Genomic DNA, 57,072 nt, shown 5'->3' on the forward strand with positions numbered 1-57,072 from the left:
GCGGCGTGCTGCCGCAGCAGGAAGCCACCGTCTCCAGCGTGGCTTCCCAGATGAAGCAGGGCAGTTTCAAGGATCTCACGCCAGGTTCGTACAACATCGTGCTGGGCATCGACCTGGCCAAGGCGCTGGGCGTGCAGGTGGGCCAGAACGTCACCCTGATGCTGGAACGCGAGCCGAAGGCGGGCGACCCGGCCACTGGCATCGTCATGCCGCGCATGCGCGCGCTGAAAGTCGCCGGCATCTTCGAGGCAGGCCACAATGAACTCGATGGCAGCCTGGCGTTTGTCAACATGCAGGATGCGGAGCAGCTGCTGCAGCTCGACGGCCCGTCCGGCCTGCGTCTGCGCCTGCACGACATGAACCAGGCGCCGCAGGTGGCGCGCGAATTGAAGGCCTCGATGCCGGGCCAGCTGTGGATGCGCGATTGGTCGCGCGCCAGTGCCAGCTGGTATGCGCTGGTGCAAAGCCAGAAGAACATGATGTTCATCATCCTCAGCATGATCATCGCCGTGGCCGCGTTCAACCTCGTCTCGACGCTGGTGATGTCGGTCACCGACAAGCAGGCCGACATCGCCATTTTGCGCACCCTGGGCGCCTCGCCGTTCTCGATCATGAAGATATTCATGATCCAGGGCGCGCTGGTCGGCTTGCTGGGGAGTGCCTTGGGCGTGATCGGCGGCGTCGTGCTGGCGTTGAACGTGGGCGTCATCGTGCCTTTCATCGAAGGCATCTTCGGCCTGCACTTCATCTCGAAGGAAATCTACCAGATCAGCGCCGTGCCGTCGGACGTGCACTGGCTGGACGTGGCGCAGATCGGCCTGATCGCCTTTGGCCTGGCGCTGGTGGCGACCATCTACCCGAGCTGGCGCGCCGCGCGCGTCAAGCCGGCCGAGGCGCTGCGCTACGAATAACACTCCAAGAAACGATAAAGACCGCCTGAATAATGAGTATTTTCAAGAATTTGCCCTTTGAATGGCTGGTCGGCCTGCGCTACACGCGGGCCGGCAAGCGCAGTGGCCGTAACAGTTTTATCTCCTTCATCTCGCTCATTTCCATGGCCGGCATCGGCCTGGGCGTGGCGGCGCTGATCGTCGTGCTGTCCGTGATGAACGGCTTCCAGAAGGAAGTGACGGACCGCATGCTGTCCGTGCTGGCCCACGTGGAAGTGTTCGACAACAGCGGCAGCATGCCCGACTGGCGCGCCGAAGCGGCGCAGGCGTTCAAGAATCCGGCCGTGAAAGGCGCCGCGCCGTTTGTGGAAACGCAAGGCATGCTGCTGCGCGACGATGCGCTGCGTCCCGCCATCGTGCGCGGCGTGCTGCCCGAGGAAGAGCCGAACGTCTCCGACGTGGCCGGCCAGACGCGTATGGGCAGCTTCAAGGCCCTGCAGCCGGGCACCTTCAATATCGTGCTGGGCATCGAGCTGGCGCGCGCCTTGCGCGTCAACCTCGGCGAAAAAGTCACGCTGATGCTGGCGCAGGGCCAGGTCACGCCGGCCGGCGTGCTGCCGCGCATGCGCAGCTTTACCGTCAGCGGCATCTTCCAGGCGGGTCACAATGAATTCGACGCGGGTTTGGCCTTCATCAATATCGAAGACGGCCAGCGTTTGCTGCGCCTGGACGGTCCATCGGGCCTGCGTTTGCGCCTGGCCGACATGAACCAGGCGCCGCAAGTGGCGGCGGAGCTGAAAAAATCCATGCCGGGCGACCTGTGGCTGCGCGACTGGTCCAAGCTGAACGCCAACTGGTTCGCCGCCGTGCAGACGGAAAAGCGCATGATGTTCATCATCCTGACCCTGATCATCGCGGTGGCCGCCTTCAACCTGGTCTCGACCCTGGTGATGACGGTGACGGACAAGCAGGCCGATATCGCGATTTTGCGCACCCTGGGCGCTTCGCCCCGTTCCATCATGAAGATTTTCATGATCCAGGGCGCGCTGGTGGGCATCCTGGGCACCATCCTGGGCGTGGGCGGCGGCGTGCTGGTGGCCATGAACATCGACGTCATCGTGCCCTTCATCGAGCACCTGCTGGGCGTGCAGTTCCTCTCCAAGGACATTTACTTCATCAGCACCGTGCCGTCCGACCTGCGCTGGCCCGACGTCACCAAGATCGGCGTGCTGGCCGTGATCCTCGCCTTCCTGGCGACCCTGTACCCAAGCTGGTGGGCTGCCCGCGTGAAACCTGCGGAAGCCCTGCGCTATGAATAAACCACTGACTATGACCATGACCGATCTGAACAAACCTGCCTCCAACGGCGCTTCCGCCGATTCCGCCGTCCTCAGCTGCCGCGGCCTGGGCAAGACTTTCACGCAGGGCAGCTACAAGGTGCAGGTCCTGGCCGGCATCGACATCGACGTCCATCGCGGTGAGCGCGTCGCCATCGTCGGCGCGTCCGGCTCGGGCAAGTCGACCCTGCTGCACCTGCTGGGCGGGCTCGATACGCCCACCAGCGGCAAGGTGACCCTGCTGGGCAAGGATTTCGCCACGCTCAGCGAAAAGGCGCGCGGCGACTTGCGCAACGCCTCGCTGGGTTTCGTCTACCAGTTCCACCACCTGCTGCCCGAGTTTTCCGCGCTGGACAACGTCGCCATGCCGCTGATGATACGGCGCATGAAGCGCGCGCCCGCCACCGAGCTGGCGCAGCAAATCCTCACGCGCGTGAACCTGGCCAAGCGCGTCACGCACACGCCGGGCGAATTGTCGGGCGGCGAGCGCCAGCGCGTGGCCCTGGCCCGCGCCCTCGTCACGCAGCCGGCCTGCGTGCTGGCCGATGAACCGACGGGCAACCTCGATCACGCCACGGCCGAACAGATTTTCGACCTGATGCTGGAATTGTCGCGCACCCTGGGCACGGCCTTCGTCATCGTCACGCACGATATCGAGCTGGCCAAACGCTGCGACCGCGTGCTGCGCCTGACGGACGAAGGGCTGCAGCCGTACCAATACTAGGAATTCGCCATGTGGATCGACACGCACTGCCACCTCGACGCGCATGAATTCGGCAGCGAATCGCTGCAGGTGGCGGCGCGCGCCAGCGCTCAAGATGTGGGCATGATCGTCATTCCCGCTGTCGAACGGGCCAATTTCGGCATCGTGCGCGATCTGGCGGCAACGGCGCCCAACGCCTGCTATGCCCTTGGTATACACCCGATCTACGTGCCGCACGCCACGGACGACGATTTGATCGCCCTGCGCGCGGCCGTGCAAGCCGCCATGGCCGACCCGCGTTTTGTCGCCATCGGCGAAATCGGCCTCGATTTCTTCATTCCCATGCTGTGCGAACCGGCCATGCGCGCCAAACAGGAGCATTTCCTGCGCGAGCAGCTGAAGATTGCCCGCGACTTCGACCTGCCCGTGCTGACCCACGTGCGCCGCTCGCAGGATATCGTCCTCAAACATGCGCGCCAGATCCGCCCGAACGGCGGCATCGCCCATGCGTTCAACGGCAGCTTCCAGCAGGCGCAGGGTTATATCGACCTCGGTTTCAAGCTGGGGTTTGGCGGCGCCATGACGTTTACGCGCGCGCTGCAGATACGCCGCATGGCGGCCGACCTGCCTTTGGAAGCCATCGTCCTGGAGACGGACGCGCCCGACATTTCCCCCAGCTGGATCCACCCTGGCCGCAACAGCCCCGAAGAATTGCCGCGCATCGGCGCCGTGCTGGCCGAGCTGCGCGGCCTTGATATCGCGCAAGTGGCGCTTGCCACCAGCGCCAACGCGCGCGCCGTGATGCCCCGATTACCCCTGATGGAGTGAGACCATGAACAAGAAAATGCTTGCGGGCGCCCTGGCAGCCTGCCTTTCCGGCGCGTTTGCGCCCGCCCAGGCGGCGACCGGCGCCCAGTGCGACGGCATGCCGCGCCTCGACGTCACCACGCCGGCCGGCTTTTGCGTGGCCGTGCTGGCCGACGGCCTGAAATTCCCGCGCGGCGTGCTGCCGCTGACGAATGGCGACATCGTTGTCACGGACATGGCGGGATGGGCGCCGAAACAGGGTAAATTATGGCTGTTGCAGCCCAAGGCGGCCGGTGGCGGCTACGAGCGCAAGCTGTTGCTCGACAAGCTCGATCGCCCGAACGGCATCGTGCAGGGGCCGGACGGAATGGTCTACGTGGGCGAGGTGGGGCGCATCTTCCGCTTCGACTTGCGCGATCCGGCCCGCGCCATCACCGACGTGATCGGCGGCACGGCCAAGACGCCGCGCCTGCCGGGCCTCGGTTTGCACCTGCTGACGAACATGCGTTTCAGCCCCAAGGGCGACCTGTATGTGAACGTGGGGTCGAGTACCGACCATTGCGAGAACGATGGCAAGGCGCCCGATCCGGCCAAGGCTTGCCCCTCGGCGGAAGGGCCGGAAGCGCTGGGCGCCATCCGCGAATACACGATGGCGTGGCCGGCCGGCACGGTGACGAGCTGGCGCACGCATGCGCGCGGCTTGCGCAATTCGATGGCGCTGGCCTTCCATCCGGCCACGGGCGAGCTGTGGCAGGCGGAAAACTCGCGCGACGCCATCCAGGCCGCCATGCCGCAGCTGAAAAGCGACGAAAACCTGCCGCATGAAGAACTCAATTTGATCAAGGCCGACCGGCACTATGGCTGGCCGTACTGCTACGACGACAATGTGGCCAGTCCCGAATATCCGAAGACGGCTTGCGACGCCCAGTATGCGGCGCCGCAGCGCCTGCTGCCCGGCCATGCCGCGCCGCTGGGCATGACCTTTTACACGGCCAGCCGCTACCCGGCGTTGTACAAGAATAGCCTGATCATCGGCTACCACGGCTACCGCAGCAATGGCCACCGCCTGGTGGCCCTGTTGCCCGACAAGGCTGGCGCGCCGCTGGGCAAGTCCGTCGAGTTGATCGGCAACTGGGAGCGCAAGGGCAAGCAGGGCAGGGGCGCGCCCGTCGACGTGAAGCAGGGACAGGATGGCGATATCTATATGGCCGATGACCATAATGGGCTGGTGTTGAAACTGCATTACGAGGCGGGCAAACCGTAATGCATATCGCTTGACCTCGCTCAGTGCGGGGCTGCCGCATCCTCCTACAATCGGCCTGAGGTTCCCTATCGTCCAGGGGCAACGGGAGGCCGGCGTGAAACCCGCATTCATCAATCTGCGTGAAAATTACTCGAGCGTGGCGGCCGTCGACCAGGCGGCCTTGTTCGGCGAAATCGGCTGGGAAGACTTGATCGGCAAGGACAGCTTTGCCAATACCTGCGCCATCCGCGTCAGCCTGGCCCTGATCAAGGCCGGCGTCCAGGTCAGGGGCCGCATGGCCATCCGCAAGGGGCCGTTCAAGGGCGCGCTGATCGAACCGGGTCAGGCCAAGCTGGCGCACATGCTGGCCAGCCCGTCGATGTTCGGAGCGCCCGAAAAATTCGCCAGGAATGCCGCCATCGCCGGCATCGGCCAGCGCCAGGGCCTCGTCGCCTTCTTCCGCATTCCCGGCTACCTGGGCGGCGCGGGCGGGCATATCGATATCCTGCTGTCATCCATCGGCGTCAAGGAGTGCGGCACCGAATGCTACTGGGAGTGTGGCGAGGTCTGGTTCTGGCCACTCCATTGACGCATGCTTTTTACGCTTGTTTGAACTTCTTCGAACGTCCGCGCGAGGCTGCATTGTGCGCGCGCAGGATGGAGTCGACCCGCTCGGACGCATCGCGCGACAGGTTTTGCGCCACGGCGATATCGGGGAAGAATTCGGGCAGGCGGTAGCTGAGCCACGCATACGCGGAATAGTAGCGGCACGTGTCTTCCACCTGCTGCAGATTCTGCGTGCCGCCGCCGTAGGCGTGCTGGCGCAAGGTAGACGTCTTGCCCAGCGACAGATTCTTCGCCCAGTGTTCCCACGCCGTTTGCAGGGACGGCACCTTGCTGGAAATCGGCACCAGCGACAGGGTGAACTTGTCGGCCACGGACAGGGGCAGGGTGTCGAGCCAGACGGCGCGCTCTTTCTGGTCTTCCGTGATGCGGGGGAAGAAAAAGCCGTCCGGCACGTCGATATTGTGGATGAAACGGCGCAGCAGTTTTGACAGCGACAGCTCGCCCGTCACCGACGAAATGCGGTGCAGGTGTTCCAGCGACGGCGCCACGGCAAAGCCGCTGGTGTTCAGCGGATGCAGTTTTTCCTTCAGCAGGGCGCGCATCACTTCATGCGTCTCGTTGTCGTAGCCGGCCACGAGGCCCTCTTCATGCACGCCGTAGCGGCCTGCGCGCCCGGCGATCTGGCGCGCCAGCGCGGCCGAAATCTCTTCCTCCTCGCGGCCATTGTATTTGACGCAGGTGGTCATGACGATGCGCGCGATCGGCATGTTCAGGCCCATCGCCAGCGCGTCCGTGCCGACGACGATATCGGCCGTGCCGTCGCGGAAGCGCTGCGCCTGCGCGCGCCGCACTTCCGGCGACAGGTTGCCGTACACAGTCGCCACCGACAACCCCGTTTCCGTGATCATGTCGCGCCACATCAGCACTTCGCGGCGCGAAAAGGCGATGACGGCGTCGCCGCGGCGCAGGTTGCGCACCTTGCGCACGGCCGTCGGCTCCATCGACAGGGGCGCCATGCGTTTCAAAACATGCACTTCCAGCGGGCAGTCCAGGCGCTCGGCCAGCGCTTCGATGGCGCGCCGCGCTTCGGGCGCCCCCACCAGGTAGACGGTGTGGGCGGGCGCGCCGCAGACGGCCGCCGTCCATGCGGCGCCCCGGTCCGGGTCGGCCAGCATCTGGATTTCATCGATGACGGCCACTTCGACGACGGTTTTCGTGTCCAGCATTTCCACCGTGCTGGCCACGTGCGTGGCGCCGTCGACGACTCTGCGCTCCTCGCCCGTGATCAGGCTCACGGCCAGCGGCTTGCCGTGCGGCGCGGCTTCCTGCAGGCGTTCATAGTTTTCCAGAGCCAGCAGGCGCAAGGGGGCCAGATAGATGCCGCTCTTTGCCTTGACCAGCGCTTCCATGGCGCGGTGCGTCTTGCCGGAATTCGTGGGCCCGAGCAGGGCGACGAAGCGGCGCGGCAGGCGGCGCGCCATCTCGAACGAGGCGGGATATTCGGCCAGGTTGATGCTCTGGCGCGTGCGCGCCGCGTGCTGTTCTTCCTGCTGGCGCTCGATGGCGTGATTGAAACGCTGGCGGATGCGGTCGAACACCATGCCGGCCGGCTCCGACGTCTGCATGTCGGCCAGCGTGTGCAGGAAGACCATCGGGTCCGTGTCCACGTCCTCGCTCAAGCCCGCGATATCGGCGACGAAATCGATTACGTGCTGGCGCAGCTCCTCGAAGACGGCCGCGCTGGCCCGTTCGCGCACCAGGGCCAGCTTGGTTTCGCGGTCCATCTTGCGCCACTTGGCCGGCCGCGCCAGCACGCCCTGGCTTGGTACCAGCGCATACGGCACCACCAGGTGGCCCGCCTTGACGACGCCGGAAAAGCGCACGAAGACGCGGCCTTCCATCTTGACGAGGCGGATATGCTCGGCCAGTTCCCCCAGTTCCGCGACCAGGGTGGCGTCGTTATTGTCTTCGTTGCTGTCGGAAATGTCGGTGGAAGTATCGGGAGGAAGTGCGGAGGAAGTCATGTCGTGCCTGGGTGTTGAAGTAAGCGAGGCCGATTATACCGTCGATGGGGGCGGGCGGTGGAGGGCAGGCTTGGTGTTTGCATGGTCAAGCGGCACGCGCGCGTATCAGGCGCAGGCCAGGTCGAGCACGCTCAATGGCGTGTCCGCGCCGGTATCAGGCTGGTCAGCATGTCGTAGGACGAGGTCCAGGTGCCGGTGGCGGAACTGGCTGGCAGATGGGCAAACGCGGCGCTGGTCACGCCCGCTTGCCTGTGATGAACGTCCTGCAAATAGTTTCCGGCCGCTGTCCGTGGGGGCATGCAAGGTTCGCAAGTCATGGCGCCTTGGCGCTGGATGGCGTGCAGGGCCGCGTTTATCCACGCCACCATTGCGCCAGATCAGATGGCAAATAGTGGGAAAGGGGCACAGTAGCTGAATCCCTTTCGCGTCGAGTTCCCATGCGCACCCTGATACTCGGCTTTGCCGCTGGCGCCGCCTGGTTGCAGACGCAGGCAAGCTTGCCGCCGCATGCGGGCGTGCTGCTGTGGGGGATCGTGGGCGCAGGGTGGGCGGCGAGTGTGGCGCTGCGCCGTCACGCGCGCTGGGGCTCCGGCTGGCGCTGCGTTGTCGCGCTCGCCGCTGGCGTAGGACTGGGATTTTATTGGGCGGCCTGGCTGGCCCAGGCCGCCATGGCGCCGCAGCTGGCGCTGGCCGATGAGGGGCAGGACATCATCGTCACGGGCACCGTTGTCAGCCTGCCGTACCGTTTTGAGCAGGGCGTGCGTTTTAATTTTGCCGTGGAGAAGGCGGTTGGCGTGCAGGTTCCTCCCTTGATCGCCCTGTCCTGGTATGCGGGTTTTCGCGATGAAGTGACGAACGAGGTGGGCGACGTGCAGCCAGGCGAGCGCTGGCGCCTCACCGTGCGGCTGCAGCGTCCGCATGGCAATGCGAATCCCATGGGCTTCGACTACGAGGCGTGGCTGCTGGAACAGGGCGTGCGTGCCACGGGCTATGTGCGGCCGCAGCCGCGTGCCGATACGCCGAACGTGCGCCTGGCTGCCTTCGTGCCCGGCTTTGGCAACGTGGTGGAGGCGAGCCGCGCGGCCTTGCGCGCACGCATACTGCGCAGCCTGGAAGATAGGCAGTATGCGGGCGTGATCGTGGCGCTGGTGGTGGGCGACCAGCGCGCCATCCCCCAGTCGGACTGGCAAGTATTCAACCGCACGGGCGTGAGCCACTTGATCTCTATCTCGGGTTTACACATCACGATGATCGCGGGACTGTTCGCCCTGGGTGCGGGCACGTTGTGGCGGCGCTCGTTTTTTACCGACTGGCAACTGCCCTTGCGGCTGCCGGCGCAAAAGGTGGCGGCGCTGGCCGGTGCGCTGGCGGCATTTGCCTATGTGCTGCTGGCAGGCTTCGGCGTGCCCGCGCAGCGCACTTTATATATGTTGCTGGTGGTGGCGCTGGCCCTGTGGCTGGGGCGCATTACCAGCATCGGCCATATCCTGTGCCTGGCGCTGGGCGTCGTCGTGCTGCTCGACCCGTGGGCCGTGCTATGGCCTGGTTTCTGGCTGTCGTTCGGCGCCGTCGCCACCATGCTGTATGCGACGGCAGGCCGCACCACGGTGCCCTTGCCGCAGCAGGCGGGACGCTGGCGCCGCCTGCGCGCGGCCATGGCGCTGGGCGCATACACGCAGTATGTGGTGACGGTGGGGCTGGTACCGTTGACGATGCTGCTGTTTTCGCAAGTCTCACTGGTTTCTCCCGTCGCCAATGCGCTGGCTATTCCCGTCATTAGCCTGGTCGTCACGCCCCTGTCTCTGGCTGGCAGCCTGCTGCCGGCGCCCCTTTCCGATGGACTGTTGCTGCTGGCGCACGCCATCGTGCAGATGCTGGCACAGGTGCTGGACTGGCTGGGTGCGCGCCGCTTTGCCGTGTGGACGGCGCCCGCGCCGCCAATGTGGAGTTTTTGCTGGGCATTGTTCGGCACGGCATGGCTGCTGGCGCCACGGGGATGGCCCCATCGCTGGGCGGGCATGCTGGGCTGGCTGCCCCTGCTGACGGCCTTGCCGTCCAGCCCGCCACCTGGCCAGATGTGGGTCACGGCCTTTGACGTGGGACAAGGCATGGCCGTGCTGGTGGAAACCCACGGCCACCGCCTGCTGTATGACACGGGTCCCGCCTACAGCCTCGATTCCGATGGCGCCAGCCGGGTCATCGTGCCTTACTTGCGCGCGCGCGGCATCGCCAGGCTCGACGGCGTGATCATTTCCCACAGCGACCTCGATCACGCGGGCGGCGCCGTATCCTTGCTGGAAAACGTGCAAGTCGGCTGGCTGGCCTCGTCGCTGTTCGACGGCCACCCGGCCATCGAGGCACGGCGCCAAGCCCGGCTCCCGTATCTGCATTGCGTGGCGGGCCAAAGCTGGACCTGGGAAGGGGTGCATTTCGCCATGTTGCACCCGCTGCCCGCCAGCCACATGGACATCAGCTTGACGCCGAATGCCCGCAGTTGCACCGTGAAAATCACGGCAGGCAAGCATGCCATCTTGCTGGCCGGCGATATCGAAGCGGCGCAGGAAGCGCAATTGCTGGCGCGCTCGGCGGAGGGTGAACTGGCGGCAGACGTGCTGTTGGCGCCGCACCACGGCAGCGGCACGTCTTCCACGCCGGCGTTTTTGAGCGCCGTGCATCCGGCCCTGGCCATTTTCCAGGTGGGGCACAGAAACCGTTATAAACATCCGAAGGCGCAGGTGTATGCGCGCTATGGCGACATGGGCATTACCCGCTTGCGCACGGATGTGGAGGGGGCGGTGGTGCTGGCGTTTGGGGACAATATTGATGTGACGCAGTACCGCGCCAGCCGGCAGCGCTACTGGCATGGCCGATAAAGTAATACACCTCATCGGATACGGGACAGGAGGCCGATCATGTGCGATGAATGCAATCGTTTCGAGCGTTTGCTGACGAAAGTCGACGACCTTTACCGGCGCTTGCGTTCGATTCAGTCGAATCAATGGTTATGTCATGTGGAGATGATTTCACCAGCGTTGGCGCAGGCGATACAGCATACGGGTATTGGTATTGCGAGTGGCTTGTTTACTGGTTTGCTCTTATTTGGATTGCAATTCACGAGCGATCAGCTTGTCAGTGACATGGCCAAGTCGTTACAAGGGGAATTTATTGCGCATTACATGGCTATTCCCTCGCCGCTGTCCAGTCTTGTCCTATTCCTGGTGTCGTGCACCATGTTGTTGGCTGCAGAGTGGGGGCATTTTTTAAGGCAGAAAGTACTAGTGCCTGTCATACATGGCATCTCGCATACAGTGTCAATTACCACCGGGATGTTATTGTCGCTCGTCTTTTCGGAAGTGCTGACCAAGAGTCTTCTATCGAATGTTAGGCAATGGTTGGGCAGCCTCCTTGTTATTTTGATAGTGTGGCTACTCGCAGTGACGATGAACGCAGTTATTTATTTGTGTCGCTACGGCGTGGTGGGGCTATGGCGAAATAAGCGTTGCGCTGGCGAAGACTGTCCTGTTTTGCAAAAAAAGTATGAGGTCCTGCACTTTATTTTTCCGCTGCTGGGCATTTTTCTAATATTGTATTTGTGGGGAGATGTCAGGCGGAGTGCCTTACAGGTGGCGGATGCTGCCAGGGCCAATAAGATGGCGAGTTGTGCAGTTGTGCATTGACGTTCAGCGCAGCGACCGCGACCGCGCAGGCGCCTGTGGTGCAGGCATTGCTGGCGCTGCCATGCGCGAGGTGGCCGTCTTTGCCTTCGACGGCGCGCAGTTCGCCGTGTATGGCGATGCCATCGTGGCGCAATAGACCCTAACTTTCTCTTTCATCCGGTATCTCCATCCCCCTTTTGCGCACATATTCCAGAAACAACCGCGCCCCCTTGGCCATGCGCGAGGTGCCGTACACGGCATGAATGCTGGGGTCCAGCTCCTTCGATGACGTCAGCCGGTACGCCGTGCAGACCCTGCGCAGGGTGCCGTTGGCCACGGCCGGTTCCGCCAGCCAGCTGGCCAGGCGCACGATGCCGGCGCCTTCCAGGGCTGCCTGGAAGGTGGCGATGCCGGAAGTGAAGCGGAAACGGGGCTGCACCTGGTAGCGCACGTTGCGCTCGCCGGAAACGAAATGCCAGTCGCGCAGGATGCGGGGGGCCGAATGCATGATGATGTCGTGGCCGGCCAGCTCCTCCGGTTCCCCGGGCGCGCCCATGCGTTGTATATAGTCGGGCGAGGCGTACATGTAGCGGCGGTAATTCCACAGGGGGTAGCCGATCAGCTCGCTTGACTGGGGAAAGGCGCCGCGGATGGCGAAATCCAGCTTTTCCTGGATGGGGTCGATGGATTTATCGGAGAAATGGATGTCCACCGAGACGTTCGGGTAGTCGCGCGAAAATTGCGCCACCACTTTCGGCAGAAAGCCCAGCGACAGGATTTCCGGCGCCGACAGGCGCACCCAGCCTTGCGGCGAATTGCTCAATTCCGCCAATTGGTCTTCCGCCTCGGCCTGCGTTTCCAGCAAGTGCTTGGCCGACGCGTAATACGTTTCGCCGGCCGTCGTCAGGGTGAACTGCTTTTGCGTGCGCAGGATCAGCTCGGCGCCGATGGCGTCTTCGAGGAACTGGATGGCGCGCGTGACGGCCGACGGCGAGCGCCCCAGCATGCGCGCCGCGTGGATGAAGCTGCGCTTTTCCACCACGGTGCAAAAGGCGCGGATCTCCCACATCAGTTTCATCGACATCGCGTGACTCCCGGCAAAAGAGGCCAGTAGACCGCACGGGGCGCATTCCGTCAAGCGTTACGCATGATTGCGTTTTCCGCAATATGAAGTTGCATCCGGAAAAATCCACGGCGCCTATACTGCCGCTGTCGCCCATTCCTCATTGCCTATCATGCTGACCATCTCGCTGCTGTGTTTATTTGCCTTCTTTGCCGGCCTGATCGATGCCGCCGTTGGCGGGGGCGGGCTGATACAGCTGCCGGCGCTGTTCAACCTGATGCCGAACATGGCCTCGACCTCCCTGCTGGGCACGAACAAACTGGCGTCCGCCTGCGGCACCACGTTTGCCGCTCGCTCGTTTGTCGGCAAGGTGCACATCCCGTGGCTGCTGGTGCTGCCGGCCGTGGCCAGTGCCTTTGTCATGTCCTTCATCGGGGCGGCCGCCGTGTCGTATGTGCCGCAGCAGGTGGTGCGCCCGATGGTGCTGGTGTTGATCATCATCATGGCCATCTACACCTTCATCAAGAAGGATTTCGGCACGACGCGCGAAGCGCGCCCCATCGGGCCGCGCGAGCGCATTCTCGCCATCGTCATCGGCGGCGCCATCGGCTTCTATGACGGCCTGTTCGGGCCGGGCACGGGCAGTTTCCTGATTTTCCTGTTCATCCGCGTCTTCGGCTTCGATTTCATCCTCGCTTCGGCCTGCTCGAAACTGGTGAATATCGCCACCAACGTGGCCGCGCTGGCCTTTTTCATTCCTGCCGGTCACGTGGTGTATGCCGTGGCTGCACCGATGGCTGTGTGCAATATCCTGGGCGCCCTGACGGGCACCTGGATCGCCGTGCGCCGTGGCGCCGCCTTCGTGCGCATTTTGTTCCTCGTGCTGCTGGTGTTGCTGATCGTCAAGTTGTCCTACGACATTTTCTTCAAGTAAGTTTCTGAACGACAACAAGCCATGAAAACCATCCAGGGCGTGCTGTGGGACAACGATGGCGTGCTGGTCAACACCGAGCAGCTGTTTTACGAAAGCAACCGCGACTTGCTCTTGCCCTACGGCATAGACCTGACGCCGAAGCAATTCTTTGACTGGTTCCTGGACAATAACTACGGCGCCTGGCATGTGCTGCTGGGGCAGGGCCATGATATCGAGCTGGTCGAGCGCCTGCGGGCCGAGCGCACCGCGCTGTTCGCGCAGCGCCTGCGCCAGGCGCGCCAGCTGGCCATGCCCGGCATCGGCCAAGTGCTGGCGGCGCTGCGCCCGCACGTGGCCATGGGTGTGGTTACCAGTGCCTACGAACAGCATTTCCGGATCAGCCATGCGGCCACGGGCTTGTTGCGCCACTTCGATTTCGTGCTCACGCGTGAAATGTATGGCGAAAGCAAGCCGGCGCCCGACGGCTACCAGCTGGGCTTGCAGCGCCTGGGCCTGGCCGCCGCCGACTGTGTGGCCGTGGAAGACTCGCCGCGCGGCTTGCGCGCCGCCAATGCGGCCGGGCTGGAATGCATCGTCGTGCGCAATCCCATGAACCGTCATTACGCGTTCGACGACGCTTTTTGCGTCGTGGATTCAAACGCCGAGCTGGGCGAAGTGCTGGCGGCGTTCGTGCCCGGCATGGCCCATGCGCCCCGGCAATTAGAGTCCTTCCTCTGATACGTCTTGCCGGCATGCCATTACAATTGTTTATCGCATTCACCGGCACCGACCCACGATGACCCTCCCGCAACTGCACTTTGCCCATGCCAACAGTTATCCAGCCGGCACTTACCGCAAGCTGTTTGGCCTGCTGGGACAGCATTACACCGTGCAGGCGCTCGACATGCATGCGCACGATCCCGAATACCCCGTCAGCACGGGCTGGCCAGAGCTGGTGCGCGAGTATATCGACGACCTGGAGCGCCGCTACAGCGCGCCCGTGATCCTCGTCGGCCATTCGCTGGGCGGCATGCTCAGCGTCATGGTGGCCAAGCAGCGGCCCGACCTGGTGCGCTGCGTGGTCTTGCTCGATTCGCCCGTGGTGGCGGGCTGGCGCGCCTTGCTGGTGCGGCTGGCGCGCAACACGGCGCTGGGCGAGCGTTACTCTCCCGCCCGTTTTTCCGCCCGGAGGCGCAAGCTGTGGCCCGACGCGCAAGCCGCGTATGAGCATTTTGCCGCCAAGGACATGTTCGCCATCTGGGCGCCGCAAGTCTTGCGCGATTACATCGACAGCGGCCTGGCGCCGCATCCGAACGGGGTGCAGCTGCGCTTTACGCGCGAAGTGGAAACGCAGGTCTACCGCAGCTTGCCGCACCACATCGGCGGTCTCGTCAAGGACGGTTTTCCAGTGCCCATCGGTTTTATCGGCGGCACGGAATCGGTGGAATGCCGCCAGGCGGGCTTGACTGCCACGCGCAAGCTGGTCGGCAAATTTTTCCGCCAGGTGCCGGGCGGGCATCTGTTTCCCATGGAAAACCCGGAATTGACGGCGCAAGTGGTGCGCGAGATGATCACCTCGCTGTTGGCGAAACACTAGCCGACTGGCAAGGATTTTCAGCGGGCAAGGGCCAAAAGTGGCGGTTTTTCGCGTAAAATCCTGCCATCCGGGCCACGCCTGCAGCAGGCGTGCGGCCCCAGCCATTCCGATATTCTAGAAAGATACCCCTGCGATGACGATTAAAAGCGATAAATGGATACGCCGCATGGCGGAAACAACGGGCATGATCGAGCCGTTCGAACCGGGCCAGGTCAAGGAACGCGACGGCAACCGCATCGTTTCCTACGGCACGTCCAGCTATGGCTATGACATCCGTTGCGCCGACGAGTTCAAGTTGTTTACCAACATCAACACCACCATCGTCGACCCGAAGGATTTCGACGCGAACAACTTCGTCGACGTGTCGGGCAAGGGCTATTGCATCATCCCGCCAAATTCGTTCGCGCTGGCCCGTACCGTCGAGTATTTCCGCATTCCCCGCAATGTGCTGACGATTTGCCTGGGCAAGAGCACGTATGCGCGCTGCGGCATCATCGTCAACGTCACCCCGTTCGAACCGGAATGGGAAGGCTATGTGACCCTGGAGTTTTCCAACACGACACCGCTGCCGGCGAAAATCTACGCCAACGAAGGCGTGGCGCAAGTGCTGTTCTTCGAGTCAGATGAAGTGTGCGAAACGTCGTACAAGGACCGCGGCGGCAAATACCAGGGCCAGGTCGGCGTAACGTTACCCAAGACCTGATCGCGGTGAAGGGAGGGGCGCCAGCCGTCTTTCTCTGTCTTTACCTGCCTTTACACCTGCGGCACTACATCCGCGCCCATGCTTGCCGTTAACCTTGGTATCGAAACACTGAGGAGGCATCATGGTAGCGGCAATCGGTTCAGGCGGCGCGGTCAGCGCGGCCAGTAGCGCCAGTTCGGGCAGCAGTTCGCAGATCGCGGCGCTGCAAAAGCAGATCACGGCGGCGCAGAAGCAGTTGACGGAGTCGCAGAAGGGCGAGCAGACGGAGGCGTCGCAAAAGCTGCAACAGCAACTGGCGCAGCAAATCCAGGCCTTGCAGGCGCAAATTGCCCAGTTGCAAGCTGCCGCCGCGCAGAAGGCGGCGCAGCAAGATGCTCAGCCGGCCAGCAGCGCCGATACGGCGACGAGCCCGGCCAAATCGACTTCGTCCACCCTGGGCAGCATCATCGATACGCAAGCGTAACAGCAACTCCGCGCATAAAAGACGCCAGGCTCGCCGACAGGTCAGCCTGGCGTTTTGACGGGCAACAACATTTCCACGCACAGTCCGCCACCGCTGCGCAAGCTGGCCCCGATGCGGCCGCCATGGGCGTTGATGACGTGCTGGGCGATGGCCAGGCCCAGGCCATGGCCGTCCGTGCTGTGCTGGGTATTGGCGGCGCGGAAGAATGGTTCAAAAATGCGGGCCAGGTCGGCGCTGGCCACGCCGGGTCCCCGGTCCAGCACGGCGATGCGCAGGCAATCATGCTGGCGCGACAGCTCGACATCGACCGTGCCGCCGTCGGGGCTGTGCTTGACAGCATTGCGCACCACGTTTTCCACGGCGCGCGCCAGCAGTTCGGGCTGGCCCGTGACGCTGGCGTCGGCCATGGCCGCGTCGACCGCCAGGTCGATGCCCATCAGGCGCGCCCTGGCTTCATAGCGGGCGTCGTCCACGATGTCGTGCACGAGGTCGGCGATGCCGACGTCTTCGCTGTGCGCGTGCCCCGCGCCCGCTTGCACGGCGCCCGCTTCCAGCCGCGACAGGGTCAGCAGTTCACCGATCAGCTTATCCATGCGCTCGCTTTCGCGTTCGATGCGCTGCATCGAGGCGGCCATCTTTTCCGGCTGCTGGTGCGCCAGGCCGATGGCGGCCTGCAAGCGCGCCAGCGGCGAGCGCAGCTCATGCGAGACATCATGCAGCAAGCGCCTCTGGCTGTCCATGAGGCTGCGCAAACGGCCCGTCATGCGGTCGAAATCGCGTCCCAGGTCCGTCAATTCATCGTCGCGCTTGCCGCTGGCGTGAAAGCGCGGCGCCAGGTTACCGTGCGAGGCGGCCTCGAACGCCTGCCGCAGGTCGCGGATGGGGCGCGCAAAATACCAGGCCAGCAAAAAGGCGAACAGCAGGCTGGCGGCGATGGCGGCGGCCAGGGGAATGAAGGTGCGGTAGGGGCTGTCCATGCGCGGGCCGGGCGGCATGCCGCGGCCGAATTCGCCGCGTGGCGGCGGGGCGCCCGCTTCGCCGGGGCGTGGACCGGGTCCCATGGCGCGCGGGCCGCTCAGGGTGACGGCGTTGAGCGTGTCGCGCGCGGCGCCCGCCTCGGCATTGCGGAAGCGTTCCGACGAGGGCAGGAACAGCAGGTAGCGCTTGCCGTCGCTGCCGGCCACGTCGCGCACGACGGGATGGGCCTGGCTTTGTTGCAGCATGGCGCGCGCCTTGGCCAGCATGGCGGGATGCACCGTGCGGCCCATCAATTCTTGCCCTTTGGCATCGACAGCAAACACGCGCATGCGTTCGAGCTTGCCCAGGAATTGCCGCAAGGCCTGGCTGCCGCCTGCTTCCACGGTGGCGCTGGCGGCCTCGATGATCATTTGCGCGGGCGGGCTGGTGTCGATGTCGAGGGCCCGTTCCTGCTGCGCGGCCCGGTTTTTCAGCCAGAAGGTGCCGCCGATGCCGATGGTGGCCGTCACTTGCGCCAGCATGATGCACAGAAAAAACTTCCAGAACAGACGGCCCACGCTTACTCCTTGATCAGCTGGTAGCCGAGACGGTACACGGTTTGCAGGCAGGAACGGCCATCGGCCAGGCTGCCCAGCTTGCGGCGCAGGCTGCTCAAGTGCACGTCGATATTGCGGTCGAAGCGGGCCATGGGCCGGCCCAGGCCCAGTTCGGACAGCTGATTCTTGCTCACGGGTTTGCCCGCATGGCGCACCAGCACTTCCAGCAGGTTGAATTCCGTGCTCGTCAGCTCCAGGTGCGCGCCGGCCCAGGCAACGCGGCGCTGTTCCGGCCACATCGTCAACTGGCCCACGGTCAGCGGCGCCAGGCCCGACGTGTCCTGCGGCGCCGCTTGCGCACGGCGCAGGATGGCGCGGATGCGCGCCGTCAGCTCGCGCGGCGTGCACGGTTTTGTCACGTAATCGTCGGCGCCCAGCTCCAGGCCCACGATGCGGTCCGTATCGTCGCCGCGCGCCGTCAGCATCAGGATGGGCAGGTTGCTGCCGGCGCGGATGCGGCGCAGGGTTTCCAGGCCATTCATGCGCGGCATCATGACGTCGAGGATGGCGATGGCGTACAGGCCCGTCAGCGCCTCGGCCGCGCCGCTTTCGCCGTCATGCACGGCGCGGGCGTCAAAACCTTCCTGCGTCAGGTATTCCTGGAACATGCCGACCAGTTCCACGTCGTCATCGATTAACAAAACCTTGCTCATGCCTGTGCTTTTTTCGGGTGAATATCGCCCGATGATAGCAGTCAAAGGGGGCCGTTCAGGGCGGTTTTACCCGCTTTTACATACGTCCGCTTACATTTGCGCACCTTCCTTTACACGCTTTTACGCCGCCCTAACGTTGCTTTACATGCCAGACGCCCACAATCAGGGCTGATCGTCACGAAAGGAAAGCCCGATGAAATACCTGAGTATTGCCGTATCCCTGTTGCTGCTGTCCGCCTGCAGCATGCCGCTGCTGGCGCTGGCCCAGCAAGAAGCTGCGCCCATGGAAGGGCCGCCGCCCGGCCTGGGTCACGGACCCGGCGGACCCGGCGGACCCGGTGCGCCAGGCTTGCCGCCATTCCTGCGCGGCATCGACTTGAGCGAAGCGCAGCAGGACAAGATTTTCGCCGCCACCTATGCCCAGGCGCCATTGCTGCGGGAACAGGAAAAGATCGCCTTCAAGGCCCATGCGCAACTGCGCGCGCTGGCCGGGTCCAGCGCCTACGACGATGCGAAGGCCAGCGCGCTGGCCAGCACGGCGGCGCAAGCCATGGCGCAGATCAGCTTGCAGCAGGCGCGGCTGGAGCAGCAATTGCTGGCCGTGCTGACGCCGGAACAGCGCAAGCAGGCGCAGCAGCGGGGCGACAGCCGCCCCGGTCCGCGCCGCCCCCAATAAGCACAGGAGAGTGAGATGAGCATCAGTGCATTGAGTTCGACCAGCGCCGCCAGCCAGCTGAGCGCGTTCAGCCGCCTGGGCGGCGGCAGCAATACCGGCAGTACCAGCGGCGCGGGCGGCACGCGGCCGTCAAAACCCGACGATGGCGCATTTCTCGACGCCATTTCCAGCGCCTTGTCATCGATCGGCGTGACGGTCGATGCCAGCGATGGCGATAGCGCGACGGACGGCAGCAGCGCCGCCGGCAGCGGCGACGCGGGCCAGGCGCTGGGCGCCTTCCTGCACCAGCTGATGGGCAGCCTGCATGCGCAGAGCGGTGGCGGTGCCGGCGGGCAAGAAGAGGGGGGCGAGCCGCCTTCGGGGCCGCCACCCGGCGGTGGCGCGCGCGGCGGCCTCGGCAATATCGAGTCGGATTTGCAAAGCTTGCTGCAAAAACTCTCGTCATCCGGCAGCGATGGCAGCAACAGCGCGCAGAGCGCGGACGGCAGCGTGACGGACTTGCAGTCCAGCTTTGCCAGCCTGCTCAGCGCCCTGGGTGGCGATGAGGGCGGCACGAGCAGCAGCAGTAGCAAACTGAACAGTTTCCTGCAGGCATTGTCGGGCAGCCTGGGCGCGGCGAGTGCGGGCGGCAGCCTGTCCGCCAGCGGCAACCTGGTCGATACAACGGCTTGAAGCATGGAACGCAAGCTCGCCATTGCCGCCAGGAAGGCGCTCGCGCAACGGGCCACGCAGGCGCTGTTCCTGTGCGCCAGCCTGAGCCCTGCCTTGGCGAGCTTGCCCTACTTGATGGAATATATATGGACTTACATGATCACGGTCTGGCATCCGACCTCGAAATGATGCGGCAACAGGCGTTTGAACGGCGGCAAGTCCTGCGCTGGCTGCTGGCGGGCGCCGCCACCTTGCCGTTGATGAGCTGCGGCGGCGGGTCGGACGCCGGCGGCACGGCCGCGAGCGGCGGCGCCGGCACGGGCACGTCCGGCGGCGCCGGCAGCGTCACGATACCGGCGGCGGGCGCCTGCACGGTGATTCCCGAGGAAACGGGCGGGCCGTATCCGGCCGATGGCACGAACACGAATGGCGGCAGCATCATCAACGTGCTGAACCAGTCGGGCGTCGTGCGCAGCGATATCCGCGCCAGTTTCAATGGCGCCAGGGGCGTGGCGGCAGGCGTGCCCTTGACCATCAATTTGCAGTTGCTCAACGCCAGCGGCGGCTGCGCCAGCCTGGCCGGCTACGCCGTCTATCTGTGGCATTGCGACCGCGACGGCCTGTATTCGCTGTATTCGAGCGGCGTCACGACGCAGAACTACCTGCGCGGCGTGCAGGAAACGGACAGCGCCGGCAAGCTGGCGTTTGCGACCATCTTTCCCGGCTGCTACGCAGGGCGCATGCCGCACGTGCATTTCGAGGTGTATCCCAGCCTGGCCAAGGCGGCCAGCGCCGCGAACCGCATCAAGACGTCGCAGTTCACGTTCCCGATGGCAACGCTGAACGAGGCTTACACGGCCAGCGGCTACACGGCCAGCGTGCGTAACCTGGCGCAGATCAGCTATGCCACCGACAATGTCTTTGCCGACGGCACCAGCTTGCAGATGGCCACGGTGACGGGCAATGCCACCGATGGTTATGTGGTGACCCTGACGGTGGCCGTGAACGGTTAAGTTGCCGTCATGAAACCCAGGTCGCGCCGGCTGAAGTTGCCGATGTTCGGGAACACGTCGGCCAGCTGGCTGTCGGCCACGCCGAACCATTTGGCCAGGGTGGCGCCATACTGGTCGACGGAGGTGGTCGGCAGCAGGGAGCCGGAACCCACGTCCAGCTCATGGCCCAGGCCCGTGGCGGGGAAGGCGCCGTAGATGTCGCGGCCCTTCACGGCGCCGCCCACGACAAAGTGGTGCGCGCCCCAGCCGTGATCCGTGCCGTCGCCGTTGCTGCTGAATGTGCGGCCGAAGTCCGACGCCGTAAACGTCGTCACCTGGCGCCGCACGTCGGCGCCCTGCAGGGTGGCCAGGGTCGCGTCGAAATACGCGAGCGCGTGCGCCAAGCGCGCCATCAGGTCGCCGTGCAATTCCTTCTGGCGGTCATGCGTGTCGAAGCTGCCCAGGGTCACATAAAACACTTGCCGTTTCGCCCCCAGGGGACCGCGCCCGCCGATGATGCGCGCCACCGTCTGCAATTGCACGGCCAGCTGGTTGACGCTGGACGCGCCCGTGTTCGGGTTGATGTAGGGAGGCGGATTGGGCACGCCGCCCGCGCCGGCCGCCAGCATGGCGCCGCTCAGCACGCTCTGGCTGGAAATGGCGCGCTGTACCGTCGCCACGTGTTCCTGCTCCATCATGTCGTCGCCCGCCGTGCTGATGATGTCGCGCAAGGCCGTCTCGCCCTGGGTGGTGCCGAACAGGTAGCCGCCGCCGATATTGCGGATCGGCACGGCGCCCGCCTGGCCCACCTGAAACTGGCGCACCTGGCGCCCGCTGAGGAACAGCGCGTTCGACGCGGCCGAGATGGCCGTAAACGTCGCATTCGCGTTGCCCGTGCCGAGCAGGTCGCCCAGGCGTCCGCCCCAGCCGATGCTGGCGCCTTCCGGCAAGCCCGATTGCCAGGTCGATTGCTGGTCGTTATGCGAAAACAGTTTCGGCGGCAGCGCCACATTGCCCGCCTTGTATTGCGCCAGGGTCAGGGGTTGGATCAGGGTGCCCACATTGGCAACGATGGCGGCGCGGCCGCCGTCGAACAGGTCTTTCACGGGAGCGAGGGCGGGATGCAGGGCAAAGCTGCGGCCCGTTTGCGCCGTGGCCGGCGTGATCGGCAGCACGCCGCCCGTTTCGCCGACGCCGGGCAGGTGGATCGAATCGTTGCTGCCCGTGTTGCGCAGGCGCAGGTATTCGCTCCACGATGGCGTGTCCGTGGCCAGCACCGTGTTGAAGGAATCGTTGCCGCCGGTCATGAACAGGCAGACGAGGGCCTTGTAGTCGTCGGCGGACTGGGCCGCAGCCTGGCCCATGGCGGCCAGGTTGAGGGCGAATGGCGTGGCCGCGGTGCCGGCCAGGCCCAGCATGGAGCCGAGGAAGCGGCGGCGCGAGAAATGAGAGGTGATAGTCATGCTGCTTCCTTATTTTTGAACCAGGTATTCAGGCGAGGCCATGGCCAGGAAAATGGCCAGGTGCACGCGGTAGGTTTTTGCCGTCGTCACTTGCGCGGCATTGCTGCCGCTGGCGGCGGGAATCGCGATGCTCGTGACGGCCGCCAGGATCTTGCCGCGCAGCCGGGACGACATATTGCCGGACATTAATAGCAAGTTGACCCGGTCCAGCAAGGCGGCGGGCTGGTCGGCCAGGGCCAGTTCGGCCGAGTAGTCGGCTTGCACGGCGCTGTTTTCCGCCACGCCGCCGCGGATGGCGTCCTGCATGAAGTTCAGGTAACCGGTGACGGACGGCTCCGACGTGATTTGCATTTCCGGCGCCACCAGGCCCGCCGTCGCCAGCGCCGAATTGGGCGGCACGTACGAGGGGCGGAAGTAGTTGAAGACGGATGGCGCGTTCATGGGATTCTGCCCCAGCCCCGACAGCGGATCGCTCAGGTAATAGATGCGGTACTGCAAGGCCGCATCTTTGGCGTGAAAGGCGCGCATCCAGTTGCCCAGACGCACAAGCGGTTCGCGCAATTTGCCCGTGCGCAGGCTGCTGCCGGCTGGCGCCAGCGCGTCGGGGTCGAGCAGCACGGCGCGGATCACGGCCTGCATGTCGCCGCGCACGCCTGAACCATTGTTGGCGAAGGCGGCCGCAACCCTGCCCACATAGGCCGGGCTGGGGTTGCTGGTCACCAGGCGCTGGATCAGCTGGCGGCCAAAGAAGGGGCCGGCATTCGGATGGTTGAACAGGGTGTCGAGGGCCAGCGCCATGTCCGCTTCGCCGCCGGCGGCGCCCGCCGCGCTCACGCCCAGGAAGCGCTTTTCGCTGGTGGAGTGGTACGCCGCATAGTTCTGCATCGGTTTCCAGTCGCGGTCCGGATCGGCCACGCTGCCAAAGAAACGGTTCGCGCCCTGGTCCGGGCCGGCCCAGCTCCAGCCCGTAAACACTTTCGCCAGGCCGCCCACATCGTCGCGCGTGTAGGTGTCGATGGGCTTGCCGCCGGACAATTTCAATGAACCATCCGCATTCAGCTGGTACAGGCCGATGGTAAACAGCTGCATCACTTCGCGCGCGAAATTCTCGTCGGGCGTACGCGTGGCCGATTCCTTCTGGTTGCGCAGGTGCGACAGGTACAGGCCCATCATCGGATGGGTGGCCACGCCCTGCAGCAGGGTGCGGAAGTTGCCGAACGCATGTTGCCCCAGCATATCGTAATAGCTGGCGACGCCCCGCGTTTGCGTCCATACGCTCTCGTTTTGCGTGGACACGACGAAGATTTCCGACAGGGCAAAGGCCACGCGTTGGCGCAACTGGTCGTCGCCGCGCACGGCTTGCTGCCAGAACGACTCGTAAAAGTCGTTCGGCACGGCCTTGGTGGCCGCTGCGCCCGCAACGGGATACTTGGCGTCGATATATTTGCGGTGCAAGGTTTGCGGCTTGGAAAACTGCGCGCGGAACCAGGCGTCGCTGTCGCTGGCGGCGAGGGCGTCGATGGCCGCCATGTCCGGCCCGAACGTGGCGCGGCCCAGGAAGCGCGACGCTTCCGCGCGCGTGAAGGTGGCGGTCTGGTTGGCCGGGGGCGTGGTCAGGGGCGGCGGCGGGATGGTGTCGCCCGGCTTGGTGCCGGGGTTGGCCGGATCGCCGGGGGTCGTGGTGGTCGGCGGCACGACCGATATGTCCGGGTTCTGGGTGGCGCCGGTCTTGCTGTCGCCGCCACCGCCGCAGGCGGCAAGCAGGCTGAGTAATGTGATGGCCAACAAACGGCGCAAGGTAGGGTCTATCATTTAGTTTCTTTCAGGCAATCAAATTCTGGCCCGTTAATTGTAGGGCTTGCCTACCAAAATCCTGTTTCCAATTAACTATTTACGTGTTGGCCACGTTTACTTTTATCGTCCGTTGGCGTGGTGTTGACGGTGTTTTTGGCGGGGTAGCGCGAAGTTTTCTTTTTGAAAATGAAAAATATTTTTTGCCGATAGCGAGCACTGTGGCGGATAGGCGACGTAATCATTCCTGCCAATTAAGCTTGTTTGAAAGCTCATCTTGACAACGAAACCCGCTTCGCCGGAAACCATGGTTTTTACGCTATCGGCGAAACGCCGTTCGCCATCCTGTCCCATTCTTCCCCTGCGCCGGACTGGCATGCCCCTTGCGTCAGGGAGGCATGGGCCATCCGCCCGCCTTTCAACGGAGCCTGTCATGACCAGCCGCCTGCTCGCCTATCGTCCCGAAATGGAATTGCCTGAAACGCCGGGCGTGCTGCCGCTCCAGGAAGATGCGCTGGCGCTGGCGGCGCAGTTGCTGGAATTGCAGGGGCCGGCCCAATTCGATGCTTTCCTGGCGCACCAGCTGGGCGCCACCGCGGCGGGCCAGCAAGTGCGCGGCACGCCGCTGGAAGGGCCGCTGCGCCAGTTGCTGGGCAAGGTGCTGGCGCCCTTGCTGCCCCTGCATGGTGGCTCGCCGCAGGCGCTCAAGCGGCGCGCTGCGGCCATCTTCGGCATGGAACTGGAAGGATTGAGCCCGGAAGACAAGGAATTCGAACTGGCGCGCCAGGTCGTGCACCTGATCGATGCCGTCAACACGGCGCTGGTGCAGGACGGCGTCCTGGGCGCGCGCGACCCCAGGACGCGGGTGGACGCGGCCCTGCTGCAAGTGGCACGCCGCGCGGCGCCAGGCTTGCTCAGGCAGGCGGCGCAAACGCCGGGACGGGATGGTGGCCATTGGCGCCGCGAGGGCGGGCACATCGTCGTGCTCGATTGTTAGCCGGACGGCTGCTGCGTCCGGCACTGTTATGTCAACCGAGGTGCTAACTTTGAGGAGTTCATCATGCATGACTTGGATCGTACGACCCTGGAATACGGACAGGAAATGTCCGGATTTGAAGCGGAACAGTTCGAGTTTGGCCAGGGCGAGTGGAGCGGCGAGGGCGGCGCGAGCGCCATGTTTTCCGAGGCCGAGGAGATGGAGCTGGCGAATGAACTGTTGTCGGTCAGCAATGAAGCCGAACTGGAACAGTTTCTCGGCAATTTCCTGCGCAAGGCCGCCTCCGTGGCGGGCGGCATCATCAAGTCGCCCGTGGGACAAGCGATCGGCGGCGTGCTCAAGGGCGTGGCGAAGAAGGCCATTCCCCTGGCGGGCGGCGCCATCGGCGGCTATTTCGGCGGCCCGCTGGGCGCCAAGATCGGCAGCGGCCTGGCCTCGGCCGCCGGCAGCGCCCTGGGGCTGGAAGCGGAAGCGTCGTCGAACGAAGACCGCGAATTCGAGGGCGCCAAGCAGTTCGTGCGCCTTGCGGCCGATACCGTCAGCCGCGCCGCGCAAGCGCGCGGCAATGGCGACCCGCGCGCCGTCGCCCAGGCGGCGGCCAGCGCGGCGGCGCGCCAGTTCGCGCCAGGCTTGCTGGGCCGGCCGGGCGGCCAGGCCACCACGCAGAACGGCAGCGGCGCAGCTGCGGGGGGCGGCATGGCGCCGGCCGGCGTGCGCAGCGGCGCCGGCATGCGGCCATCCAGCGGCCGCTGGGCGCGCCAGGGCCACAAGATCGTCCTGTACGGCGTGTGACATCATGGCCATCGGCGCTTATGCAGCCTGGATGCTGGACCAGGAGGCGCGCTCGCTGCTGACGCGGCTGGCGCGGCTGGAACCGTTTGCGCTGATCGAGCCGACGGTGCTGGCGGCCGCCCTGATGCCCAGCGCCCAGTCGGCCATCGAAAGCCAACTGGTGCAGGGCCGGCGCGCCTTGCGGCGCATGGTGGCCCAGTTCCAGTGGTGGCTGCGGCGCGAGCACGCCGACGGCGCCAGCATGGCCACGGCTGCCGAGGCCCAGCGCCGCTTCACTTTCCTGCGCTTGAAGTTCAATGCCGCGCTGACCCAGTTCGACCTGTTCAACGAGGTCATCACCCAGCGTAGCGAGCACAAGACGGGCGTGTGGCTGGCCGGCCTGGATATCGTTGCCGCCGATGCGCTGGCGCTGCCCGGCGATGTCTACCAGGCGCCGCCCGTCATCTGCTACCTGGACCGGGGGCCGGGCGCGGCCATCCGCCGCGCGCGCACGCGCCTGCCGGGCGGCGGCGACAATCCCGTCGCCATCATCCGCCTGCCGCGCGAACGCATGATCGGCAGCGGCATCGCCTCGTCGCTGGTGCACGAGATCGGCCATCAGGGCGCGGCGCTGCTGGACCTGGTGGCGTCCTTGCGGCCCGTGCTGCAAGCCATGCAGCACGGCGGCAGCGGCCTGGTGCACGTGTGGCAGCTGTGGGAGCGGTGGATATCCGAGATCGTGGCCGACTTCTGGTCGCTGGCGCGGGTCGGCGTGGCCGCCACCCTGGGCCTGATCGGCGTGGTCAGCCTGCCGCGCGTGTTTGTCTTCCGCCTGAATATCGACGATCCCCACCCGGTGCCATGGCTGCGGGTGCGCCTGAGCTGTGCCATGGGACGGGCCTTGTATCCGCATCCGCAGTGGGACCGTCTGGAGCAGCTGTGGCTGTCGTACTACCCGCTGGCCGGCCTGCCGCCGGCCCGGCAGCGGCTGCTGGAACAGTTGCAGGCCAGCATGGACGCCCTGGTGGGCTTGCTGGTGCAGCACCGGCCGCCGGCCTTGCGCGGCGGCTCGCTGGTCGAAGCCATGGCCGTGCACGCGCGCCAGCCGGCCATGCTGGCGCAGCTGTTTCGCAGCTGGGCCCTGGCGCCGGCGCAGATGTACCAGGCGACGCCGACCCTGGTGTTCGCCGTGCTGGGCCAGGCGCGCGCCAGCGGCACCTTGAGCCCGGAAGACGAAAGCGAGCTGCTGGGGCGTTTGCTGGCCCACTGGGCCCTGCGCAGCACCCTGGACACGTCGGAGCTGTGCGCGGATGTCGTGCGGCATGGCCGCCGGTCCGGCAAGCCGTTTGATTATCCATTGAGGAGAATGACATGAGCAGCAAGATGAGCAGCAAGATGGGTGGCAAGATGGGCAGCAGGAGCGGGACGGCGGGCCAGGCGGGCCCGAAACAGCAGGGCGGCAGCATCGTCGTCACCGTGCACGAGCAGGACAGCGGGGCCATGGTCGTCAATGCCGCGATCAGCCTGTACCGGGGCGCCGACGCCGACTGCCATGATTTCAACGCTGCCGCCTGGCAAGCCGACCCCGCCATGCTGGTGGGCGTGCGCTGGACGGATGGCCGTGGCGGCACCGTGTTTGCCGACCTGGCGACGGGCAGCTACGTGGGCGTGTATGGCAATTTCCCCGCCACGGCGCCCCAGTGCGTGACGGTGCAGGCCGGCTGCAGCGCCGTGCTGTGCTTCAAGCCACAGCTCAACCCGCAGGTGGGGCTGGCCTTCGAAACGCCGGACTGCCATCCCAGCGACTGCAATTTTGGCAGGGTGGGCGACCGCGCCGTGGCCACCGTCTCGTTTGACGGCGATCAAAGCGCCGACGGGCGCGACCAGGTGCAGGTGCTGGCCGCCGCGCCATGGGTGCCCCTGCGCGGCACGCCGAACGCCTTTTCCACGCCCGTGCGGCGCGCCGGCATGCACCGTTTCATGGCGCAGATGATGCTGTCGCAGCGGCCCGACCTGCGCGGCGCCTTGCCCGTGCCGGAAGGGCTGAGTCCGAACGCCATGCTGGCCGTGGATGCGGAATACGAGACGGAAGAGCGCCAGCCGCAGCCCATCTCGGGCAATGTGGGCGTGTCGCTGACGCGCACGGAAACGGAGCCGACAGAAGACTTGCCCCTGTGGACCTTGATACGCAACAGCACCGAGGCGATGTCGTTCACGAATTACCTGCATTTCATGGACAGCCTGTTTTGCGGCGACCTGGCCGCCGTGCGCGGCTTCGAGCAGGAGCGCTTCGTCAAGAAGGCGGACATGTTCCAGCAGCTCAAGCAGCGCCGCGCGCTGCCGTTCTCCGATTCGGACTCCTACCGCGTGCTGAAAGTGGCGACGGAAGCGTTCGTGATGGTCAATTGCGGCGTGCTGAACCAGCCGCTGGCTTTCAATCCGGCCGAAGACAACGCCTATCTGGACCGGCGCGACATCCCCCAGGGGCGCGACCTGGAAACCGTGCTGCGCAACGATTACCTGGAAAACATCGACGGCTTCCAGACCTTGCCCTACCTGGCCGTGATCCGGCGCAAATTGCCCGACATCCCCATCAGCATCCCGCGCGGCCAGGAGGGGGAAGTGGACCTGTGCTTTGGCATCATCCAGGAAAAGCTGGCGAACCCTTGCCTGCTGGAACTGATCTGGTCGTACTGGCACGAAGAGGGCATGCTGGTGCAGACCATGAACGCCATCGCGCAACGCTTCCAGAACCTGCGCGCCCCCGGCGGCGGCCTCGACCCCTTGTCGAACACGGAAATCGACATGCTGCGGCCCCTGAATAACTTGCTCTGGGGCTACACCCAGGATGAGCAGCACCGGTTGACCGTGGTGCGCCGCAACTACGAATATGACCATCACTACGGTGTGCGCCTGGACGGCAAGGCAGTGCAGCACTTCCGGCCGGCCGACAGCCGCTCGAAATTCCTGGAAGCATTCCACCACCTGTTGCGCCTGCTCACTTCCTTCTACAAGCAGGATGACGACACCACCGTGAAGGCGGATGCCTTCCCCGTGCTGAATGCCTTGAAGGAAATCCATTTGATTCTGTCGCAGGGCGCGCACAACCAGTTCGGCGACTTGCCGTCGACGGCGCGCATCGAGATGCTGATGCAGCAATGGATGCTGGCGCGGCCTGAATTCCGCGAATTCTTGCCGACGCGCGTGATGGTGGCGTATCCGGAACCGTGGATGGATCGGGTCGATGCCATGAAGAAATTGCAAGGCTGGACGGATACGAGCGTGATGCATTTCCGCAACCTGGCCATCTTTGGCGAGCAATTGCTGCTTTCCGTTCGCTACGGCAACTGGAGCGACATCTACGAACCCACGCAGGCATTCAACTGGGCGCGCTTCTGGCGCCCGCAAGTGCAGGGCTATATCCACGGCTACCGCGCCGCCACCGGGGTCGACCTGTCCGTCGACAGCAGCGACCCGGTGATCGAAGCGACGATGCCCTCGGTATTGCTGCGCCAGCGCCTGAGCCAGCAGCTGCGCAGCGTCTAGGACGGGAGCGGGGCGCGTGCATGCTCGACTTTACCAGTGCGCTCTACCTGGGCATGCGCCATCCGGCGGCTTCGCTGGCGCCGTGGAGCAGCCTGACTCAGGGACAGCCGGCCGCGCTGCAGGAGCCGCCCGGCGCGCAAACCCTGGCAGCAAGCCTGGCTGCGCTGCAAGGCTGCGAGGGCGCTTGCGTGCTGCCGTCGACCCTGCACCTGTTCTGGGACCTGTTCGGCATGCTCGCTGCCGAGCGGCTGGTGATCCTCGTCGATGGCGGCAGCTACGCCATCGCGCGCTGGGGCGCCGAGCGGGCGCAGGCGCTGGGCTTGCCCCTGCGCATGTTTCCCAGCGGCGAGATGGCGGTGCTGCGGCGCCTGGCGGCGCACTGGGGCCGGCAGGGGCGGCACCCGCTGATCCTGGCCGATGGCTATGTGCCGGGCAGCGAACAGGTCTTGCCGCTGGCCAGCTACGCGGCCCTGGCGCGCCAGGGGGGCGGCTATCTGCTGCTCGACGACACGCAGGTGCTGGGCGTGATGGGCACGGCTGGTGGCGGCTCGGCGCGGCTGCATGGCTTGCCGGGCGGCTACGACAAGGGGGGCGGCCACCTGATCGTTGGCGCTTCGCTGGCCAAGGGCTTTGGCGTGCCGCTGGCCGTGCTGGCCGGCAGCGGCAACTTGCTGCGGCGCTTCGAGGCGCACAGCCAGACGCGCGTGCATGCCAGTCCGCCTTCGGCAGCCGTGCTGGCGGCGGCGCGGCGCGCGCTGGCGCTCAATGCGCGCCATGGCGACGCCTTGCGCGCCAGGCTGGCGGAGCGGGTGGCGCAATGGAGGGCGGGGATGGCGGCGGCCGGCATCGCCTGCCAGGGTGGCAGCTTTCCCGTGCAGCGCCTGCCCGGCCGCGCCCATTTGCAACGGGTCTTGCGCGCAGCGGGCGTGCTGTCGCTGGCGCAAGCGGGGGAAGGTCCCGGCGCGCTGACTTTTCTGCTGCGGGCCGACCAGACGGCGCGGCAACTGGAGCAGGCGATGGGCTTGCTTGAACATCACATCAGGAGGCGATATGAATGAAGCGTTTGAAATGCTGCCCTTTGCGGGGCAGTCGGGAGCGGCCGGCGAGCAGGAATGGCAGGGGGAGTGGTCGCCAGAGTGGTCGCAGGAGTGGCAGGGGGAGGAAGAGGGCGAGGCCGAATGGGAGGGCGAGCGCTGGCCCCCCGGTGGCGCGCGCGGGGGCATGCGCGGCGGCGGGCTGCGCGCGCGGCCGCCCCTGCGCGGACAGCGCCGTCCCGCACCGCCGCCCGTGCCCTATCTGCCGCCGCGCTACCGGGGCTGGGGCGGCTACGTGCCCCTCTACCCGACCCTCTATCCGCAGGCCTATCCCGTGGCGGAACCGGCGTTTGGCGACCAGCAGGAACCGGAGCCGGGCATCGATGCGGGCCAGGGACAGGATCAAGGGCAGGACCAGGGCCAGGACGATGACGGGCAACAAGGTGAAATCCCGCCCACCCTGGCCGGCACCATGGGCCGGGTGCCGGAAGCGGCCGCCTTGACTTACCAGGCGCTGGGGACGCTGGCCAATGCCTTGCGCGACCCGAATGGCCGCGGCCCGGGCCTGTACGTGATCGAGTTCGATGCGGGTGGAAGGCGCCGCGCCTACAGCGGCCAGACGGACGATCTGCACCGCCGTTTGCTGCAGCACCGGCTGTGCGGCCAGATGTTGGCCGTCGACGTCAGCGCGCACCAGGTGTACGTGGCGGCCCTGTCCTCGGCGGCGCAGCGGCGCCGCATCGAGCAGCGCATCCATGACGACATGTTCGCCAACCAGCGCGGCGTGCTGACCAACCAGCGGCGCGAACTGGAACTGGCCGTGCTGGGTGAAATGTGGAACTGACGACAGCGCCTTGACGACTGCGAAGGAGTACATCATGCATCAACTCGAATGTGAATGCGCGCAATGCCGCCAGCGGGCCGGCACCGCGTTTGAAGTGCTGGAGTTTGGCGAAGCCTGGCCCGGCAAGGGGAGCGCCCCGGCCCTGTTCAGCGAAGAGGAAGAGTTGCAGCTGGCCATGGAATTGCTGGAAGTGTCCAGCGAGGAGGAACTGGAACAGTTTCTCGGCAACGTCTTCAAGAGCGTGTGGAAGGGCGTCAAGAAGGTGGGTGCTACCATCGCCAAGGTGGCCAAGCCCCTGGGCGGCGCCTTGAAGGCCGTGGCCAAGACGGCCTTGCCCTTTGTCGGCGGCGCCCTCGGTTCGATGATCCCCATACCGGGCGTGGGCACGGCGCTCGGTTCGGCCCTGGGGCGCGCCGCCAGCAATGCGCTGGAACTGGAGCTGGAGGCCGCAGCGCCGGCCGACCGCGAGCTGGAGCTGGCGCGCCGCTTCGTGCGCATCGCGGGGCAGGCGGCGCGCCTGGCGGCCGACGGCGACGGCAGCGCGCGCGCCGTGGAAAGCGCGCTGACGCGGGCCCTGCACCAGCAGCTGCCGCATTTCCGTTCGGCCGCGCCGCAGGGCGAGGAGGAGAGCGGGCGCTGGCGCCGGCGTGGCAACCGCATCGTCGTCATGGGCGACTGGCAATAGCGCGGCAAGATGATCATCGACTGCCATTGCCATGCGGGGCCGGGCGACGGCTTGAGCGGGCCGTGGGACAGCGATGCGCCGCTGCAAGCCTATCTGCGCCGCGCGCAGGCGGCCGGCATCGCCCGCAGCGTGCTGTTCGCCACCTTCCACTCCGATTACGCGATCGCCAACCATGGCGTGGCGCGCCTGGTCGCGTCCGATCCGCAGCGTTTCTACGGTTTTGCCTTCGTACATGCGCGGCGCGACCGGGGCCGCATCCAGGATCTGGTGCGCACGGCCGTCGAGCGCTACGGCTTTGTCGGCATCAAGGCGCACCGCCTGGATGCGCGCATCAGCGGCGAAGTGTGCGACGCGGCCCGTTTCTTCGGCTTGCCCGTGCTGTACGACCCGGCCGGCGAAGTGGCCGTGGCCGAACTGCTGGCGCAGCAGTATCCCGATGTCGATTTCATCCTGCCCCATCTGGGCAGCTTCGGCGACGACTGGGCGGCGCAGCTGGCGCTGATCGACCATCTGGCCCGCCACCGTAACATCCATGCGGACAGCTCGGGCGTGCGCCGCTTCGACTTGCTGCAGCAGGCCGTGCGCCGCGCGGGGCCGCACAAGGTCTTGTTCGGCTCGGATGGCCCCTGGCTGCATCCGGGGCTGGAATTGCACAAGATTCAGCTGCTAGGCTTGCCGCCGGCCGATGCGGCTTTGATTACGGGTGGCAATTTCTTGCGGCTGGCGCGGCTGGTTTGAGGCAGATCAAGGCGCGGCCGGCGGAATCGCAATCGTAGCGGCAGTCGCGGCTGGCGTCGCGCAGGCGGCCGCCTTGCGGCGTATCTGCAAGGCGCGGTCCGTCACGCCCAGGCGGGCGGCGGCGCGCTGGTTGTTGCCGTGTTCCTCGGCCAGCACGAGGCGGATGGCCATGTCGGTGGCGCAGCGCGCGATGTGCGACAGCTTGCAGCCCTGAGTCAGGGCCCGCCGCACGGCCGCTTCGAAGTGCTGGTCGGGCCAGGGCGGCGCCAGCAGCCGTTCTTCGGGGGGCAGGGCGCCGATGGTGATGGGGCCGGGGCCGCAATGGCGGTGCCAGATGCGCGTGACGGTCTGGCGCAGCTCGCGCACATTGCCCGGATAGTCGCGCAGCAGCAGGTATTCGCGCACGGCGGCGTCCAGCGGGGGCGGCTGCTGCTGGGCCAGTTCGGCGAGGAAATGCCGGGCCAGCGGCAAGATGTCGTCCTGGCGCTCGCGCAGGGGCGGGGTTTGGCAACGCCAGCCGGCGATGCGGTAATACAGGTCGGCGCGGAAGGCGCCGCGCGCCACCTCGTCTTCCAGTGCACGGTTGGTGGCGCAGACGAGGCGAAATTGCGTCGGCTGCCAGGTATTGCCGCCCACGCGCTTGTATTTGCGTTCCTGGATGGCGCGCAGCAGCTGCGCCTGCAGGGGCAGCTGCAGTTCGCCCACTTCGTCGAGGAAGAGCACGCCGCCGTCGGCCAGGGCGAAAGCGCCGTCGCGCGGTGCCGCTGCGCCCGTAAACGCGCCCCGTTCATGGCCGAACAGTTCGCTGCCAGCCAGTTCCGGCGACAGGGTGGTGCAGTCGAGGATGGTGAAGTCGCCCCGGCAGTTGCCCAGGCGGTGGACCAGTTGCGCCAGTAAATCCTTGCCCGTGCCCGTCTCGCCCGTGATCAGCATCGGGGCCTGGCTGAAGGCGGCCATTTCCACCACGTGGTGCAGCAAGGCGGTCCAGGCAGCGCTGCCGCCCACCAGTTGCTGGCGCACGGCGCTGGACGCCAGCAGCTGCGCCACGGCTTGCCAGCGCTGCAGGCGCGCCAGCACCTGGCCCGCATCGACGGCGCCGCCAGGCCACAGCAGCACATCGAGCGCGCCGGCCGCCAGCAGGGCCCGCTGTTGCGCGCAGCTGACGGCCTGGCCGCAGGCGGCGATGGCCAGCACGCGGGCATGGCTGCACAGTGCCGGCAGCGCCTGCAGCAGCGCCGTATTGGCTTCGGCGAACAGCACGATGCCCGTTCCATCTTCTTCGCCATCGTGCCGCCGGGCTATAGTTACCTGAGCCTGCTTCAAGGCCGCCGCCAGCAAGGCGCCACTGCCAGCCGCCGCCTGCTGCATGATTTCCAGCCACACCTTGAGCGTCATAGGCCTGCCGTCACGAGGGCACGAGTCGCCCATCTTAGAAGTCCGATACCCCGGTCGTTTGATCTGGCGCAAGCGTGCGCGCTGGCCCACAATGAAAAACGCCGCCTGATTTGCATCAGGCGGCGCCATGTAAGCAGCGTTCTTTAACGAACGTCACGACGGTTCATCCAATCGTAGCGAGCGGCAATGATTTGTGGCCGAGAAGCGCAACCGTACTCTGGTACGGTGAGCATCGCCGGCCGCAAAGCGCGCCAAGCGAGATTGGATGAGCCGTAACTAGTCGTCCAATTTCACACAGTCCACAAAATAGCCGCGTTTGCCATCGACTTCGCGTTTCACGAGGCCATGCACATCCGTCTCGAAGCCGGGGAAGCGCTCGTTGAAGTCGCGTGCGAAGCGCAGGTAGTCGACGATGGTCTTGTTGAAGCGCTCGCCCGGGATCAAGAGCGGAATGCCCGGCGGGTACGGCGTCAGCAGGATGGACGTGATGCGGCCTTCCAGTTCGTCGATGGCCACGCGCTCGATTTCGCGGTGCGCCATCTTGGCGAACGCGTCCGACGGCTTCATGGCCGGGATCATGTCCGACAGATACATTTCCGTCGTCAAACGGGCCACGTCGTAAGCCTTGTAGAAATCGTGGATCTGCTGGCACAGGTCGCGCAAGCCCATTTTTTCGTAGCGTGGGTTGGCCGCCGCAAATTCCGGCAGGATGCGCCACATCGGCTGGTTCTTGTCGTAGTCGTCCTTGAATTGTTGCAAGGCCGTCAACAGGGTATTCCAGCGGCCCTTGGTGATGCCGATGGTAAACATGATGAAGAACGAGTACAGGCCGCATTTTTCAATGATGACGCCGTGCTCGGCCAGATACTTGGTGACGATGGACGCGGGGATGCCCGTGTCGCCGAACTGGCCGTCCAGCGACAGGCCCGGGTTGACGATGGTCGCCTTGATCGGGTCGAGCATGTTGAAGCCGGGAGCGAGGTCGCCGAAACCGTGCCAGTCATCCTCGGCGCGTATCATCCAGTCTTCCTGCTGGCCCATGCCTTCGTCGTTGAAGCTGGCCGGACCCCACACCTGGAACCACCAGTCCTGGCCCCATTCCTGGTCGATCTTTTTCATGGCGCGGCGGAAATCGAGCGCTTCCATGATCGATTCTTCCACCAGGGCCGTGCCGCCCGGCGCTTCCATCATGGCCGCGGCCACGTCGCACGAGGCGATGATGGAGTACTGCGGCGAGGTCGAGGTGTGCATCAGGTAAGCCTCGTTGAAGGCGTCCTGGTCCAGCTTGACCGTGTCCGATTCGCGCACGAGGATTTGCGAGGCCTGCGACAGGCCGGCCAGCAATTTGTGCGTGGACTGGGTCGAGAAGATCATCGATTCCTTGGCGCGCGGACGGTCCTTGCCGATGGCGTGCATATTCTTGTAGAAATCGTGGAAGGTGGCGTGCGGCAGCCACGCTTCATCGAAGTGCAGGGTGTCGATCTTGCCGTCCAGCATTTCGCGCAGGGTTTCCACGTTGTAGATCACGCCATCGTAGGTCGATTGCGTGATGGTCAGGATGCGCGGCTTCTTGTTCTTCGCTTCGCGCGCGAACGGATTCGCTTCGATCTTGCGGGCAATGCTTTCCGGCGTGAATTCGTGCAGCGGGATAGGGCCGATGATGCCCAGGTGATTGCGCGTCGGCATCAGGAACACGGGAATGGCGCCGCACATGATGATCGAATGCAAGATTGACTTGTGGCAATTGCGGTCGACGACGACGATGTCGCCTGGCGCCACGGTCGAATGCCACACCATCTTGTTCGAGGTCGAGGTGCCGTTCGTGACGAAATAGCAATGGTCGGCATTGAAGATGCGCGCCGCATTGCGTTCGGACGCGGCGACGGGGCCCGTATGGTCGAGCAGCTGGCCCAGTTCCTCGACGGCGTTGCAGACGTCGGCGCGCAGCATATTTTCACCGAAGAACTGGTGGAACATCTGGCCGATCGGCGACTTCAGGAAGGCCACGCCGCCCGAGTGGCCGGGGCAATGCCACGAGTAGGAACCGTCGTTGGCGTAGTGCACCAGCGCGCGGAAGAACGGCGGCGACAGGCCATCCAGGTAGGATTTCGCTTCGCGGATGATGTGGCGCGCGACGAATTCCGGCGTATCTTCGAACATGTGGATGAAACCATGCAGTTCGCGCAGGATATCGTTGGGAATATGGCGCGAGGTGCGCGTTTCGCCGTACAGGTAAATAGGGATGTCGGCGTTCTTGTAGCGGATTTCCTCGACGAAGGCGCGCAGCGACTTCAAGGCGTGATCGGTTTCCTCGATGGAACCGGCGCCGAATTCTTCATCGTCGATCGACAGCACGAAGGCTGACGCGCGCGATTGCTGCTGGGCAAATTGCGACAAATCGCCGTAGCTGGTCACGCCCAGCACTTCCATGCCTTCTTTTTCCATTGCGGCGGCAAGGGCGCGAATGCCCAGGCCGGACGTATTTTCAGAACGGAAATCCTCGTCAATGATGACGATGGGGAAACGAAATTTCATGCATGTCTCCAAAAAAGCAAGCCGCCCCTGACAGATGTGAAGGGGCGGACTAGGGCGCGACGGTCAGGCGGTAGTGCAACCCGGCAGCCGCATAAAAAAAATAAGAACGGGATTCTCGCAGAAATGCGGCCTCTGCGGGAAAAAAATATCGCCCCAAAGCGCCACAAGCTTGCGCTAGCGTGACGCAACGGTGTGACAGGGGTATTACAGCAACATTCTGTTAATCAACATCAACCTTATCAGGCTTTGCGTTGCAAGGTGACAAAGGCGTAAGGCAGGCCGGATTTCTCCGAAACATGCGCTTCGCGCGCGGTTTCTTGCCACACGGCATGATCTACGGCGGGGAAAAACGCGTCGCAGTCAAACGTCTGGCCGATTTCCGTGATGATCAGGCGCTGCGCCAGGGCCAACGACTGCTTATAGATGTCGGCGCCGCCGATGACGTAGCCTTCGGCGCCGTCCAGCAGGGCGATGGCCGCTTCCAGCGACGGCGCCGCTTCCACGCCTTCATGGCGCCAGTCCGGATTGCGCGTGATGACGATGTTGCGGCGGTTCGGCAGCGGGCGGCCGATGGAATCGAAGGTCTTGCGGCCCATCAGGATGGGGTGGCCCGTCGTCAAGCGCTTGAAATGCGCCAGGTCTTCCGGCAATTTCCACGGCAGGGTGTTGTCGATGCCGATGCCGCCTTGCTGGTCGGTGGCGACGATGATGGTCAGTAAGCTCATTGGTTCTGTGAAAAAGGTGGGGGCGATGCCCGATGCCCGTCATTATCGTTGAAATTGCCGGCAGCCTCCAGATGCGCACGCATGGCTTGCGCCAGCGCGCCTGGCGCTTCCAGCGGAATCATGTGGCCGGTATCGTCTTTGAGTATGTGCAAGGTGGCTTGCGGCAGGCGGGCGGCCATGGCGCGCAGGTCGTCGGGATTGACGAGCTTGTCGTCTTCGGCACCCACGATCAGCACGGGGAAATCGAGTTCCGGCAAGCGCGCCATCAGGTCGGGGCGGTCTATCGTGGTGAGAAATTGCGCCAGCAGCACCTCCTTGCCCAGGTCCAGCCCCATCTGCTGGATCAGGCCCGTGATGGCGCCGTCCTGCAAGTGCGATGGGTGCAGCAATTCGCGCAGGCGCTGGCGCGTGATGCCCGTATAGGCATTGCGCTCGAGCATGGCGACGATGCGCTGGCGTGCTTCGACCTCCGCCGGCAGCAAACCTTTGGCCGAATTGGCGATCAAAGTGAGGGATTTCACACGCTGCGGGTGCGCCAGCGCGTGTTCGAGCGCCAGGTAGGCGCCCAGCGAAAAGCCCACCAGATGGGCATGCGGAGCGCTGTGGCTGGCGATCATCTGCTGCATCTGCGGGCGCGTGCGCGCCTGGTGCAGGGGTACGTGCCGCAGCTCAAAGGCGTCGCCCAGGGCAGGCGTCAGGCGCGACCACAGGCGTGCGTCGCACAGGGTGCCAGGAATGCAGTCGAGTCGTATATTGATCAAGGACAAACCTGCTTGATGGTGAAAATGAGAGTGAAAAATTTTTGTCGAGCGGCATTATCCGTCATTTTGCGCATCGGGACAGCGGCACGATTTTTCCGTATGGCATTATTTTCAATAGTGCGCGGCTGGCAAGCCGGAACTTTATGGTAGGCTCATGGCTCATCAAGCCGGCGTGCCGGCGACGTGACCTGAAACACCGAATGCAACCCCCACATTAAAGAGGAATTACCATGGCGATCAGTTTGCAAAAAGGCGGCAATGTCAACCTGAGCAAGGAAGCTCCCGGCTTGAAGAAAATCGTGATTGGCCTGGGCTGGGACCCGCGCGCCACCGATGGCGCCGCTTTTGACCTGGACGGCAGCGCCTTCCTGCTGAAAACGGATGGCAAGGCCCGTTCCGATGCCGATTTCATTTTTTATAACAACCTGAAGTCGGCTGACGGCTCCATCGTCCACGCGGGCGACAACACGACCGGCGGCGGCGACGGCGACGACGAGAAAGTGGCCGTCGACCTGGCCAGCGTGCCCGCCGACATCGACAAGATCGCCATCGCCGTGACTATCCACGACGCGGAAAACCGCAAGCAGAACTTCGGCATGGTGGGCAAGGCCTACATCCGCTGCCTGAACGGCGACAACGGCGCGGAAATCGCCCGCTACGACCTGTCGGAAGACGGCTCGACGGAAGCGGCCATGATCTTCGGCGAAATCTACCGCGCCGGCAGCGAATGGAAATTCAAGGCCATCGGCCAAGGTTTCAAAGGCGGCCTGGGACCACTGGCACGTTCCTTCGGCATCAACGCCTAATAGCTCCGGAAAACGGCCCATGGCCGCGTTGCGTCACCTCGCCGTACTATTCGTACTGTCTTCGGTGACGCGCCTTGCCCTGAACCGTTGTCCGAAGCTCTTTTAGCTTTGTATAGAGCCCAAAACGGCAGTCCATGGCGGCGTTGCGCCGCCATGGACTGACTGTACATTCGTACTGTCTTCGGACGACGCGCCTTGCCTTGAGCCGTTGTCCGAAGCTCCCACACCTGAATAAATAATCGCATGGAAAACCTGATCAAGGGGCAGCGCCTGGCGCTGTCCGGCCTCGTCACGGGCAATGTCGTGCAACTGGGGCTCGCCAGCGCTGGCGTGCGGCTGGACTTTGCCTGTTTCGGCCTCGACGCCAACGGCAAGCTGTCCGACGACCGCTACATGACTTTCTTTAACCAGCCGCGCACGCCGTGCGGCGGCGTGGAAGCGGCGGCGCCGTCCGGCGATGCGGCCGGTTTCAGCTACCAGCTGGACCGTTTGCCTGCCTCCATCGAGCGCCTCGTCGTCACGGCCGCCATCGATGGCGCAGCCACCATGGCGCAGCTGGGCAGCGGCTACCTGCGCTTGCAGGACGGCGGGCGCGAGCTGGCCCGCTACACGTATGCGGGATCTGATTTTGCGCAAGAAAAAGCCGTCATGCTGGGCGAGTTCTACCGCAAGGACGGCGGCTGGCGCTTCATGGCCGTGGGCCAGGGTTTCAATGGCGGCCTGGACGCTCTGGTCGCCCATTTCGGCGGCGAAGTGGCGCAGGCGGCAGCGGAGCCGGTGCCGCCGCCCAAAATTTCCCTGTCGAAAATCTCGCTGACCAAGGCGGGCCAGACGCACAAGGTGTCGCTGCAAAAGGGCGCGGGCGCGCCGGGCAAGCTCACCGTCAAGGCCACCTGGGTCGATAACGGCGATGGCGACGACGATAACGACGACCTCGATTTAAGAGTCGGCATCCTCTTGCCGAACGGCCAGATGCGCTTCATCCAGGCGCCCGATACGCCGGGCAGCTTCGACGTCATGCCGTATGTACGCCACCTGGGCGACGTGGCGGGCGCATCGGGCAAGGAACCGGCCACGGAAACGGTGGAAGTCAATCCCGCGCTGGCGCAACAGTACGGCGGCACGGTGGGCCTCGTCTTCAGCGTGTATTCGGCGCTGGCCAATGGCGCCGTGTCGGTCGCTTCCATGCGGCCGAAGATGGTCATGCAATATGGCGAGCAGATCGTCGAGTGCGCGTTCGACTTCCGCCTGTCCAAGGCGGCCGAGGACGATTCCGTCTACACCTATGTGATCGGCATGGCGCGCATCACGCCCGACAGTATCATCCTCGAACCGTCCGGCAAGACGTCGGAGCCGGGCAGCGAAGCGACGCCGTGGCTGAGCTGGCAGGGCGAGAGCCTGCAACTGGCCTTCAACGGTCCCGTCGTCTTCAAGGGCGAGGACAAGGAAGACGAAGATGATTTCAACGCGGACAATCCGCGCCGCTATATCGCCTAGGAGGCACTGATGGAAACCTTGTCCAAGGGACAGCGCTTGCCGCTGGCCAATCTCGTTCCCGACGGCGTGCTGCAGGTGGGCGTCGCCGCGCAGGGGCTGGCGCTCGACGTGGCCTGTTTCGGCCTCGATGCGGCAGGAAAACTGGCCGACGAGCGCTACATGACCTTTTTCAACCAGCCGCGTACGCCGTGCGGCGGCGTGGAAGCGCGCCCCGGCAGCGGCGGCGACATGGCCGAGTTTGCCTTGCAACTGGCGCGCTTGCCGGCCGGCATAGACCGCCTCGTCGTGACGGCGTCCATCGATGGCGGCGGCGTGATGTCGCAGCTGCAAGCCGGCCATGTGCGCCTGCAGGCGGGCGGACGCGAGCTGGCCCGCTTCGCCTTCGCGGGTAGTGATTTCGCACAGGAAAAAGCCGTGATGCTGGCGGAAATTTACCGCAAGGATGGCGGCTGGCGCTGCATGGCCGTGGGGCAAGGTTTCAATGGCGGACTGGACGCGCTGGTGCGCCACTTCGGCGGCGAAGTCGACCAGGCCGCCTCTGCTGCCCCTGCGGCGGTTTCAGCCGTCATGCAGGCAAAGATCAACCTGGAAAAACGGGTCGAACGGGAAGCGCCGCAACTGGTCAGCCTCGTCAAGCAGGCGGGCGTGTCGCTGCAAAAAGTGGGTTTGCTTGACCACCGCGCCAAGGTGTGTTTGTGCCTGGATATTTCCGGCTCCATGGGACGACTATATAAAGAGGGGCTGGTGCAGCGCTTTGCCGAACGCATCCTGGCCCTGGGCTGCAAGTTCGACGACGATGGCGAGATCGATGTTTTCCTGTTCGGCAAGAATGTCCACCATCCGGCGCCCATGGCCTTGAGCAACTGCAATACCTACGTGGGCCAGGCCATACAGCGCCATCCGCTGGAAGGCGACACGCGCTATGGCGCCGCCATGCAGGCGATACGCGCATTTTATTTCCCCGACGGCGCCGGCGGCGAACGCACGCGGCCCGTCGCCGCGGAATTGCCCGTGTACGTGATGTTCGTCACCGATGGCGGCACGAGCGACCAGGCGACGACGGAGAAACAATTGCGCTGGGCCAGCCATGAGCCGATCTTCTGGCAATTCATGGGCATCGGCAAGGGGCGTAAATCGAAAAGCAAGTTCCTCGCCGCCTTTGCCGATTCCGACTTCCCCTTCCTGGAAAAGCTCGACGAATTGCAGGGCCGCCTGGTCGACAATGCCAATTACTTTTCCGTCAGCTCGCCCGACGAGCACAGCGATGCGGAACTGTATGACTTATTGATGACGGAATATCCGGGTTGGCTGAAACTGGCGCGCGGCAAGGGCTTGTTGAGGTAGCGCAAAGGTGGCGCCAAGGTCATCGGATGAGGCTATGCGACCACAAGTGCGAGAGATTTGTAAATTGAAGTAAATAACAATGGTTCGCATTTGCTTTGCTCCTTGCAATCGTGGCATGCTTTGAGAATGTGCTCTCACGCTGCGGCGTAGTGCCTCATCCGTAGCGTCTCGATTATTTTTTAAGCAAATGCATAAAATCCTCTTTCACTGCCTGGCGGGCGGCAGCCTGCTCGTGTCCGGCGCCGCTGTCCAGGCGCAAACCGTCACCGGCGATACCGTCGTCAAGCCCGCACCGGCCAAGGCGCCCGCCGCCGATGCTCCCGCTACCGTCAGCGTGACGGCCGAACGTCCCACGGGCCGCATCGACCGGCAAGTCTACGACGTCAAGTCCGACGTGGGCAGCACCAACGGCACGGCGGCCGATGCCTTGAACAATGTGCCTTCGGTGGCCGTCGACCCCGACGGTTCCGTGTCCTTGCGCGGCAGCAGCAATGTGCAGATATTGATCGATGGCAAGCCGTCGGCCATGCTGCAGGGCGATTCGCGCGGCGCTACGTTGAACGCCATGGCGGCCGACGATATCGAATCCGTGGAAGTGATCAACAATCCCGGCGCCCAGTTTGGCAACGAAGCCGGTGGCGGCCCGATCCTGAACCTGGTGATGCGGCGCAACCGCAAGCCGGGCGGCTTTGCCACCGTCAACGCGAATGCGGGCATCGCCGGGCGCTACAACAGCTCTGTCTCCGGCACCTACAATGAAGGGCCATGGGGCTACCAGGGCGGCATCAATGTGCGCCATGACGGCCGCAATTCCGTGGGCGAGGTCAGCCGCGAACGCCTGGACCGCGGCACGGGCGCCTTTGCCCCCAGCAGCCAGAGCTCCACGAACAATGGCTTGAACGATTCGCTGGGCTTGCACGGCACCGTCAATTACAACCTGAATGCGAACGACACCCTGGCCGCCAGCGTGTCGTACAACGGGCGCAGCAACGACCAGCGCTCGCTGGACCGGTACATCAACGGCGACAGCACGGGCAGCACCATCGGCGACTATGTGCGCAGCACCGTGCGCAACGGCGACAGCCGCAACTACAGCTGGGGCGGGCGCTACGACCACAAGGGCGAGTTGCCTGGCGAAATCCTGAAAATCGACTTGCGCGTGTCGTCGTCCACTAACGAGAGCGACAGCGATTACGCGAATGCCTATGCGATCGCGCCCGTCAACGCGTTTGACAGCCGCGCACGCCAGCACAGCGAGACGGGCAACCGCATCGTCGACTTCAGCGGCGACTACGAGCGTCCGCTGGCGGGCGGCAGGGCCAAGCTGGGCTACAAGGTGGCCGACAACAAGAGCAGTTTCGACACTTTATATACGGACATCAATCCCGCCAGCCTGGCCGAGACCGTCAATCCCATGCGCAGCAACCGTTTCGAGCTCGACGAGCGCACCATCGCGCTGTACGGCTCTTACCAGATGCGCCTGAGTGAACGCTGGGGCGCGCTGGCCGGCTTGCGCGCCGAATACACGGACTTGAACGTGCGCCAGATCACCAGTGGCGTTGAGGCTGGCAACAATTACGTCAACTATATTCCCAGCCTGTTCGCCACCTATAAAGTCAGCGACGAGAGCAATTTGCGCTTCAGCTACGCGCACCGCATCCGCCGCCCGAATGCGGGCGATTTGAACCCCTACGTGGTCTACCGCGACGAGTTCAATGTGTCGGCCGGCAACCCGAAGCTGAAACCCACGCAGACGGATTCCTTCGAGATTGGCTATGAAACGAAGATCGCGGGCCTGGAAAGCAGCTTGCGCGCCTACCACCGGCGCGACACGGACGCCATCGTCGATTACCGCTATTTTATTAGCGACAATGTGCTGCTGACTACGCGGGAAAACGGTGAAGGCAGCCATTCGAGCGGCCTGGAATTCAGCGTCAGCGGCAAGCTGACGCCGTCCCTGACCCTGAACACGAGCGGCAACCTGGCGCGCAGCCAGCAGACGAGTTCCGACGACCTGGGCAACCGCAGCACGCGCACGGCCAACGCACTGAGCGGCCGCGCGCGCCTCAATTACCAGATCAATGCGGATAACCAGCTGCAACTGGCCCTGCAAATGCAGGGCAAGATGCTGTCGGGACAGGGCTACCGCTCGCCGAACAACACGCTGAACCTCAGTTTACGCCACACGGTGACGCCGCAATTGAGCCTGGTCATGAATGTGACCGATGTGTTCAGCAGCAACAAGATGGAAACCGTCATCAACAGCGCCTCGCTGCGCGAAACGAGCACGCGCCGCTTTGACGGCCGCATGATTTATGTGGGCTTGTCGTACCGCCTGGGCGGCGCCACGTCGGCGGCCAAGGAGGGCGAACGGGAGCCGCGCTTCGGTCCGCCGGGCGGACGGGGGCCAGGTGGACCCGGCCCCGGCCCGGGCGGCCCGGGCGGCGAAGCAGGCTAGGCCGCCCACGCGATTTCGTGCAGGAAGTCGATGAAATCGTCCATATGGAGCTCGAAGCGCCATTCGCCTGCGCCATGTCTGGCGCGGTACACGGGCAAGTCGCCGTCGATGCTTCTTTCTTCCAGGTGTACGCAGTACGGGTCGCCGCCCGCATCGGCAATCACCACGAGCTTCGACTGCCAGCTCGCGATGTTGTGATGATGCACGGCATGGACGGCGTAGCCGTGCTGGGCCTCCACCAGCTCCGCCGCGCCGTACAGATGCAGGCCCTGCGGGAAGCGCTTGCCGTCGACATGCACGCGCAGCGGCGAATAGAATTGCAGGAAATGGCGGTAGATTTCCGGCAAGACCCATTGCGCGTCGATCTCGGCCATGTCCTTGGCGCTGGCCATGGTCAGCCAGTTCGACGGTTGCGCCAGGTCTTGCTCGCGCTGGCGCCGCAGCGCCAGTTTCCGCTCCAGGAAGGCGGCTGCTACTTGCAGGCGCGACCGCGGCTTGGCCAGCGTCTCATGCTTGGCGGGCGCCTTGTAGCCTGCACCGTCAGGGTAGCCGTCCGCTTGCCAGTCCAGCACGGCGCTTAGTCGCAGCTGCTCTGCCTTCCAGTGGCCGGGATCGGACGGCAAGTCCTGGTCAAACGGCTGGCGGCTGAACACGGCCAGGCTCTTGATCGCCTTGGCGCGCACTTCCAGCCTGGTGGCGCCAGACGCTGCCAGCGTCACCAGGGGCGCATACGCGTCCACGCCTATACTTTTCAGCAAGCCATCGACGCCCCAGTACGCCAGTGCGGGCTGCTCCAGTGCCCAGGCGAAAAAGGCCGCATGTTGACTGCCTTCCACCAGATGCACGATATCCGTCATCAAAAAGGTGCGCCAGTGCAGCAGTTGTCCATCGCGCGCATACGCCGTCAGGATGTCGAGCACGGCCAGCCTGTCGTCCGCGGCATGCTTTTTCAGCAGCCGCTCTTTCAGCCGGGCGAACTTGCTGCCATCCGTTTCGTCAAACAGCTTGCGGTGCAGGGCTGCCAGCGGTGCGACCGCCATCAGACGGCCATCGCCGCCTTGATGGGCGCGTGGTGTTCATAGCCTTCCAGCGAGAAATCCGACGGTTCGATCTTTTCCAGCCATTCCGGCTCGTACTTGCCCGTCTTCGCGTAGTCGGGCACGCGCTCGGAAATGACGAAACGGGGCGCCGGGAACGGCGTGCGCTTCAATTGTTCTTCCACCATGTCGAGGTGGTTTTCATAGATGTGCGCGTCGCCGATGAAGTAGGTGAACCAGCGCGGCGTGTAGCCCGTCAGGCGTGCCACCAGGTGCAGCAGGGCCGCGCCTTCGGCGATGTTGAACGGCGTGCCCAGGCCGATATCGTTGCTGCGTACATATAAACACAGCGAAATTTCGCGCGTGCTGGCGTTCGGGATGAACTGGTACAGCAAATGGCAGGCGGGCAGGGCGACGGCGTCCAGCACGGCCGGGTTCCAGCCGTGGAACAGGATGCGCCGGCTGCCCGGGTTGCTCATGATGGTGTCCAGGCACTCGCGCAACTGGTCGACGGCCTTGTACAGCAGCACTTTTTGCACGCCGCCCTCGACGATGGGGGCGACCAAGGTAAAGCCGTTCGCTTGCGCATCGGCGATCTGTGCGGGCTGGTCGGCGTCGAGCAGCTTATATGCGGGCCATTGGCGCCATTGCACGCCGTACACGGGGCCCAGGTCATCCTCGCCTTCGCGGTAGGGGTTGGCCAGCCATTGCGCGTTTTCATTGGCGTTCTGGTCCCAGACCTTGCAGCCCAGGGCGCGGAACTCGGCCGCGTTGCGCGAGGCGCGCAGGAAGGCGCACAATTCGCCGATCACGGATTTGAAAGCCAGTTTCTTGGTTGTCACGGCAGGGAAGTTGCCGTTGGCCAAGTCGAAACGCATCATGGCGCCCGGCACGCTCAGGGTGCGGATGCCCGTGCGGTTGTCTTGCCAGCTGCCCGTTTCGAGCACGGTCTTGATCAAATCTTGATATTGCTGCATGTATTTCTCCAACGGTAAGGATGGTGATTGTAACGCAGGCGCGACAGGCGGGCCGCGGCCCACGCACATAATTACGCTGCCGTCTTACCTGCAAACATGACTCTGTGGTAATTTGTGTGTCCTTGAAGAAATACATAGAAACGGCAGATGCTGCACCATGTTCTTGCGACAATTTGTAAATAATAATAACGCCGCCGTGGTGGAGATGAGCAGGGCCGATTTTCTCAAGGCTAACCTGCGCCTGATCCTGGCCTGGCCCTTGCTGGGCCTGATCCTGTGCGCGGTATTGTGGACGGCCACCTTGCTGCAGCTGGAAGCGGAAAAGAAGGTGGCGCAGCAGCAGGCGCTCGACAGCGTGTCTTCCTTGTCGAAAGCATATGGCCAGTATCTGCTGCGCACGCTGGAGCAGATGGACCAGCTGACCTTGCAGCTCAAGTATGAATGGGAAAACTCGCGCGGCCAGCTGCGCCTCGATCAATTGAAGACGCAGGGCATGTATGCCTTGCCGCAATTTGCCATCGTCGCCATCCTCGACCGCAAAGGCCATCCCGTGACGGCCACGGCGCCGCTGCAGCGCCTGCGCGTCAACGAGCGCAGCGATTTCCTGTTGCGCCACTGGCGCAGCAATTCCAGCGCGCTGCGCATCGCGCTGGGGAGGGCCAGCGAGGCGGCCCCGTCAGCACCGGGCGCCGGCGAAAGCCTCGTGCATTTCACGCGCCGGCTGGAAGACGAGGATGGCAACTTCGACGGCGTGCTGCTCATTTCCATCCATTCCAGCTATTTTTCCGAATTCTATAACAGTGTCAATTTTGGCAAGTTCGGCATGTCGGCCATGGTGGGCGAAGAGGGCGAGCTGTTCAGCACGCGCCTGGGTTCGCGCGTGCTGCCGACCCAGAGCGGCCAGGGCACGCCGTTTCTCGACACCAGCTTCCTGGAAGCGGAGAGCGGCGCCCTGCATTCGGGCGGCAGGATAGCTTTTTCCGACAAGCAAAATCGCTATGTGGGCTGGCAGGCGCTGAAAGCCTATCCGTTTACGGCCGTGGTCGGACTGTCGGACGGCGAAATGCTGCATCCCTACGAGGAAACGCGCACGATTTATCTCGGCATCGCCCTGGCCGTCACCGTGCTGCTGCTGGCCTTTGCCGCCGTCGCCACCGTGCTGTCGCTGCGCCTGGCGTGGCGCCACCACCAGTCCGAAGGCGTGCGCAACGCCTACCGCATGGCCACCGAGGGCACGAGCGACGGCTTTTATATCATCGCCGCCCTGCGCGGCGCGGATGGCAGCATCCTCGACTTCGAGATCGTCGACTGCAACGAGCCGGGCGCCGGCTACTTCGGCGTGCGCCGCGAACAGTTGCTGGGCATGCGCCTGCAGTCGCGCGCCCACGAGCCGTATTTCCGCGACTTGATCCATAATTACCGGGCCGCCATGGTCTCCGGCTTTTCCGAGGAAGAGATCGAGTTGCCGGAAGGCAACCCCTTCAAGCTGCGCTGGATACGCCGGCGCCTGGTGCGCAGCGGCGACCGCCTGGCCGTCACCCTGCAAGACATCAGCACGGCCAAGGAGCACGAGCGCGACTTGCGCCGCCTGGCCAATGAAGACGGCTTGACGGGCTTGCCCAACCGCTACTGGCTGCAGCAATTCCTGCCCGGTGCCCTGGGCCGCGCCGCCATCGCGCGGCACATGCTGGCGCTGCTGTTCATCGACCTGGACGGCTTCAAGGATATCAACGACACGCAGGGCCACGCGGAGGGCGACAAGGTGCTGCGCGCCGCCTCCTTGCGCCTGAAGGCCGTGCTGCGCCCGGGCGACCACGTGGTGCGCCTGGGCGGCGACGAATTCGTCGTCGTGCTCGACCCGGTGGAGGACGACAGCCGCGCCGAGCAGGTGGCGCAGCGCATCGCCATCGCCTTCGACGAGCCGTTTTACCTGGGCAGCGAACGCCACAAGATGGGCGCCTCGATCGGCATCAGCCTGTATCCGCGCGATGGGGCCGAGACGGAAGTGCTGCTGAAGAACGCCGACATCGCCATGTATGCCGTGAAAGTGGCGGGCAAGGGCCATCACCGTTTTTTCCAGCCGGAATTGTTCGAAACCATCCGCAACCGCCGCGAACTGGAGCAAAGCTTGGTGGCGGCGCTGGAGCAGGATCAGTTCCTCGTCGTCTACCAGCCGAGGGTCGACGCCATGAGCGGGCAGCTGTGCAGCATGGAGGCGCTGGTGCGCTGGCACCATCCGCAGCACGGCATGGTGCCGCCGCTGGAATTCATCCCCGTGGCCGAGAGCAGCGGCCTGATTTCCCAGCTGGGCGAAGTCGTCATCGAAAAGGTGTGCCTGCAGATGGCGCGCTGGCAAGCCAGCGGACTGGAACTGGTGCCAGTCTCCATCAACGTCTCGGCGCGCCAGTTCGGCCGCGGCGACGTGCACCAGGTGCTGGCGTCCGCGCTGACCCGCCACCGCATCGATGCGCGCCTGATCGAGGTGGAAATCACGGAATCGGCCATGATGGATGAACAGAACCGCGCCGTGGAGCAGTTGTCCGCCATCCGCGCGCTGGGCGTGCGCCTGCTGGTCGACGATTTCGGCACCGGCTATTCTTCGCTGTCGCAGCTGCAGAAGTTCGCCATGGATGGCTTGAAGATCGACCGCGCCTTCACCATGGAGCTGGGCCGCTCGGAGCAGGGCGAAGTGTTCGTGCGCGCCATCCTGTCGATGGCGCATGCGCTGGGCATGAGCGTGGTGGCCGAAGGGGTGGAGACGCGCGAGCAGCTCGACATCCTGCGCGCCCTGCAATGCAATGAAGTACAGGGCTATTTCATCTCGCGCCCCGTGCCGGCGGAACAGATGCTGTCGCTGATGCATCAGCGCTTTCTGATACCGCTGCCAGCCCCTGCATTGGCACTGTAGAAGGTCGTATGCGCAGGAAAAACAACGCCGTTTCATAAAAAGAGCGAACGTTCGCTTTTTTCTAAAAAATATTATATGCTTCGCTCATGCCGTCAGTGAATTGGAGTTCACGGCGGCAAGAAAAGTGCAAGACGGGGCAGCTGGATATGCCCGCGATAGTGTGCCGAAGACAATTTCATATAATAAAGAGAGACCAACTTGAAACATAAATATCTGCCCCTCCTGATCGTTGCCGCATTCGCCGGCATTTCCTCCACCGCACAAGCATCGGGCTACCGTTTCGGCTCGCAAAGCGTTTCCGCCCAGGGCACGGCCGATGCCAGCGGCGCCGAAGCGGCCGACGCATCGACCATTTTCTACAACCCGGCCGGCCTGTCGCGCCTGGAAGGCACGCAGTTCGTTGGCGGCGGCACCATCGTCGTACCGCATTCGACTTACGAGGATACGGGCTCGAAGCAGTTCTGGAAGGGTAATCGCACGCCATTCACCGCCACCAAGGACTACGCGCCGGACGCCGTGGTCGCGCCTGCGCTGTATGCCAGCAAAAAGATCAATGATCAATGGACGGTCGGTGCCGGCCTGTTCGTGCCGTACGGCGCCAAGCTCGATTACGGCAACGACTGGACCGGCCGTTATGCGATCACCAACATCAAGCTCGAAGCGATCGCCCTGAATCCTTCCGTGTCGTTCAAGCTGGACCAGCATCACTCGTTCGGTTTCGGCGTGACGGCTGAATACATGAAGGCGGAACTGGGCCAGGGCGTGGACGTGCCGGGCACCGTAGCTTTCCTGGGCGAAAAAGCGCCAGCCGCATCGGCTGCCTTCCTCGGCAATATCCTGAAAACGCAAGGCATGGCAGCGTTTACTTCCGCGAAAAATGCGCTGCAAGGCCAGATCAAGGATGGCCACGCGTCGATGGACGGTCATGACTGGGGCTTTGGCTTCAACCTCGGCTATCTGTACCAGTTGAACGAAGGCACGCGTTTCGGTATCGCTTACCGTTCGTCGATTTCGCACAAGCTCAAAGGCAGCACCATCTGGGACTTCTCGCAAGTGACGAGCAATGCCGCCGTGAACGGCTTTATCGCCGCCGCCTCGAACAAGGTCAATTCCAAGGCGCTGGTCGAACTGCGCACGCCGGAAACCCTGTCGGTCAACGCCTTCCACCAGATGGATGACAAGTGGGCCTTGATGGGCGACGTCACCTGGACCCGCACTTCGCGCCTGGAAAACCTGGACATCCAGTTCCCGCCGACGGCCGAAGGCCCGGAACGCATCCGCCAGAACTGGAAAGACACTTACCGTGTTTCGCTGGGCACCAACTACAAGTACAGCGAAAACCTGCTGCTGCGCGCCGGTATCGCGCATGACCAGGCACCAGTGCGCAGCGCGGAACTGCGCCACCCGGCCTTGCCGGACAGCGACCGCATGCAGTACTCGATCGGCGCGAACTGGAAGCTGAACGCGAACTCCTCGCTGGATCTGGCCTACAGCTATATCGACTTCAAGGACGCCAGTGTCAACTACACGAATGGCTGCTCGCCAGTGTCCACCGGCTGCACCGGCAACGGTGAAACCACCAAGGGCCTGTTCAAGACCCGCATGCAGTTGATCGGTCTCGCTTATAACTACAAGTTCTAAGCAGGTAGTGGCGGCCAACCCGGCCGCCATGAAAGAAAAAAAGCGCCTTCGGGCGCTTTTTTTTGGTGTCACGATTGTCAATTAATCCCTGGCGCGCATGGCCTGGTCCAGCAGGGTCAAGGCCAGCCGCACGCTGTCGTCCGGCAGTTCCAGCAACTGGTCTCCCACATACCATTCCACCACGCTGTGGCCAGGGAGGGCTGCGTGGCTGGCGCGGCTGAACAGCCAGATGCCGTGGTCGGCGGCCACCTGGTTGCGGATGGCGACGGCCCGTTCGCGCGAGACGGGCAAGTGCAGGTGCAGCATGTTCGCTTGCGGACTGGCGGGGTTGACGGCAATGGCCGGGAAGTCGCGCAACAGCGCGTAGAGCCACTGCGTGCGCGCAAAATACCGCGGCATGGCGGCGAGGCGCGCGTCGAACTGCATGGCGGCGGCCACCACCCAGGGCGTGCGGTGCACGATATTGCCGCCCTGGCGGCGGAACCATTCGCGCGCCCGTTCGACGAACGGCCGGCTGCCGGCCAGCATGGCGCCACCGAGGCCACCGATGCCTTTGTACAGCGACACATACACGGAATCGAATCCGTCGCAGATGGCGGGCAGGGACTGGCCGAAACCCGCTTGCGCTTCCCACAGGCGCGCGCCATCCATGTGCAGGTGAATATTGTGCTCGCGGCAGTGCTGTTTGATCTGGCTCAAGTCTTCCCTGGAAGGGCACTGGCCGCCGATTTCGCGCATCGGCAGTTCCAGCTGCGCGGCGCCCAGATGATCGGGCACGGCGCGCAAGTCGTCCACCGTCCACGGGCGGTGCGGGTCGCCGATCATCAAACCCTTGAAGTGATCGAGCAATTCATGGTTGCCCCGCTCGTGGCGCAGGATGTGCGAGGTGGGATGCAGCGCTACCAGGCGCGAGCCCCGGTCCTGGCACGCCAGGCGCAGGGCCGTGACCTGCGTCATGGTGCCCGTGATGCAGAACACGGCCGCCTCGAAACCGAGCAGGCTGGCGATCTTGTTCTCGAACTGTTCGATCAACGCGCCTTCGCCGTAGGTATCGTGCGCAACATCGTTGGCGTCGCACCAGGCGGCCATGGCGGCGAAGGTGGCGCTTGGGGCGGGCTGGCGGTGGCCCGGCAGGACGGTGTGGCAGCGCTGGCGCAGTTCGAGTTCGTTCACGGCGGTTTCCTTACAGGGTGGCCGTGGCCAGTTTCGCGCCGAAGCCGATGAACATGGCGCCCACGCCGCCGCCCATGCCGGCCGACAGGCGGCGACGGCGCCGGAAGGTCTCGGCCAGGCGCGCGCCGACAAAAATGATGGCCGTCAGGTAGGTAAAGCTGATCACCTGGCAGATCAGGCCCAGGCCGATGAAGGACAGCACGGGATTCGGGAAGGCCGGGTCGACGAACTGGATGAAGAAGGAAATGAAGAACAAAATGGCCTTCGGGTTCATCAGGCTGATGACCAGGGCCTTGCGGAACGGGTCGCTTTCCTTGACGGGGGCAGGGACGGCCGCCGCTTCGCCTTCGGCCGGTGCCGGCGCGCGCAGCTTGCGCCAGCAGCCGATCAGCATCTGCAGGCCGATCCAGCCCAGGTAAGCGGCGCCGATGTATTTCACCACGTAGAACAGGGCCGGGCTGGCTTTCAGCAGGGAGGCCACGCCGCAGGCCGACAGCACCATCAGTATCAGGTCGCCGGCAAAGATGCCGAAGGCGCCCTGGTAGGCGGGCCGCACGCCGCGCTGGGCGGCCACCGACAGCACATACATGGAATTGGGACCGGGCAGGATGACGATGAAGATGGTCCCCAATAAAAAGGTCCAGAAATCGGTGATGCCCAGGTTGGCGTGGAAAAGTGCGTTCATGGCTGTTTTGGCTTAGTTGATCTGTACGTTGTGAAATTGCAGTGCGGCAAGGTTCGCATAGATGCCTTTCATTGCGACCAGCGACGCATGCGTGCCCGTCTCGACGATCTTGCCGTCTTCCATGACGATGATGCGGTCGGCGCGCTGCACGGTGGCCAGGCGGTGGGCGATGATGACCGTGGTGCGGCCCACCATGGCCGCTTCCAGCGCCTTTTGCACCAGGCGTTCCGATTCCGCGTCCAGCGCGCTGGTGGCTTCATCGAGCAGCAGCAGCGGCGGGTTTTTCAGCAGGGCGCGGGCGATGGCGATGCGCTGGCGCTGGCCGCCGGACAGGCGCACGCCCCGTTCGCCGAGGAAGGATTTGTAGCCGTTCGGCAGGCGCTCGATGAATTCGTGGGCGGCCGCCATCTTCGCGGCCGCGATCACTTCCTCGTCGCTGGCGCCGGCGCGGCCGTAGCGGATGTTTTCCATGGCGTCGGCCGAGAAAATCACGGTATCCTGCGGCACGATGCCGATGGCGTCGCGCAGGGTGTGCAGGTCCAGCTGCTTGATATCGACGCCATCGAGGCGGATGCTGCCGCTTTGCGGGTCATAGAAGCGCAGGAACAGCTGGAACAGGGTGGTCTTGCCGGCGCCGGAAGGGCCGACGACGGCCACCGTTTCGCCGGCGCGGATGTCGAGGCTGACGTGATCCAGCGCGTGGGTGTCCGGGCGCGACGGGTAGGAGAACATGACATTGTCCAATGTCAAGGCGGCGCCGGTGGCGGCGCGTGCGGGCAGCGGCAGCGGCGTGGCCGGCGAGGCGATTTCCGATTTGACGGCCATCAGTTCCAGCAGGCGCTCGGTGGCGCCGGCGGCGCGCTGCGCTTCGCCCATGACTTCGGACAGGGCGCCGATGGCGCCGGCCACGATGGAGGCGTACAGGATGAACTGGCCCAGGTCGCCGCCCGTCATCGAGCCTTCCAGCACGGCGCGCGCGCCCAGCCACAGCACGAAGACGATGGTGCCGAAGACCAGCAAAATCGCGATCATGGTCAAGAGGGCGCGGGCGCGGATGCGGCGCATGGCCGTCATGAAAGCGCCTTCGACGGAGTCGCCGAAGCGTTTCGATTCGATTTTCTCGTGCGTGAACGCTTGCACGGTGGGCATGGCGTTGAGGATTTCGCCGGCCATGGCCGACGCGTCGGCGATGCGGTCCTGCGAGTCGCGCGACAGCTTGCGCACCTTGCGGCCAAACACGATGATGGGCACGACGACGAGGATCAGCAAGCCGATGATGATACCCGCCAGCTTGGCGCTGGTGACGAACAGCATCACCAGGCCGCCCAGGAACAGCAGCACGTTGCGCAGCGCCATGGAGATGCTGGTGCCGACGACGGCCTGTATCAGGGTCGTGTCGGTGGTGATGCGCGACAGGACTTCGCCCGTCTGCGTCGTTTCAAAGAATTCGGGGCTTTGCGTGACGACGTGGCGGTACACGGCGCTGCGGATATCGGCCGTGACGCGCTCGCCCAGCCACGACACCGTGTAAAAACGCGCGGCCGTGGCCAGCGCCAGGATGGACGCCACGCCGAACAGGGCGAGGAAGACCAGGTCGACGTGCTGGATGCTCTTCGAGCCGGCCGCGCCGCCGAAACCGAGGTCGATCATCTGCTTGAAGGCGGCGGGAATGGCCAGGGTGGAGGCGGCGGCCACCACCAGCGCGATACCGGCCAGGAAGAACTGCTTGCGGTACGGCGTCAAAAAGGGCATCAAGCCCTTGAAGGCGGCCAGGCTGCCTTTTTTCAGTTCGCGGCTGGTGCCGGTGTCGGGAGTCGATGCGGTGCTTGCTGTACTGGTACTGCCTGTTTCTGTGCTGGTTGTCATTGTTTTTCGCTTTGATTTACATATTCGGTAGTGCTTACAACTTCATCGGCTGGACGTAGCCCGTCATTTCCAGGTAGGCGCGGCCCACGGGCTGGCCGTCGCGCTCCACCGTCACGGCGCCTTCCCAGTACACGGCGCCCGTCGAGCGGCGCGAATCGAGTTCCTGGTCCGCTTGCAGCGGCTTGATCTGCCAGCGCGTCGCGCCCGTGCGGATCTCGGTGGCGACCGGGTATTCGGCCTGCGTGCGGGGCGAACGCCATAGCTGCGTGGGCGTGAAATCGACGTCGCCTGGGGCGAACTGCGTCATCTTACCGGACGCGTCGCGCCATGTCGCGTGCGCCCATAGTTTAGCACCTGTCTTGCTGCGGATCTGGAAGGCCATCAGGGCGCCGCCGTCGTCGAGGTTGGCGCCTATCCAGTTCCAGCCGCTGGCGTCCGCATCGAGCACCTGGCTGGACCACTCGTGATCGAGCCAGGTGGCGCCCGTCACGGCTTCCGGCTTGCCGCCCGCGCGCGCGATCGTGCCCGTCGTGCGCAGTTGCGGCTTGCTGTAGTAGTAACTCGATTGCGCGGGCCGGGCGCCCTTGCGCGAATAGCCGCCAACGCCTTGCAGCAGCACGGGCTGCGTGGGCGCGAGGGTCAGCTGCAGGTTGAATTCGCGCGCGGCCAGGCTGACCCGGTAGCTGCCGTCCGCTTGTCGCTGCATGCGCCAGTCGTCGAGTTTCACGTCCGTGTCGCCCACCTTGGCGTAGGCCAGGCCGAAACCCTCGCGCGCGCTTTTCTCGTCGTGCAGCAGCTTGCCCACCTTCGGGTCGGACAGGGCCGCATGGCCGATGATCAGCTGTTTCGGCGCAAACGCGCTGGGGTTGTCCGTATCGGTGGCCGTGGCGCTGCGAAAGAAGGTCACCTGGTAGCCCAGTTGCTCGCCGCCGGCCGTTTTGACCCATCCCGTGGCGTACCACCATTCCGTCTTATACGCGGGATGGGCGCCGAAGTCGTGCGGCAGGCGCAGCGTCTGGCCGGCCGGCAGCGGCGTGACGGGGGCAAAGGCGGGCGGCGCGGCCAGCGCAGGTAGCGCCAGCGCCAATGACAAGATGAAAACACGACGCATTACCAGTCCTCCCTGACGGCGCGGATGGGGCCAGCGGACAAGGCTTGTCTGCCCGCGATCAGCGCCGTGGCGGCGGCCGCCGTCAGCAGGGCGCCGGCCACGGTGGCGATCAGGGGCCACGGCAAGTGCAGCTGCATGGTCCAGTGGAACGATTGCGGATTGACGATGAAGACGAGCACAAAGCTGATCAACAGGCCCAGGATGAAACCGGTGGCGATGCCCAGCGCCGTCAGCGCGCCTCCTTCGAGCGCCAGGATGGACAAAATCTGCCCGCGCGTCACGCCCACGTGGCGCAGCATACCGAATTCGCGGGCGCGCGCCAGGGTTTGCGCGGAAAACGTGGCGGCCACGCCGAACAGGCCGATGACGATGGCGATGGCTTCCAGCAAATACGTGACGGCGAAGCTGCGGTCGAAGATCTGCAGGCTCAGGGCGCGGATGGCCGACGGATTCGACACTTCCAGGCTGGCGCCGAACGGCAGCGCTTTCAGGCGCTGTTGCAGCGCGTCGCCCGTGGCGTCCTTGGCCAGCCACAGGGCGGCGTCGCTGACATCGAGGTCGCCCGTCAGCGCGCGGTAGTCGTCCAGCGGCATCTGGATGGCGCCGGAAGAGCGCGCATAGTCGCGCCAGATGCCGGCGATGAAGAACTTGTGCAAGCCGCCTGCCAGCGGCAGGGCTATCTGCTGCCCCGGTTTGACGTTGTACAGGTCGGCCACCGCCTCCGACAGCCACACGGGCCGGCTACCTGCCGGCACGGGCAGGGTGTCACCCACCAGTACCATGCTCTTGCCCGGATCGGACAGCAGGATCGGGCGCGCCAGCAGCACCACATTCGGGCGGTCGGGCGCCAGCGACAGCGAGCGCAGGCGCTGGAAATCCACCCTGGCCACCTCGGACAGGGCGGTGATGCTGGCCTGTTCGCGTGGATTCAAGCCTGCCGTGCCGCCGCTGGCGGCCGTGCGCGCATACACGTCGGCCGGCAAGATCTGCAGCAGCCAGTCGTCGACGGAAACGCGGAAACTCGACACCATGATGGCCATCGCCACCATCAGGCTAAAGCTCGACAGCACGCCGCCGAGGGCGATGCCGGCCTGGCCCGAGGCGTTCGCCAGGCGGGCCAGGGTCAGGCTGCGCACGGGCGCATGCTGGCTGGTCTCCGTGCGCAGCCAGGCGCGCTGCAGGAAGCGGAAGACGACGGCGGCCAGTTGCGGCATCAGGGCGATGGCGCCGATCAGCAGCAGCGCGATGGACAGATAGCCGAACAGGGGCAGCTCGAACACGGGCGGCAGGAAGGTCAGGGCGCCGGCCAGCAGCAGGCAGACCAGCGCGGGCCAGGTTTTCGCCAGGCGCGTCGTCACGACTTCCTCGCTGCCCGATTTCAGGGCGATGGCGGGCGCCGCGCGCGCCGCTTCCAGCGCGGGCGCGGCGCAGCCCAGCAGGGCGACGCCGAGGCCGAGGATGAAGTAGACGAAGGCGGCGACGGGCGTGAATTGCACCTGCGGCTGCACGCCCGCGAAATAGCCGGCGCCCAGGTCGCCGCCGAAGAAGCGCAGGGCCACGGCCGCCATGGCGTAGCCGCCCGCGATGCCCAGGCCGGCGCCGACGACGCCGAGGCTGGCGCCTTCCAGCAGCACCTGGCGCAGCAGCCGGCCCCGTTCCATGCCCAGCACGCGCAGCAGCGCGAACTGGCCGCGGCGGCGGATGACGGACAGCGCCTGCGTGGAAAACACGAGGAACGCTCCCGTAAACAGGGCGACGAGGGCCAGCACCGT

Annotated in this window: 51 protein-coding genes (2 of these 51 only partly in view); 32 read left to right on the top strand and 19 right to left on the bottom strand. The window is 64.7% G+C overall.

Translation table 11 applies throughout. The annotated features are described in order from the left end of the window. The 6 genes from OX459_RS09310 to OX459_RS09335 form a co-directional block, all read left to right on the top strand. Positions 1–911: the 3' portion of a lipoprotein-releasing ABC transporter permease subunit gene (locus OX459_RS09310; RefSeq protein WP_251348375.1), read on the top strand. 367 nt of this gene lie to the left of the window's left edge; 911 of the gene's 1,278 nt are visible here — the last part of the coding sequence; its start codon lies beyond the left edge, outside the window; it ends in the stop codon at positions 909–911. 32 nt (positions 912–943) lie between these two features. Beyond that, positions 944–2,209, top strand: coding sequence for a lipoprotein-releasing ABC transporter permease subunit (locus tag OX459_RS09315; RefSeq protein ID WP_071076820.1), 1,266 nt, complete (start codon positions 944–946; stop codon positions 2,207–2,209). Between the two features lie 16 nt (positions 2,210–2,225). Next, positions 2,226–2,951, top strand: coding sequence for a lipoprotein-releasing ABC transporter ATP-binding protein LolD (gene lolD / locus OX459_RS09320; RefSeq protein ID WP_035819561.1), 726 nt, complete (start codon positions 2,226–2,228; stop codon positions 2,949–2,951). Between the two features lie 9 nt (positions 2,952–2,960). Further along, positions 2,961–3,758 carry a TatD family hydrolase gene (locus tag OX459_RS09325; RefSeq protein WP_289904738.1) on the top strand — a complete coding sequence of 266 codons (798 nt, stop codon included), beginning with the start codon at positions 2,961–2,963 and terminating at the stop codon, positions 3,756–3,758. Between the two features lie 4 nt (positions 3,759–3,762). Continuing rightward, positions 3,763–5,001, top strand: coding sequence for a PQQ-dependent sugar dehydrogenase (locus OX459_RS09330; protein ID WP_289904739.1), 1,239 nt, complete (start codon positions 3,763–3,765; stop codon positions 4,999–5,001). A gap of 94 nt (positions 5,002–5,095) precedes the next feature. Then, positions 5,096–5,569: a T6SS effector amidase Tae4 family protein gene (locus OX459_RS09335; RefSeq protein WP_289904740.1), complete on the top strand. Its 474-nt coding sequence runs from the start codon at positions 5,096–5,098 to the stop codon at positions 5,567–5,569. 10 nt (positions 5,570–5,579) lie between these two features. On the opposite strand, the gene OX459_RS09340 is transcribed toward OX459_RS09335, so the two are convergent. Then, a complete protein-coding gene (locus tag OX459_RS09340; protein WP_289904741.1) occupies positions 5,580–7,571 on the bottom strand; it encodes a helicase-related protein in 1,992 nt (663 codons plus the stop codon). A 131-nt stretch (positions 7,572–7,702) separates the two neighbouring features. Further along, positions 7,703–7,840: a hypothetical protein gene (locus OX459_RS09345; RefSeq protein ID WP_289904742.1), complete on the bottom strand. Its 138-nt coding sequence runs from the start codon at positions 7,838–7,840 to the stop codon at positions 7,703–7,705. Between the two features lie 168 nt (positions 7,841–8,008). On the opposite strand from OX459_RS09345, the gene OX459_RS09350 reads away from it, so the two are divergent. The 3 genes from OX459_RS09350 to OX459_RS09360 are packed head-to-tail and all read left to right on the top strand — an operon-like array spanning position 8,009 to position 11,384. Then, complete coding sequence (locus OX459_RS09350; RefSeq protein WP_289904743.1) at positions 8,009–10,444, top strand: DNA internalization-related competence protein ComEC/Rec2; 2,436 nt, start codon at positions 8,009–8,011, stop codon at positions 10,442–10,444. 39 nt (positions 10,445–10,483) lie between these two features. After that, on the top strand, positions 10,484–11,248 hold the full coding sequence (locus OX459_RS09355) for a hypothetical protein (protein ID WP_289904744.1): 765 nt from the start codon (positions 10,484–10,486) through the stop codon (positions 11,246–11,248). Then, complete coding sequence (locus OX459_RS09360) at positions 11,238–11,384, top strand: hypothetical protein (RefSeq protein ID WP_289904745.1); 147 nt, start codon at positions 11,238–11,240, stop codon at positions 11,382–11,384. Before OX459_RS09355 ends, OX459_RS09360 begins: the two co-directional genes overlap by 11 nt. Positions 11,385–11,387: 3 nt before the next feature. Here the strand turns inward: OX459_RS09360 and OX459_RS09365 are convergent, their stop codons facing one another. Further along, positions 11,388–12,311, bottom strand: a complete 924-nt coding sequence (locus tag OX459_RS09365; RefSeq protein WP_289904746.1) for a LysR family transcriptional regulator — start codon at positions 12,309–12,311, stop codon at positions 11,388–11,390. A gap of 151 nt (positions 12,312–12,462) precedes the next feature. Between OX459_RS09365 and OX459_RS09370 the strand changes: the two genes are divergently transcribed. The 5 genes from OX459_RS09370 (at position 12,463) to OX459_RS09390 (ending at position 15,966) form a co-directional block, all read left to right on the top strand. Then, positions 12,463–13,224, top strand: coding sequence for a TSUP family transporter (locus OX459_RS09370; protein ID WP_034756294.1), 762 nt, complete (start codon positions 12,463–12,465; stop codon positions 13,222–13,224). A 21-nt stretch (positions 13,225–13,245) separates the two neighbouring features. Then, positions 13,246–13,941 (top strand): HAD family phosphatase, encoded by a 696-nt coding sequence (locus OX459_RS09375; protein WP_289904747.1) that lies wholly within the window; start codon positions 13,246–13,248, stop codon positions 13,939–13,941. Between the two features lie 58 nt (positions 13,942–13,999). Further along, positions 14,000–14,800, top strand: coding sequence for an alpha/beta hydrolase (locus tag OX459_RS09380; protein ID WP_289904748.1), 801 nt, complete (start codon positions 14,000–14,002; stop codon positions 14,798–14,800). Positions 14,801–14,933: 133 nt separating this feature from the next. Next, entirely contained in the window at positions 14,934–15,503 is a 570-nt protein-coding gene (gene dcd, locus OX459_RS09385) for a dCTP deaminase (protein ID WP_034755486.1), read from the top strand. Between the two features lie 121 nt (positions 15,504–15,624). Then, the gene (locus tag OX459_RS09390) at positions 15,625–15,966 is read left to right on the top strand and encodes a FlxA-like family protein (RefSeq protein ID WP_289904749.1); all 342 of its coding nucleotides are present in this window, start codon (positions 15,625–15,627) and stop codon (positions 15,964–15,966) included. Positions 15,967–16,007: 41 nt separating this feature from the next. Here the strand turns inward: OX459_RS09390 and OX459_RS09395 are convergent, their stop codons facing one another. Next, a complete protein-coding gene (locus OX459_RS09395; protein ID WP_289904750.1) occupies positions 16,008–17,501 on the bottom strand; it encodes an ATP-binding protein in 1,494 nt (497 codons plus the stop codon). Between the two features lie 2 nt (positions 17,502–17,503). After that, the gene (locus OX459_RS09400) at positions 17,504–18,193 is read right to left on the bottom strand and encodes a response regulator transcription factor (protein WP_251348393.1); all 690 of its coding nucleotides are present in this window, start codon (positions 18,191–18,193) and stop codon (positions 17,504–17,506) included. A gap of 193 nt (positions 18,194–18,386) precedes the next feature. On the opposite strand from OX459_RS09400, the gene OX459_RS09405 reads away from it, so the two are divergent. From OX459_RS09405 to OX459_RS09420, 4 genes are read left to right on the top strand one after another with little or no spacing between them, the layout of a single operon-like run. Continuing rightward, on the top strand, positions 18,387–18,869 hold the full coding sequence (locus OX459_RS09405; protein WP_289904751.1) for a periplasmic heavy metal sensor: 483 nt from the start codon (positions 18,387–18,389) through the stop codon (positions 18,867–18,869). A gap of 15 nt (positions 18,870–18,884) precedes the next feature. Next, positions 18,885–19,541, top strand: coding sequence for a hypothetical protein (locus tag OX459_RS09410; RefSeq protein WP_289904752.1), 657 nt, complete (start codon positions 18,885–18,887; stop codon positions 19,539–19,541). 3 nt (positions 19,542–19,544) lie between these two features. Then, entirely contained in the window at positions 19,545–19,709 is a 165-nt protein-coding gene (locus tag OX459_RS09415) for a hypothetical protein (RefSeq protein ID WP_171985041.1), read from the top strand. Then, positions 19,667–20,533 (top strand): intradiol ring-cleavage dioxygenase, encoded by an 867-nt coding sequence (locus tag OX459_RS09420; protein ID WP_289904753.1) that lies wholly within the window; start codon positions 19,667–19,669, stop codon positions 20,531–20,533. The genes OX459_RS09415 and OX459_RS09420 overlap by 43 nt, the downstream gene beginning before the upstream one ends. Here OX459_RS09420 and OX459_RS09425 read toward each other — a convergent pair. From OX459_RS09425 to OX459_RS09435, 3 genes are all read right to left on the bottom strand, one after another. After that, on the bottom strand, positions 20,530–21,975 hold the full coding sequence (locus OX459_RS09425; protein ID WP_289904754.1) for a DUF1501 domain-containing protein: 1,446 nt from the start codon (positions 21,973–21,975) through the stop codon (positions 20,530–20,532). The two genes, OX459_RS09420 and OX459_RS09425, sit on opposite strands and share 4 nt — an antisense overlap. 9 nt (positions 21,976–21,984) lie before the next feature. Continuing rightward, a complete protein-coding gene (locus tag OX459_RS09430; protein ID WP_289904755.1) occupies positions 21,985–23,787 on the bottom strand; it encodes a DUF1800 domain-containing protein in 1,803 nt (600 codons plus the stop codon). A 102-nt stretch (positions 23,788–23,889) separates the two neighbouring features. Next, entirely contained in the window at positions 23,890–24,201 is a 312-nt protein-coding gene (locus OX459_RS09435) for a hypothetical protein (RefSeq protein WP_289904756.1), read from the bottom strand. On the opposite strand from OX459_RS09435, the gene OX459_RS09440 reads away from it, so the two are divergent. The 8 genes from OX459_RS09440 (at position 24,200) to OX459_RS09475 (ending at position 32,381) form a co-directional block, all read left to right on the top strand. Continuing rightward, the gene (locus OX459_RS09440) at positions 24,200–24,763 is read left to right on the top strand and encodes a hypothetical protein (RefSeq protein ID WP_289904757.1); all 564 of its coding nucleotides are present in this window, start codon (positions 24,200–24,202) and stop codon (positions 24,761–24,763) included. The two genes, OX459_RS09435 and OX459_RS09440, sit on opposite strands and share 2 nt — an antisense overlap. A gap of 63 nt (positions 24,764–24,826) precedes the next feature. Continuing rightward, entirely contained in the window at positions 24,827–25,555 is a 729-nt protein-coding gene (locus OX459_RS09445) for a hypothetical protein (RefSeq protein WP_289904758.1), read from the top strand. A gap of 4 nt (positions 25,556–25,559) precedes the next feature. Then, positions 25,560–26,909 (top strand): hypothetical protein, encoded by a 1,350-nt coding sequence (locus OX459_RS09450; protein WP_289904759.1) that lies wholly within the window; start codon positions 25,560–25,562, stop codon positions 26,907–26,909. After that, entirely contained in the window at positions 26,906–29,080 is a 2,175-nt protein-coding gene (locus OX459_RS09455; protein WP_289904760.1) for a hypothetical protein, read from the top strand. The genes OX459_RS09450 and OX459_RS09455 overlap by 4 nt, the downstream gene beginning before the upstream one ends. Before the next feature lie 20 nt (positions 29,081–29,100). Beyond that, entirely contained in the window at positions 29,101–30,138 is a 1,038-nt protein-coding gene (locus tag OX459_RS09460) for an aminotransferase class I/II-fold pyridoxal phosphate-dependent enzyme (RefSeq protein ID WP_289904761.1), read from the top strand. Next, the gene (locus OX459_RS09465) at positions 30,131–30,958 is read left to right on the top strand and encodes a hypothetical protein (RefSeq protein ID WP_289904762.1); all 828 of its coding nucleotides are present in this window, start codon (positions 30,131–30,133) and stop codon (positions 30,956–30,958) included. The genes OX459_RS09460 and OX459_RS09465 overlap by 8 nt, the downstream gene beginning before the upstream one ends. A gap of 34 nt (positions 30,959–30,992) precedes the next feature. Next, positions 30,993–31,643 carry a hypothetical protein gene (locus OX459_RS09470; protein WP_289904763.1) on the top strand — a complete coding sequence of 217 codons (651 nt, stop codon included), beginning with the start codon at positions 30,993–30,995 and terminating at the stop codon, positions 31,641–31,643. Between the two features lie 9 nt (positions 31,644–31,652). After that, a complete protein-coding gene (locus OX459_RS09475; protein ID WP_289904764.1) occupies positions 31,653–32,381 on the top strand; it encodes an amidohydrolase family protein in 729 nt (242 codons plus the stop codon). A gap of 6 nt (positions 32,382–32,387) precedes the next feature. Here the strand turns inward: OX459_RS09475 and OX459_RS09480 are convergent, their stop codons facing one another. The 4 genes from OX459_RS09480 to OX459_RS09495 all read right to left on the bottom strand — a co-directional run bounded on the left by OX459_RS09480 (position 32,388) and on the right by OX459_RS09495 (position 37,797). After that, on the bottom strand, positions 32,388–33,776 hold the full coding sequence (locus OX459_RS09480) for a sigma 54-interacting transcriptional regulator (protein WP_289904765.1): 1,389 nt from the start codon (positions 33,774–33,776) through the stop codon (positions 32,388–32,390). Between the two features lie 276 nt (positions 33,777–34,052). Further along, positions 34,053–36,311: an arginine/lysine/ornithine decarboxylase gene (locus OX459_RS09485; protein WP_034784421.1), complete on the bottom strand. Its 2,259-nt coding sequence runs from the start codon at positions 36,309–36,311 to the stop codon at positions 34,053–34,055. Between the two features lie 239 nt (positions 36,312–36,550). Further along, the gene (locus tag OX459_RS09490) at positions 36,551–37,036 is read right to left on the bottom strand and encodes a dihydrofolate reductase (protein ID WP_289904766.1); all 486 of its coding nucleotides are present in this window, start codon (positions 37,034–37,036) and stop codon (positions 36,551–36,553) included. Further along, a complete protein-coding gene (locus OX459_RS09495; RefSeq protein WP_289904767.1) occupies positions 37,033–37,797 on the bottom strand; it encodes an alpha/beta hydrolase in 765 nt (254 codons plus the stop codon). The genes OX459_RS09490 and OX459_RS09495 overlap by 4 nt, the downstream gene beginning before the upstream one ends. A gap of 230 nt (positions 37,798–38,027) precedes the next feature. Here OX459_RS09495 and OX459_RS09500 point away from each other — a divergent pair, with 230 nt between their 5' ends. From OX459_RS09500 to OX459_RS09515, 4 genes are all read left to right on the top strand, one after another. Continuing rightward, a complete protein-coding gene (locus OX459_RS09500; RefSeq protein ID WP_099667617.1) occupies positions 38,028–38,603 on the top strand; it encodes a TerD family protein in 576 nt (191 codons plus the stop codon). 243 nt (positions 38,604–38,846) lie between these two features. Then, positions 38,847–40,100, top strand: coding sequence for a TerD family protein (locus tag OX459_RS09505; protein WP_289904768.1), 1,254 nt, complete (start codon positions 38,847–38,849; stop codon positions 40,098–40,100). A gap of 9 nt (positions 40,101–40,109) precedes the next feature. After that, positions 40,110–41,444, top strand: a complete 1,335-nt coding sequence (locus OX459_RS09510) for a VWA domain-containing protein (RefSeq protein WP_289904769.1) — start codon at positions 40,110–40,112, stop codon at positions 41,442–41,444. A gap of 187 nt (positions 41,445–41,631) precedes the next feature. Beyond that, on the top strand, positions 41,632–43,902 hold the full coding sequence (locus tag OX459_RS09515) for an outer membrane beta-barrel family protein (protein WP_289904770.1): 2,271 nt from the start codon (positions 41,632–41,634) through the stop codon (positions 43,900–43,902). Here OX459_RS09515 and OX459_RS09520 read toward each other — a convergent pair. Beyond that, the gene (locus tag OX459_RS09520) at positions 43,899–44,942 is read right to left on the bottom strand and encodes an SMI1/KNR4 family protein (RefSeq protein ID WP_289904771.1); all 1,044 of its coding nucleotides are present in this window, start codon (positions 44,940–44,942) and stop codon (positions 43,899–43,901) included. The two genes, OX459_RS09515 and OX459_RS09520, sit on opposite strands and share 4 nt — an antisense overlap. Then, a complete protein-coding gene (locus tag OX459_RS09525; protein WP_289904772.1) occupies positions 44,942–45,916 on the bottom strand; it encodes a thymidylate synthase in 975 nt (324 codons plus the stop codon). Before OX459_RS09525 ends, OX459_RS09520 begins: the two co-directional genes overlap by 1 nt. Before the next feature lie 205 nt (positions 45,917–46,121). Here OX459_RS09525 and OX459_RS09530 point away from each other — a divergent pair, with 205 nt between their 5' ends. Next, on the top strand, positions 46,122–48,824 hold the full coding sequence (locus tag OX459_RS09530; RefSeq protein ID WP_289904773.1) for an EAL domain-containing protein: 2,703 nt from the start codon (positions 46,122–46,124) through the stop codon (positions 48,822–48,824). A gap of 198 nt (positions 48,825–49,022) precedes the next feature. Further along, entirely contained in the window at positions 49,023–50,465 is a 1,443-nt protein-coding gene (locus tag OX459_RS09535; RefSeq protein ID WP_289904774.1) for an OmpP1/FadL family transporter, read from the top strand. Positions 50,466–50,546: 81 nt separating this feature from the next. On the opposite strand, the gene OX459_RS09540 is transcribed toward OX459_RS09535, so the two are convergent. The 5 genes in view from OX459_RS09540 to OX459_RS09560 are tightly spaced (at most 34 nt apart) and all read right to left on the bottom strand, a layout consistent with a single transcriptional unit that may run on beyond the window. Next, a complete protein-coding gene (locus OX459_RS09540; RefSeq protein WP_289904775.1) occupies positions 50,547–51,638 on the bottom strand; it encodes a beta-eliminating lyase-related protein in 1,092 nt (363 codons plus the stop codon). Between the two features lie 10 nt (positions 51,639–51,648). After that, complete coding sequence (leuE, locus tag OX459_RS09545; protein WP_289904776.1) at positions 51,649–52,323, bottom strand: leucine efflux protein LeuE; 675 nt, start codon at positions 52,321–52,323, stop codon at positions 51,649–51,651. A 12-nt stretch (positions 52,324–52,335) separates the two neighbouring features. Beyond that, a complete protein-coding gene (locus OX459_RS09550) occupies positions 52,336–54,189 on the bottom strand; it encodes an ABC transporter transmembrane domain-containing protein (protein ID WP_251348417.1) in 1,854 nt (617 codons plus the stop codon). Between the two features lie 34 nt (positions 54,190–54,223). Beyond that, the gene (locus OX459_RS09555; protein ID WP_289904777.1) at positions 54,224–55,300 is read right to left on the bottom strand and encodes a carotenoid 1,2-hydratase; all 1,077 of its coding nucleotides are present in this window, start codon (positions 55,298–55,300) and stop codon (positions 54,224–54,226) included. Next, positions 55,300–57,072: the 3' portion of an ABC transporter permease gene (locus OX459_RS09560; protein WP_289904778.1), read on the bottom strand. The gene runs 819 nt beyond the window's last position; 1,773 of the gene's 2,592 nt are visible here — the last part of the coding sequence; its start codon lies beyond the right edge, outside the window; the stop codon is at positions 55,300–55,302. The genes OX459_RS09555 and OX459_RS09560 overlap by 1 nt, the downstream gene beginning before the upstream one ends.

Source organism: Janthinobacterium sp. SUN026 (assembly GCF_030397625.1).
Classification (GTDB): Bacteria; Pseudomonadota; Gammaproteobacteria; order Burkholderiales; family Burkholderiaceae_D; genus Janthinobacterium; species Janthinobacterium kumbetense.

Excerpts from the sequence above, each read along its gene's own strand:
- leuE (WP_289904776.1), bottom strand. The coding sequence starts at position 52,323 with ATGAACGCACTTTTCCACGCCAACCTGGGCATCACCGATTTCTGGACC.
- OX459_RS09510 (WP_289904769.1), top strand. The coding sequence starts at position 40,110 with ATGGAAACCTTGTCCAAGGGACAGCGCTTGCCGCTGGCCAATCTCGTT.
- OX459_RS09375 (WP_289904747.1), top strand. The coding sequence starts at position 13,246 with ATGAAAACCATCCAGGGCGTGCTGTGGGACAACGATGGCGTGCTGGTC.
- dcd (WP_034755486.1), top strand. The coding sequence starts at position 14,934 with ATGACGATTAAAAGCGATAAATGGATACGCCGCATGGCGGAAACAACG.
- OX459_RS09515 (WP_289904770.1), top strand. The coding sequence starts at position 41,632 with ATGCATAAAATCCTCTTTCACTGCCTGGCGGGCGGCAGCCTGCTCGTG.
- OX459_RS09355 (WP_289904744.1), top strand. The coding sequence starts at position 10,484 with ATGTGCGATGAATGCAATCGTTTCGAGCGTTTGCTGACGAAAGTCGAC.
- lolD (WP_035819561.1), top strand. The coding sequence starts at position 2,226 with ATGACCGATCTGAACAAACCTGCCTCCAACGGCGCTTCCGCCGATTCC.
- OX459_RS09500 (WP_099667617.1), top strand. The coding sequence starts at position 38,028 with ATGGCGATCAGTTTGCAAAAAGGCGGCAATGTCAACCTGAGCAAGGAA.
- OX459_RS09455 (WP_289904760.1), top strand. The coding sequence starts at position 26,906 with ATGAGCAGCAAGATGAGCAGCAAGATGGGTGGCAAGATGGGCAGCAGG.
- OX459_RS09440 (WP_289904757.1), top strand. The coding sequence starts at position 24,200 with ATGACCAGCCGCCTGCTCGCCTATCGTCCCGAAATGGAATTGCCTGAA.
- OX459_RS09490 (WP_289904766.1), bottom strand. The coding sequence starts at position 37,036 with ATGAGCTTACTGACCATCATCGTCGCCACCGACCAGCAAGGCGGCATC.
- OX459_RS09415 (WP_171985041.1), top strand. The coding sequence starts at position 19,545 with ATGGAACGCAAGCTCGCCATTGCCGCCAGGAAGGCGCTCGCGCAACGG.
- OX459_RS09325 (WP_289904738.1), top strand. The coding sequence starts at position 2,961 with ATGTGGATCGACACGCACTGCCACCTCGACGCGCATGAATTCGGCAGC.
- OX459_RS09530 (WP_289904773.1), top strand. The coding sequence starts at position 46,122 with ATGAGCAGGGCCGATTTTCTCAAGGCTAACCTGCGCCTGATCCTGGCC.
- OX459_RS09445 (WP_289904758.1), top strand. The coding sequence starts at position 24,827 with ATGCATGACTTGGATCGTACGACCCTGGAATACGGACAGGAAATGTCC.
- OX459_RS09315 (WP_071076820.1), top strand. The coding sequence starts at position 944 with ATGAGTATTTTCAAGAATTTGCCCTTTGAATGGCTGGTCGGCCTGCGC.
- OX459_RS09330 (WP_289904739.1), top strand. The coding sequence starts at position 3,763 with ATGAACAAGAAAATGCTTGCGGGCGCCCTGGCAGCCTGCCTTTCCGGC.
- OX459_RS09420 (WP_289904753.1), top strand. The coding sequence starts at position 19,667 with ATGGACTTACATGATCACGGTCTGGCATCCGACCTCGAAATGATGCGG.
- OX459_RS09470 (WP_289904763.1), top strand. The coding sequence starts at position 30,993 with ATGCATCAACTCGAATGTGAATGCGCGCAATGCCGCCAGCGGGCCGGC.
- OX459_RS09505 (WP_289904768.1), top strand. The coding sequence starts at position 38,847 with ATGGAAAACCTGATCAAGGGGCAGCGCCTGGCGCTGTCCGGCCTCGTC.
- OX459_RS09400 (WP_251348393.1), bottom strand. The coding sequence starts at position 18,193 with ATGAGCAAGGTTTTGTTAATCGATGACGACGTGGAACTGGTCGGCATG.
- OX459_RS09485 (WP_034784421.1), bottom strand. The coding sequence starts at position 36,311 with ATGAAATTTCGTTTCCCCATCGTCATCATTGACGAGGATTTCCGTTCT.
- OX459_RS09450 (WP_289904759.1), top strand. The coding sequence starts at position 25,560 with ATGGCCATCGGCGCTTATGCAGCCTGGATGCTGGACCAGGAGGCGCGC.
- OX459_RS09365 (WP_289904746.1), bottom strand. The coding sequence starts at position 12,311 with ATGTCGATGAAACTGATGTGGGAGATCCGCGCCTTTTGCACCGTGGTG.
- OX459_RS09430 (WP_289904755.1), bottom strand. The coding sequence starts at position 23,787 with ATGATAGACCCTACCTTGCGCCGTTTGTTGGCCATCACATTACTCAGC.
- OX459_RS09380 (WP_289904748.1), top strand. The coding sequence starts at position 14,000 with ATGACCCTCCCGCAACTGCACTTTGCCCATGCCAACAGTTATCCAGCC.
- OX459_RS09525 (WP_289904772.1), bottom strand. The coding sequence starts at position 45,916 with ATGCAGCAATATCAAGATTTGATCAAGACCGTGCTCGAAACGGGCAGC.
- OX459_RS09405 (WP_289904751.1), top strand. The coding sequence starts at position 18,387 with ATGAAATACCTGAGTATTGCCGTATCCCTGTTGCTGCTGTCCGCCTGC.
- OX459_RS09410 (WP_289904752.1), top strand. The coding sequence starts at position 18,885 with ATGAGCATCAGTGCATTGAGTTCGACCAGCGCCGCCAGCCAGCTGAGC.
- OX459_RS09480 (WP_289904765.1), bottom strand. The coding sequence starts at position 33,776 with ATGACGCTCAAGGTGTGGCTGGAAATCATGCAGCAGGCGGCGGCTGGC.
- OX459_RS09435 (WP_289904756.1), bottom strand. The coding sequence starts at position 24,201 with ATGACAGGCTCCGTTGAAAGGCGGGCGGATGGCCCATGCCTCCCTGAC.
- OX459_RS09555 (WP_289904777.1), bottom strand. The coding sequence starts at position 55,300 with ATGCGTCGTGTTTTCATCTTGTCATTGGCGCTGGCGCTACCTGCGCTG.
- OX459_RS09475 (WP_289904764.1), top strand. The coding sequence starts at position 31,653 with ATGATCATCGACTGCCATTGCCATGCGGGGCCGGGCGACGGCTTGAGC.
- OX459_RS09550 (WP_251348417.1), bottom strand. The coding sequence starts at position 54,189 with ATGACAACCAGCACAGAAACAGGCAGTACCAGTACAGCAAGCACCGCA.
- OX459_RS09370 (WP_034756294.1), top strand. The coding sequence starts at position 12,463 with ATGCTGACCATCTCGCTGCTGTGTTTATTTGCCTTCTTTGCCGGCCTG.
- OX459_RS09425 (WP_289904754.1), bottom strand. The coding sequence starts at position 21,975 with ATGACTATCACCTCTCATTTCTCGCGCCGCCGCTTCCTCGGCTCCATG.
- OX459_RS09350 (WP_289904743.1), top strand. The coding sequence starts at position 8,009 with ATGCGCACCCTGATACTCGGCTTTGCCGCTGGCGCCGCCTGGTTGCAG.
- OX459_RS09340 (WP_289904741.1), bottom strand. The coding sequence starts at position 7,571 with ATGACTTCCTCCGCACTTCCTCCCGATACTTCCACCGACATTTCCGAC.
- OX459_RS09465 (WP_289904762.1), top strand. The coding sequence starts at position 30,131 with ATGAATGAAGCGTTTGAAATGCTGCCCTTTGCGGGGCAGTCGGGAGCG.
- OX459_RS09520 (WP_289904771.1), bottom strand. The coding sequence starts at position 44,942 with ATGGCGGTCGCACCGCTGGCAGCCCTGCACCGCAAGCTGTTTGACGAA.
- OX459_RS09460 (WP_289904761.1), top strand. The coding sequence starts at position 29,101 with ATGCTCGACTTTACCAGTGCGCTCTACCTGGGCATGCGCCATCCGGCG.
- OX459_RS09390 (WP_289904749.1), top strand. The coding sequence starts at position 15,625 with ATGGTAGCGGCAATCGGTTCAGGCGGCGCGGTCAGCGCGGCCAGTAGC.